The 57,671-nt window shown below is 35.6% G+C and carries 53 protein-coding genes, 1 other RNA gene and 1 riboswitch (1 of these 55 cut by a window edge); of the genes, 12 read left to right on the forward strand and 42 right to left on the reverse strand.

The window, feature by feature from the left end; genetic code table 11:
• From B2C77_RS14335 to B2C77_RS14365, 7 genes are all read right to left on the reverse strand, one after another.
• Positions 1-662, reverse strand: the 5' portion of a protein-coding gene (locus tag B2C77_RS14335; protein ID WP_077705126.1) for a sensor histidine kinase. Its footprint begins 376 nt before the window's first position; 662 of the gene's 1,038 nt are visible here — the first part of the coding sequence; its start codon is at positions 660-662; its stop codon lies beyond the left edge, outside the window.
• Complete coding sequence (liaF, locus tag B2C77_RS14340; RefSeq protein ID WP_077705129.1) at positions 659-1,393, reverse strand: cell wall-active antibiotics response protein LiaF; 735 nt, start codon at positions 1,391-1,393, stop codon at positions 659-661. Before liaF ends, B2C77_RS14335 begins: the two co-directional genes overlap by 4 nt.
• 312 nt (positions 1,394-1,705) lie before the next feature.
• Positions 1,706-2,338, reverse strand: coding sequence for a PspA/IM30 family protein (locus tag B2C77_RS14345; protein ID WP_077705132.1), 633 nt, complete (start codon positions 2,336-2,338; stop codon positions 1,706-1,708).
• Positions 2,339-2,358: 20 nt separating this feature from the next.
• Positions 2,359-2,712 (reverse strand): lmo0954 family membrane protein, encoded by a 354-nt coding sequence (locus B2C77_RS14350; RefSeq protein ID WP_077705134.1) that lies wholly within the window; start codon positions 2,710-2,712, stop codon positions 2,359-2,361.
• A 194-nt stretch (positions 2,713-2,906) separates the two neighbouring features.
• Positions 2,907-3,515: a DedA family protein gene (locus B2C77_RS14355; RefSeq protein ID WP_077705137.1), complete on the reverse strand. Its 609-nt coding sequence runs from the start codon at positions 3,513-3,515 to the stop codon at positions 2,907-2,909.
• Positions 3,516-3,526: 11 nt separating this feature from the next.
• Positions 3,527-3,877 (reverse strand): LLM class flavin-dependent oxidoreductase, encoded by a 351-nt coding sequence (locus B2C77_RS14360; RefSeq protein WP_077705139.1) that lies wholly within the window; start codon positions 3,875-3,877, stop codon positions 3,527-3,529.
• Between the two features lie 52 nt (positions 3,878-3,929).
• Positions 3,930-4,508, reverse strand: coding sequence for a DUF1836 domain-containing protein (locus B2C77_RS14365; RefSeq protein ID WP_077705142.1), 579 nt, complete (start codon positions 4,506-4,508; stop codon positions 3,930-3,932).
• 158 nt (positions 4,509-4,666) lie between these two features.
• On the opposite strand from B2C77_RS14365, the gene trhA reads away from it, so the two are divergent.
• Positions 4,667-5,314: a PAQR family membrane homeostasis protein TrhA gene (gene trhA / locus B2C77_RS14370; protein WP_077705145.1), complete on the forward strand. Its 648-nt coding sequence runs from the start codon at positions 4,667-4,669 to the stop codon at positions 5,312-5,314.
• A 175-nt stretch (positions 5,315-5,489) separates the two neighbouring features.
• On the opposite strand, the gene B2C77_RS14375 is transcribed toward trhA, so the two are convergent.
• From B2C77_RS14375 to B2C77_RS14385, 3 genes are all read right to left on the reverse strand, one after another.
• A complete protein-coding gene (locus tag B2C77_RS14375) occupies positions 5,490-5,927 on the reverse strand; it encodes a CBS domain-containing protein (RefSeq protein WP_077705148.1) in 438 nt (145 codons plus the stop codon).
• 268 nt (positions 5,928-6,195) lie between these two features.
• A complete protein-coding gene (locus B2C77_RS14380) occupies positions 6,196-6,510 on the reverse strand; it encodes a YppG family protein (RefSeq protein WP_077705151.1) in 315 nt (104 codons plus the stop codon).
• 177 nt (positions 6,511-6,687) lie between these two features.
• Positions 6,688-7,857, reverse strand: a complete 1,170-nt coding sequence (locus B2C77_RS14385; RefSeq protein ID WP_254844044.1) for a Ger(x)C family spore germination protein — start codon at positions 7,855-7,857, stop codon at positions 6,688-6,690.
• 398 nt (positions 7,858-8,255) lie between these two features.
• On the opposite strand from B2C77_RS14385, the gene B2C77_RS14390 reads away from it, so the two are divergent.
• Positions 8,256-8,930 carry a response regulator transcription factor gene (locus tag B2C77_RS14390; RefSeq protein WP_073007430.1) on the forward strand — a complete coding sequence of 225 codons (675 nt, stop codon included), beginning with the start codon at positions 8,256-8,258 and terminating at the stop codon, positions 8,928-8,930.
• Positions 8,931-9,251: 321 nt separating this feature from the next.
• Here B2C77_RS14390 and B2C77_RS22125 read toward each other — a convergent pair whose 3' ends face one another.
• Both B2C77_RS22125 and B2C77_RS22130 read right to left on the reverse strand, forming a co-directional pair.
• Entirely contained in the window at positions 9,252-9,713 is a 462-nt protein-coding gene (locus tag B2C77_RS22125) for a transposase (RefSeq protein ID WP_077705160.1), read from the reverse strand.
• Complete coding sequence (locus tag B2C77_RS22130) at positions 9,694-10,479, reverse strand: IS4 family transposase (protein WP_077705162.1); 786 nt, start codon at positions 10,477-10,479, stop codon at positions 9,694-9,696. Before B2C77_RS22130 ends, B2C77_RS22125 begins: the two co-directional genes overlap by 20 nt.
• Before the next feature lie 200 nt (positions 10,480-10,679).
• Here B2C77_RS22130 and B2C77_RS14410 point away from each other — a divergent pair, with 200 nt between their 5' ends.
• The 5 genes from B2C77_RS14410 (at position 10,680) to B2C77_RS14430 (ending at position 15,776) form a co-directional block, all read left to right on the forward strand.
• The gene (locus tag B2C77_RS14410; protein WP_141130734.1) at positions 10,680-11,492 is read left to right on the forward strand and encodes a sensor histidine kinase; all 813 of its coding nucleotides are present in this window, start codon (positions 10,680-10,682) and stop codon (positions 11,490-11,492) included.
• Positions 11,493-11,620: 128 nt separating this feature from the next.
• A complete protein-coding gene (locus tag B2C77_RS14415; RefSeq protein WP_077705168.1) occupies positions 11,621-12,391 on the forward strand; it encodes an ABC transporter ATP-binding protein in 771 nt (256 codons plus the stop codon).
• Positions 12,378-13,712, forward strand: coding sequence for an FtsX-like permease family protein (locus B2C77_RS14420; RefSeq protein ID WP_141130735.1), 1,335 nt, complete (start codon positions 12,378-12,380; stop codon positions 13,710-13,712). The genes B2C77_RS14415 and B2C77_RS14420 overlap by 14 nt, the downstream gene beginning before the upstream one ends.
• Before the next feature lie 132 nt (positions 13,713-13,844).
• Positions 13,845-14,960 carry an IS4 family transposase gene (locus B2C77_RS14425; protein ID WP_077702340.1) on the forward strand — a complete coding sequence of 372 codons (1,116 nt, stop codon included), beginning with the start codon at positions 13,845-13,847 and terminating at the stop codon, positions 14,958-14,960.
• Between the two features lie 84 nt (positions 14,961-15,044).
• Entirely contained in the window at positions 15,045-15,776 is a 732-nt protein-coding gene (locus tag B2C77_RS14430; protein WP_077705173.1) for an ABC transporter permease, read from the forward strand.
• Positions 15,777-16,284: 508 nt separating this feature from the next.
• Here the strand turns inward: B2C77_RS14430 and ssrA are convergent.
• The 5 genes from ssrA to secG form a co-directional block, all read right to left on the reverse strand.
• Positions 16,285-16,648: a transfer-messenger RNA gene (ssrA, locus tag B2C77_RS14435) on the reverse strand.
• Positions 16,649-16,755: 107 nt separating this feature from the next.
• Positions 16,756-17,220 (reverse strand): SsrA-binding protein SmpB, encoded by a 465-nt coding sequence (gene smpB / locus B2C77_RS14440; protein WP_077705176.1) that lies wholly within the window; start codon positions 17,218-17,220, stop codon positions 16,756-16,758.
• A 277-nt stretch (positions 17,221-17,497) separates the two neighbouring features.
• Complete coding sequence (gene rnr, locus B2C77_RS14445) at positions 17,498-19,666, reverse strand: ribonuclease R (RefSeq protein ID WP_077705179.1); 2,169 nt, start codon at positions 19,664-19,666, stop codon at positions 17,498-17,500.
• 51 nt (positions 19,667-19,717) lie between these two features.
• The gene (locus tag B2C77_RS14450) at positions 19,718-20,464 is read right to left on the reverse strand and encodes an alpha/beta hydrolase (RefSeq protein WP_077705182.1); all 747 of its coding nucleotides are present in this window, start codon (positions 20,462-20,464) and stop codon (positions 19,718-19,720) included.
• Between the two features lie 688 nt (positions 20,465-21,152).
• Complete coding sequence (gene secG / locus B2C77_RS14455) at positions 21,153-21,386, reverse strand: preprotein translocase subunit SecG (protein ID WP_050352382.1); 234 nt, start codon at positions 21,384-21,386, stop codon at positions 21,153-21,155.
• 196 nt (positions 21,387-21,582) lie between these two features.
• Here secG and B2C77_RS14460 point away from each other — a divergent pair, with 196 nt between their 5' ends.
• Positions 21,583-22,497, forward strand: a complete 915-nt coding sequence (locus B2C77_RS14460; protein ID WP_077705185.1) for an alpha/beta fold hydrolase — start codon at positions 21,583-21,585, stop codon at positions 22,495-22,497.
• Positions 22,498-22,739: 242 nt separating this feature from the next.
• Entirely contained in the window at positions 22,740-24,452 is a 1,713-nt protein-coding gene (gene ptsP / locus B2C77_RS14465) for a phosphoenolpyruvate--protein phosphotransferase (RefSeq protein ID WP_077706924.1), read from the forward strand.
• Between the two features lie 431 nt (positions 24,453-24,883).
• Here ptsP and B2C77_RS14470 read toward each other — a convergent pair whose 3' ends face one another.
• The 24 genes from B2C77_RS14470 to rpoN all read right to left on the reverse strand — a co-directional run bounded on the left by B2C77_RS14470 (position 24,884) and on the right by rpoN (position 52,974).
• Positions 24,884-25,663, reverse strand: coding sequence for a TatD family hydrolase (locus tag B2C77_RS14470; RefSeq protein WP_077705188.1), 780 nt, complete (start codon positions 25,661-25,663; stop codon positions 24,884-24,886).
• Between the two features lie 2 nt (positions 25,664-25,665).
• Entirely contained in the window at positions 25,666-26,400 is a 735-nt protein-coding gene (locus tag B2C77_RS14475; RefSeq protein WP_077705190.1) for an ABC transporter ATP-binding protein, read from the reverse strand.
• Positions 26,401-26,444: 44 nt separating this feature from the next.
• Positions 26,445-27,209, reverse strand: coding sequence for an ABC transporter permease (locus tag B2C77_RS14480; protein ID WP_073007473.1), 765 nt, complete (start codon positions 27,207-27,209; stop codon positions 26,445-26,447).
• Positions 27,209-27,499 carry a thiamine-binding protein gene (locus B2C77_RS14485; protein WP_073007476.1) on the reverse strand — a complete coding sequence of 97 codons (291 nt, stop codon included), beginning with the start codon at positions 27,497-27,499 and terminating at the stop codon, positions 27,209-27,211. The genes B2C77_RS14480 and B2C77_RS14485 overlap by 1 nt, the downstream gene beginning before the upstream one ends.
• A 96-nt stretch (positions 27,500-27,595) precedes the next feature.
• On the reverse strand, positions 27,596-28,597 hold the full coding sequence (locus B2C77_RS14490; protein WP_077705193.1) for an ABC transporter substrate-binding protein: 1,002 nt from the start codon (positions 28,595-28,597) through the stop codon (positions 27,596-27,598).
• A 250-nt stretch (positions 28,598-28,847) separates the two neighbouring features.
• Positions 28,848-28,957: riboswitch (TPP riboswitch) on the reverse strand.
• Between the two features lie 608 nt (positions 28,958-29,565).
• A complete protein-coding gene (locus tag B2C77_RS21440; protein ID WP_141130736.1) occupies positions 29,566-29,715 on the reverse strand; it encodes a DEAD/DEAH box helicase in 150 nt (49 codons plus the stop codon).
• Positions 29,716-29,897: 182 nt separating this feature from the next.
• Positions 29,898-30,269, reverse strand: coding sequence for a hypothetical protein (locus B2C77_RS14495; RefSeq protein ID WP_077705196.1), 372 nt, complete (start codon positions 30,267-30,269; stop codon positions 29,898-29,900).
• Between the two features lie 158 nt (positions 30,270-30,427).
• Positions 30,428-31,144, reverse strand: a complete 717-nt coding sequence (locus B2C77_RS14500; RefSeq protein WP_077705198.1) for a hypothetical protein — start codon at positions 31,142-31,144, stop codon at positions 30,428-30,430.
• Entirely contained in the window at positions 31,137-33,101 is a 1,965-nt protein-coding gene (gene pglZ, locus B2C77_RS14505; protein ID WP_254843976.1) for a BREX-3 system phosphatase PglZ, read from the reverse strand. Before pglZ ends, B2C77_RS14500 begins: the two co-directional genes overlap by 8 nt.
• Positions 33,102-35,861, reverse strand: coding sequence for a DNA methyltransferase (locus B2C77_RS14510; protein ID WP_254843977.1), 2,760 nt, complete (start codon positions 35,859-35,861; stop codon positions 33,102-33,104).
• Between the two features lie 12 nt (positions 35,862-35,873).
• Positions 35,874-39,590 carry a DUF6079 family protein gene (locus B2C77_RS14515; RefSeq protein ID WP_254843978.1) on the reverse strand — a complete coding sequence of 1,239 codons (3,717 nt, stop codon included), beginning with the start codon at positions 39,588-39,590 and terminating at the stop codon, positions 35,874-35,876.
• Between the two features lie 9 nt (positions 39,591-39,599).
• A complete protein-coding gene (gene brxF, locus B2C77_RS14520) occupies positions 39,600-40,034 on the reverse strand; it encodes a BREX-3 system P-loop-containing protein BrxF (RefSeq protein WP_077705204.1) in 435 nt (144 codons plus the stop codon).
• A gap of 528 nt (positions 40,035-40,562) precedes the next feature.
• A complete protein-coding gene (locus B2C77_RS14530) occupies positions 40,563-40,928 on the reverse strand; it encodes a hypothetical protein (protein ID WP_077705209.1) in 366 nt (121 codons plus the stop codon).
• Between the two features lie 710 nt (positions 40,929-41,638).
• Positions 41,639-42,088 carry an MFS transporter gene (locus B2C77_RS14535; protein ID WP_077705212.1) on the reverse strand — a complete coding sequence of 150 codons (450 nt, stop codon included), beginning with the start codon at positions 42,086-42,088 and terminating at the stop codon, positions 41,639-41,641.
• A 264-nt stretch (positions 42,089-42,352) separates the two neighbouring features.
• Positions 42,353-42,439 carry a hypothetical protein gene (locus tag B2C77_RS22135; protein WP_254844045.1) on the reverse strand — a complete coding sequence of 29 codons (87 nt, stop codon included), beginning with the start codon at positions 42,437-42,439 and terminating at the stop codon, positions 42,353-42,355.
• A gap of 639 nt (positions 42,440-43,078) precedes the next feature.
• Positions 43,079-44,365 carry a phosphopyruvate hydratase gene (eno, locus tag B2C77_RS14545; RefSeq protein WP_077705215.1) on the reverse strand — a complete coding sequence of 429 codons (1,287 nt, stop codon included), beginning with the start codon at positions 44,363-44,365 and terminating at the stop codon, positions 43,079-43,081.
• Positions 44,366-44,405: 40 nt separating this feature from the next.
• The gene (gene gpmI / locus B2C77_RS14550; RefSeq protein ID WP_077705218.1) at positions 44,406-45,941 is read right to left on the reverse strand and encodes a 2,3-bisphosphoglycerate-independent phosphoglycerate mutase; all 1,536 of its coding nucleotides are present in this window, start codon (positions 45,939-45,941) and stop codon (positions 44,406-44,408) included.
• The gene (gene tpiA, locus B2C77_RS14555; protein WP_077705221.1) at positions 45,938-46,696 is read right to left on the reverse strand and encodes a triose-phosphate isomerase; all 759 of its coding nucleotides are present in this window, start codon (positions 46,694-46,696) and stop codon (positions 45,938-45,940) included. Before tpiA ends, gpmI begins: the two co-directional genes overlap by 4 nt.
• A gap of 19 nt (positions 46,697-46,715) precedes the next feature.
• Entirely contained in the window at positions 46,716-47,897 is a 1,182-nt protein-coding gene (locus B2C77_RS14560; RefSeq protein WP_073007493.1) for a phosphoglycerate kinase, read from the reverse strand.
• A gap of 300 nt (positions 47,898-48,197) precedes the next feature.
• Complete coding sequence (gene gap, locus B2C77_RS14565; protein ID WP_077705224.1) at positions 48,198-49,205, reverse strand: type I glyceraldehyde-3-phosphate dehydrogenase; 1,008 nt, start codon at positions 49,203-49,205, stop codon at positions 48,198-48,200.
• 36 nt (positions 49,206-49,241) lie between these two features.
• Positions 49,242-50,273, reverse strand: a complete 1,032-nt coding sequence (locus tag B2C77_RS14570) for a sugar-binding transcriptional regulator (RefSeq protein ID WP_077705227.1) — start codon at positions 50,271-50,273, stop codon at positions 49,242-49,244.
• A 484-nt stretch (positions 50,274-50,757) separates the two neighbouring features.
• The gene (locus B2C77_RS14575) at positions 50,758-51,273 is read right to left on the reverse strand and encodes an alpha/beta fold hydrolase (protein WP_217697389.1); all 516 of its coding nucleotides are present in this window, start codon (positions 51,271-51,273) and stop codon (positions 50,758-50,760) included.
• 157 nt (positions 51,274-51,430) lie between these two features.
• Positions 51,431-51,694 (reverse strand): glutaredoxin family protein, encoded by a 264-nt coding sequence (locus B2C77_RS14580; RefSeq protein ID WP_077705229.1) that lies wholly within the window; start codon positions 51,692-51,694, stop codon positions 51,431-51,433.
• On the reverse strand, positions 51,688-52,974 hold the full coding sequence (gene rpoN / locus B2C77_RS14585; protein WP_077705232.1) for an RNA polymerase factor sigma-54: 1,287 nt from the start codon (positions 52,972-52,974) through the stop codon (positions 51,688-51,690). Before rpoN ends, B2C77_RS14580 begins: the two co-directional genes overlap by 7 nt.
• Positions 52,975-53,233: 259 nt before the next feature.
• Here rpoN and B2C77_RS14590 point away from each other — a divergent pair, with 259 nt between their 5' ends.
• Complete coding sequence (locus B2C77_RS14590; protein WP_077705235.1) at positions 53,234-53,641, forward strand: RNase H family protein; 408 nt, start codon at positions 53,234-53,236, stop codon at positions 53,639-53,641.
• A gap of 613 nt (positions 53,642-54,254) precedes the next feature.
• Here the strand turns inward: B2C77_RS14590 and aroD are convergent.
• Entirely contained in the window at positions 54,255-55,019 is a 765-nt protein-coding gene (aroD, locus tag B2C77_RS14595) for a type I 3-dehydroquinate dehydratase (RefSeq protein ID WP_077705238.1), read from the reverse strand.
• A gap of 384 nt (positions 55,020-55,403) precedes the next feature.
• On the opposite strand from aroD, the gene B2C77_RS14600 reads away from it, so the two are divergent.
• Positions 55,404-56,519, forward strand: a complete 1,116-nt coding sequence (locus B2C77_RS14600; RefSeq protein WP_077702072.1) for an IS4 family transposase — start codon at positions 55,404-55,406, stop codon at positions 56,517-56,519.
• A gap of 530 nt (positions 56,520-57,049) precedes the next feature.
• Positions 57,050-57,607 carry a shikimate kinase gene (locus B2C77_RS14605; protein ID WP_077705241.1) on the forward strand — a complete coding sequence of 186 codons (558 nt, stop codon included), beginning with the start codon at positions 57,050-57,052 and terminating at the stop codon, positions 57,605-57,607.
• Positions 57,608-57,671: the final 64 nt, after the last annotated feature.

Consider the following 57,671-nt stretch of genomic DNA (forward strand, 5'->3'; position numbering starts at 1 on the left):
TCCTTCGTCCCTTCTTGTAAAGATTTCCCTTTCAAAGCTACAGGACGTAAATGTAAAAGAAGTGCTCGCATTTCTAACTGCGATTGTTGAATCATATTCTCTACCATCCGAAGTTGTTTTTTCATTGTTTCATCCTGAGGCGGATTTGTTTCTGTAATTGTCGACATCATCATTGAAGCCGCAAATAATTGCTGACTGACAGAGTCATGCAATTCGCGAGCTAATCTATTTCTCTCTTGAACAACAATTTCCTGTAAGCTTTGTTCTCGTTCTACAGCTCGTTCCGTTGCTAATCGTTGAGCATGCTCTGTTTGCATCCTAAATTTATGTTGAATTTGCTCAAGATGATGCTGCATTTGTTCCAAGCCTTTTGGTATTTCCAAATCAAAACTTAGTTTTTGTCCTTTAATAATTTCTTCCATTCTCTTTTCCACAAAGTGAACACGTTGTCTCCAATAGATACCTGCAACTATCCCAGTTATAATACCAACAGTGACAGGAATAACAAATAAAATAAATAAGAAGGAGATGTCTTCTATTTTTTTATTAACAATCGTACTCCAATCATCTACGAACGCAAAAAGTGTTACTCCTGTTACTAATATTGTTAAAATAATACTATATAAAACTGCAGTAGAGATATGCCGTAATAACAGGTTCATATTCGTTTCACCTCGACATCTCCAGAGAATATAGCTATAATTATTTTTACACGAGGGAACGACGTATCATAATTTTTCGTTTGATATAATAACGTTTGGTTCATCATACGGTCATGGTAATTTCCAAAAATGTGCGCACGTCCAATAACAGAGCTATGATGAATACTAACTTCTACGTCATACGGCACATGAATCTCGATATTCCCTACAAGATGGCGAATAGAGATGACTGCCGTATCATTTGGTAACACAGTATTGCTTAAATCTATAACTCGATCACCGAATGCTCCATGAATGTTAACATCTCTCCATTGATAAGCAACATCATCTGTTCTTTGGTCATCAAAAAAGCGGTGATCAAAAAAAGGGTGTTTACGAACAAGGTCTTCTTGTTCCACCTGCGCCGTTTCCGTATTTAAATAAGGTTTTACCCATTTCGCTACCTTTTTTGATTTCGAATATTGAATAACAAATATTGCTATTGTAGAAATAACAAAAAATCGAATCGCAAGCATATTTAAAATGGAAAAAATAATCCCTATTAAACCTGCCCAAAAAAATAATTTCCCCCAAAAACGTTTAAGATTTTTTCTTCCCACATAAATAAGCAAGGCAAAAAAAAGCGCAGGAATAATCATGCCGCCTTCAAAAAAAGTCATCTCTAATACAAAGAGAATGACACCAACAATCAGTATCCAATTCAATGTATCGGTTGATAGTCGATGAAACATGCTGCACCCCTCCTACAATTGCCAAGCTTTCCAAAAATTTGTTTTCAAGCAATAAAAAAGAAGTAAGGTTGGCCAACTTCTTCCATGCGTCTCCAAAAAACAAACCTCTTTCTCTATGCCTTGCCTGGTAACCAAAAGTGTAATCAGAAAAATCTGCATTTAGTGTACTTTTTTAAACAAGCTATTCCAGATGAAAAACAGGCGCTTTATCTTACGCCTGTATAGTATACCATGTTTTTCTATTACAAAGAAGAAATGTCAGGACGCTAGGCAATACTTAAAACACTGTGAAAAATTCTGCTAAACGTCCAATTATACTTCTTCTTTATCATTCATTTCTTTTTCTAGGTTAGCAATTTTTTGATCAAATGTGCTACGGTAATAAGCACTATTTACTTTATATTCTAACCCTTCAATATAACGTTCCATTTCAGCAAATTTTGAAAATGGTTTGTCCGCAGTTTCACCAATGACCCGATTCATTTGAGAATTTGCGCGTGCTATATTTTCCCGTCCCATTAATTCCATGCGCCGTAAATGCATATCCTTTAACTTATGCTTCATATTTTCGTACTTTTGTTCTAATGTATCAAGTTCAGCAACTGCCTCATCGCGCGAAGCTTTCATGCGCTCAGCTCTTGCTTGATATTCTTGATGTTCGCGAATCGCAAATTCGTACATTTCTGTTTCTCCGGCTCTTTCAGCAATATTAGCTTGCTTTAACCGTTTATCTGCTAAATCTTGCGCTAATTGATATTCCTTTAAAAACTCATCTTTTAGCTTGTACTGGCGTTCCAAAAGCTTCCGTACTTTTTCCTTTTCTTGCTCACTTTGCCTTAAATAATGATTTAAAGCTGCAATGGGGTTTTTTTGCTCCTTTTGATCCATCATATGGTGTAAATCGCTAACGACAGACTCCTTCATTCTTGTGAAAATGTTAGTCATTCATTATCTCTCCTTTTTGTTTACTTATTTAATTCTGCCCATTCACGTTCAAAATTTGTAAATGGATCGTCTTCTTTTATATGATGTACAACTGGATCATCGTCGTCTTTCTTCCAACTTTTATAAATCATGTAGAGTGCCACTATCGCAACAACGCCTATTAACGCAAACATATTTGAAATGGTAATACTCAAAACAATGAGCCCTACAATAACCCAGCCTACTTTTCCTGCAACAGAATCAGTTTTCATAAACTGCTTAAAAATAACATACAGTAACCAAATACCTAGCGCGAAGAATACCATTGGTCCTATGTTAGCAAGTAGGACCATGAAGGCTACTAACCCTGCTAGAAATAAAAGAAATTTTTTCACTGCAGCTCCTCCTTCCTTTAACTTACTTCTATCATACAAGCTAATGCTTTGTTTCGTAATGAACTATAGCCATATTTTCTTCTAGTACTTAAGGCGTACTAGGAGTCAATGAAATGAAGTAAGTTGTTAATAGATAATGTTCTGTTTTGTTCACTGCCTCAAATTGCGGTCACAACACAAACAAGACAGCAAGATTATTGCTGCCTTCTCCGTTTGATATATAAGTAAACGATAATACCGATCCCTACACCGATACAAATATAAATAACTGTAGAATACAATTCCATAAATGATAGTATGTCGGTCCATGATTCGCCGAGCTGAACACCGATCAAAATCAATAAAGTATTCCAAAACAATGTACCGGCAACTGTCAGGAATAAAAACATAACAAAATTCATGTTTGACATCCCTGCTGGAATAGATATTAAACTTCTAACCAAAGGGACCATTCGGCAAATAAATACTGTCCAATAGCCGTACTTATCAAACCAAGCATCTGCTCTTTGAATATCTTGTTTTTTTAATCTTAGCATAGGACCATATCTGTGAATGATTTTTTCTAATTGTTTAACATCAAGCAAAAGACCAATTCCAAATAAAATAACTGCCCCAAGAACTGATCCAACTGTTGCTGCAACGATAACACCTACGACAGATAAATTAGTCGTTGTTGTTAGAAATCCTCCAAATGGTAAAACAATTTCTGAAGGTATAGGAGGAAATATGTTTTCTAAAGCCATCATGAAAAACACACCAATATAACCTAACTCTTCCATTACTGAAGTGACCCAATGTTGCATCTAAATCTCTCCTAGTTTGCTTCCGCTGAACCACCAGGGGCTGTACCAATATCTACGTCTATTCTTTTCGGATATAATGTTGCTAATATATTATATCTTTCACTAATATTAAACGGCTGATAGTGCGGTAATAAAACGGCTCCAGCTCCAATCTTAATATGTTCTGTCCTACTCCCAATTAAACCGAGAAGGATGTCTGGAGCTGGGCAAGCGAATCTTTTCATGTCGTGATGTTCAGCCAACCAATAACGTGAGAAACCAAGCTTGTCCGCTAATTCTGATAATTCAAGCGTAGCTGTTATAGCCTCTTTTGGTGTAGCCCCATTTAATACAGGCACTTGATCTAAAATACTAAGTTTCAATCATCTCCCCCTCCTTATTTTCATTTTTCTTATGGCGAACGAAACTGAAACATTATGTATCCATTTTATTAGCAATGCGATCAACCATCTTTTCTGCTGCTCGTCGATAATAATTACTCATATTAGCAAGAGAAGTAACTAATAGAAGCTCCTGTAAATAATCAGCATTCTGACTAGGTAAAGACTTACTATGCTCTTCCACATCATGAATTAATTGTTCGGTTTCTGATTTCATTTGTTGCATACTATCTTCAGCAAGCTGTACATAACTTTCATATAAATTTGCTAAGATAAAATTTTCTTCTGTAATCATTTTGTTCAGTTGATGCAATGTTGTTTTGACGTCACTAATAGATAGAGCACCTTTTAGCTGGTAAATCATTGCAATTAGCATTAAATGATCCTTAGAGTACTTCTTATTTTCAATCGGATAAAACAGTTTCCCTTTGGCATAGTTATTAATCATCGTTTTCGTTAAAACTTTTTCTTGTTCATCTCGCTTTAACACGTCAAACTTATTTTCAAATAATTGAATAACTTGATCCATATATAAATCTAAATTTGGAATATCATCCAATGATAATTGGCTATTTAATTGAATTTGTTTAAAAAAATCATGCAAATTTTCCATTCAATACCCTCTTTTGTACGTTCAATGTAAATTGATTTATTTCCAACCTATTATACGAAATTAAAAATAAGAAGTAAACCTTGACTACATCTTAAAATGCATATATCATTGTTATATAGTTTTTGAAACTACATATTAAACTAAAGGTGTTGATTAAAATGGGTGTATATATTCGAGAACCGATTAATGGACTAACACATTTATTCGGTGCAATATTGTCGTTTATCGGTCTTTGGGCATTAATTTTTAAAGCAAATGAAACAATTGGTTCCCCACTTGCTATTACAGCAGTTGTAATTTTCGGCTTAAGTATGACATTATTGTATTCCGCATCAGCAACATACCATATGGTTATTGCAAAAAAACAGGTCATTGCTTTTCTCCGACGTATAGACCATTCCATGATTTATATATTAATAGCTGGAACGTATACACCATTGTGTCTCATCAGTTTAAAAGGCACGTTAGGGTGGACGCTTTTTATTATTATTACAACTTTAGCAGTTTTAGGTGTAGTATTTAAATTAGTATGGTTCCATTGCCCAAGGTGGCTATCTACTTTACTCTATATAGGAATGGGCTGGATTGTAGTATTTTTCAGTTCAAATTTAGCACCTATCATAAATAAAGGTGGAATGGTATTTCTAGTCTTGGGAGGAGTCATCTATACCGTTGGTGGTATCATTTACGCATTAAAGCCAAAAGCACTAAATTTTAAGCATATGGGCTTTCATGAAATTTTCCACCTGTTTATTCTAGCAGGTAGTTTATTCCATTTCATTACTGTATATGTTTATGTCTTATAAAACGTAGCTTCAACCAATTTGGAGTGTTGATATCCCCAATTATACTATTAGAAAAACTGGACTTATCACCAAGTATTATGATAAAAGCCTTCGTTTTCTTTATAAACCAAAAAACCTTATACTTTCCTATAGTGCGAAAAAGTACGCCGCTGACCAGGATCAGCAGCGTACTTTTTTATTGCTGTGGACTCGAAGGATTCGAAATACTGGACAAAGCTTCTCCTGCCTCATTCTGTAGCTGATGATCTACAGCTAAATCCCCTAAAGCAACCATGCCAATAATTTTGCCCTTTTCCACAACGGGTAAACGTCTAATTTGTTGTTGCGCCATTAGCTCCGCTGCTTCATGAATATCCATTTCAGGAGTGCCATGAACGATTTTTTGTGCTGTCATCACTTGAGAAACTGGGGTTTGTGCTGCTTCCCCTTGCGCTGTAGACCGTAATGTAATATCGCGATCTGTCAACATACCTGCCAAATTTCCTTGTGTATCTACAACAGGTATGGCGCCAATATTATGTTCACTCATTAATGCTGCAGCTTCTTGAATAGTTTGCGAATCGTTTACTGTGTACACATTTTGTGTCATATAGCTACGAATTTGATGATTCATAAAATAACCTCCCTTTATGCTTAGGATGGCTAAAATGTTTTTGCTTATTCGGCTTATTTTTTTAGAAAAACTTGGCTTGTCGCCAAGTCTTATGGAGGAAACTGTAGTTTTTCTTATACTATAAGCCTTAAAACTTTATACTTGTATAAAAGACTCCACTTATCTCCACGTTTTTTTCTAAGCTGATAAACTTTCATGTTTTTACTTTCCTTTAGCAGAAAAAACCTCTCCCGTCTATTTTTAAAGAGGGAGAGATTATTTATAAGAACTACTTTTTAAAAAAAGAAGATAGAAGTGGGCTTACTTGGCCATATAATTTGTTTACCTGTGACGCTACTTCTGTCACTTTGTTAAAATCAACTTGCCCTTCCTGATCACGAAAGTTAGTTAATAGTTGCATCACACCAGAAGATGTTTGGTCCTGTTTGCGTGGCTGAGTAGGCTTTCCAATCCAATTAGGTGCATGTCTAGGTCGATCTTGTCGTAGCTGTTTTCTTCGCCTTTCAGGAAACAATGTCATCACCTCTTTCAAGGATGTTTCTATATAGTCTATGTGTGGCTTAATATGAATGAGAATGGACATTTGTATTATTTTTACACTATAGGTAAGTATAAGATTTTTTGGTTTATAAAGAAAACGAAGACTTTCGCCATAAGACTTAGCAACAAACTAAGTTTTTCTAAGGAAAAAGTCAAGCTAAAAACTTCGAAGTATGAAAGAAACTTTTTTTATTTGTGCATTGCTGTTGTATGGATACATTTATTTAAAGTTATCCGAAGCTCCTGTTTTACTAAAATTTACATCTACCGTTACATGAATATCTGCTTTGGAGAAATAGTTTTCTCCTTGATCCCAATTGTCTTTTACTTTTTGCCATAGGTCATAGTGACGTTGAAAAAGTGTATCACCTATTTGGATAACATCTACTTGTAAATCATCCTGTACTACTTTTATCGTTTTTTCTGTAATTTCTTTCACCTTTTTTTCAGTTTCTTTTTCCAATTTTTTAAAAAATGAAGCTTTAAGCACTTTAGATTCTCCAAGCATTTCTGTTATACTCCCCTCTATATTCAAGGAAATCTCAAAAGCTAGATTATCTTTATCATCACTTAAAACATCGTATGTGTGATTTATATCTACTAATTCAATCACAACGTCTTCGTCATCGACATTAACCATAACCGGACTTGTTTGATCATGCTCTGTTAAAAATGCTAATCCCCTCGTCTCTTCTCCTGATAAAGAAGCAACCATTCTATTTTCAGGAGCTTGAAAAACAGCGGCGTTTTTATATTTTAACGTTTGGTTATCTCCCACTTGAATTTCAGGAATGGTGTAACTCCGCTTCGTTAACATCCGTCCCTGCAATTGGCCAACTTGAAGAGGCTCTAAGGAACTTGCTGTTTTATAGCTATTCTCCAATAATGAATCAATATAAAGTGCAGGAACTTTTTCTCCAGGTGGGAGTACATCTAGAATTTCTTTTGCTTCCGTTCCTTCTTTGGCAATTAATACGGTCATTCCTCTTCGCATTTCATGGTCACGTATATACACATCCATGACCTTGGAAAATAATTGGGGTTTTTTCGCAACTTGATCCGATACAACAACAACTTTCATATGTTGAAAAAAAAGCCGCTCATTCGCAGAAGTAGCCATTTCTCTAATAATTTCAAAAATACTACTTCCTGTTATTGTTATATTATGATAAGCCTCTTGTTGCCTACCTCCACCTTGCAATGGTGTTCCCAAGCCACCGGGAAGTACAATTTGATTTGTAAGCTTTATCTTAAAAGAATTATCGTTACCATTTTCTTCCTCAAGATCAATCGCTGAACCCACAACGAACCCCTGATCTTCAATCTCCGTTCGGTCCCAACACCCCGTTAAAAGCAGGAATACAATCATACAAAGGACAAAAATGGGCATTTTTTTCACATTGCATCCATCCTTTAGTTTCTCTTTCCATTCTTTTTCCCTACTTTTTACGTTTTATACGGAAGCAAAAATGCGAATGCATTGGATAATAGCTATAATTAAAAAAGGAAAGCTTGCATAAATATAAAATGACATTTTTAAAATGTTAAATATCGTTAATCCATCTGTAATCCATTTTAATTTTAACTAAAAATCCATCTAACAAAGAATACAGTCTAAAACTGCAGTAGGCTGACTAATGAATAAGATACAAAATTTAAGATATGGAATTCAAGGTAAAACATATATAAAACATCATGCATTATTGGAGTTACTTTTAAAATTTTTTCATACATGCTATATTTTTATATAGTTTACTTATACAAAACAAAGATGAGCGTGATGAGAAAATGAATCGTTTCAAAATTTTAATCATAGAAGACGAACCGATAATTCGAGACGAGTTAAGAGATCATTTACAGAATGCAGGATATAAGACGGATGTAGTAACTGAGTTTCAAGATATTTTGTCTTATGTTCGAAAATCAAGCCCTGATCTTATTCTTCTAGACATTAATTTACCTTATATTGATGGTTACACACTTAGTCGTGAGATTCGCAAAGAATCAAATGTCCCGATTATCATCGTGACAAGTAGGGATAATGAAATGGATGAGTTATTGAGCATAAACCTTGGAGCTGATGATTTTATAACGAAACCTTATAACTTACAAATATTAACTGCAAGAATAGAAGCTTTATTCAAAAGGACATACGTTAATCAATCTAATAATGTACTTTCTTGTGGAGAGTTAATATTAGATATAGCAAAAGGTGCTGTTTATTACCATGATAAGCAACAAATACTTACTAAAAATGAGTTGAAAATTCTTCACTATTTAATGCAGCATAGAGGAACAATCATTTCAAGAGAAACAATGATGGAATATCTCTGGTCTTCCGATCTATTCGTTGATGATAACACGCTTTCTGTTAACATGACACGTTTGCGCAGAAAACTAGAGAAATTGGGTATAACTAATCCTATTGAAACTCGTAGAGGACTAGGGTACGTGATGTCATGAATATCTTAAGTTTTTCCCATGAAAAATTACCATTTTTATTGATAAATGTTGTATTGTTTGGTTTGTTTAGTATCATTCTTTGGAAGATCCATATATCTTTTGAAATGATTTTAATAGTTGGATTAGCTTGGTTCGCCCCTTTAATTATTGCCTATCTTTTCACTAGCGTTGCATAAAAAGTAATGCTTCAAGTCAAGCGTTAATTTTCCATTTGAGACATATGTAACAGAGTTTTCTGATATATGTTATTTGTACACAATGAAAAAAAGACAACAGGCATGAGAGGTAGCCCTTCATCCATTTTTTGAATAGTATATACTTTTAAACGAATGGATCGTATGTTAAATCATCTAAGTGTAACACGTCTCCTGTCTCATATTGTGCTAGGGTCTCTGCAAAAATTCGCTCATTGTCCCACCTTCGTCGTCCACTGGACTCTCGCTCTGGTTCTTTACGCACTTTCAAAATAAAGGTTGCCATGGATTGATCGTAACCATCCTTTATCCAACGCAACATTTCCAGCAAGGTTCCTTTGAAACCTATTTTATTTTTCATTAGGATGATCAGGCAAAAGGTAATCATTGCAAGATAGACTTGATTATAAACGGCATTTTCACTCTTACCATATAATGTTGTAATGACCAAGTGTTGCTTGATCCATTTGAAAAACAACTCTATTTTCCAGCGGTTTCGGTAGATATCGCTGATTTCTTGCGCACTGCGCTTGGCGTCGTTACACACAATCCGAATAGGCTTGCCATTACTATCTGTTGTCTCTATCAATTGTAATGGATGTTTTGTTTCCGATTGTCACCATGGCATGGCGTGTGATGGGAGAAGATGGATCCACGAGTAACTCTTCCACGACGTGTACCACTGTATTGGCTTTGATACGCGTTGCAAATTTTATTCCTTTTTCTGAATAGGCATCGAACTTCGCAAAGTTGAAGTACCCGCGATCGAATACATGAAGCACATCTAACTGATAAACAATTAATTCATCCAGCTGTGTCTCATCCGCTGGTCGGGCTGGCGTTAGAATCATCTTATCTAGCGAGAGCGTATCATTGCACAACCTAATTGAAGTGTGCATTTTAATCCCGGCTTTTGTTTCTCGAAAATCAGCCCATTCATAGCCACTAAGACACATGGAAATAGTCGATGAATCAATCAAATGCAGCTGAAGCAATGCCTTTCCTGCTTTCACAGGTCCTAGTGTATACTGTACCTTTTGAATGAGATGACGAAGAATAGCTTCTGGTATTTCATGTGGGATTTGTCTATTCTTACGCGAGAGTTGTGACTTACTGATACTGTCTATACCTACTAATCGCTGCACCGTTTTTTTGCGTGAAACAGACTGACTGATTACTGCAAGATTTTCTGATTTTTTAAGTTGTGCGTAAATAAATAAGCGAATATAGGCAATGGTATCTAGCTTTTTCACATACTTGTCTACCCCTTCCATATCAATCATTTTTTGAATAACTTTTGTATCTAATGGATGAATGTATTCCTTGAATACCATTTTTATGGTATGATTGTCCATGAGAGACTCCTTATAATTTGGGATTTGGACAGGACTACCATACCCTAATTATAAGGTTTTTTTATGCGTTTTTGTATTGATAATTCCTATTATTCTTAGTATTGACACAAGTTGTTTTTTCTTGACTACTTTATAAAAAGTTTATGCAACGCTAGTGCTATCTTTTAGAGTATGGAAAAAAGCGAAGATATTATCAACATTTGATTGATTATCAGGAGTCGCTTGATAAAAAATATTTACTTCCAGAAATATTGGAACGACCCACTTTTTTAGAAGGAGCAATTGTACAGGATGCTATAGAAATCGCCTATAAGCAGATGCATGAACATATCAATATATACAAACGGGAGCAAAAAGATTATCAAGAATATATTGAAACATGGGTTCATGAAATTAAAACGCCTCTCTCCTCAGCAAAATTAATTTTGAACAACCGTGATATAGATTATGGAGTATTACAAGAATTAGACAGGACAGAACAATTCATAGAGCAAGTACTTTATTTCGCAAGAAGTAACAATGTCTCAGAGGATTATCTTATTAGCAAATTCTCACTTAGAGAAGTTGTTACTAGAGTAGCAAAAAAAAATGCCAAAGATTTCATTTACAAAAAGATCAAATTAGATCTTGGGGAACTCAATGAAATGGTCTATAGTGATAAGAAGTGGGTGGAATTTATTTTAAATCAGATTGTAGTCAATGCTATCCAATACAGTAAAAAGGCTAGTAGCGAAATACAAATAACTTCAACTCCTTATGATAACAAGGTCGTGTTACAAATTAAAGATAATGGAATTGGAATTAAAAAGAAAGATCTACCAAGAGTTTTTGACAAAGGTTTTACAGGAGAAACTGGTAGGACATATAGTAAGTCAACTGGAATAGGGTTATATTTATGCAAACGGTTGGCTGATAAGCTAAATCTAGGAATAAGTATAGAATCAAAACAAAATATTCATACAACTGTTTTTCTTGTTTTCCCAAAGAATAAATCACTTTTAATGGAACCGTAATAGTACGGTTCCATTTTTAAATGGTTAAACTTACAAAAACGTAACTTTCATAACACTTAATGCAATATGAAATAATAACATCAAGGGTTATACTGAAACTAATTCATTAAACATGGAGGAGAAAATATATGCAAAAAAATATACTACAGGTCGACCATATAGAAAAATATTTTGGAAATAAGGGAAATATAACAAAGGCCCTTAATGACATTTCCTTTAAGGTAGATAAGGGAGAATTCGTGGGAATAATGGGACCATCCGGAAGTGGTAAAACAACGTTACTTAACTGCATCTCAACTATTGATACAGTTACAACTGGTCATATTACCATCAACGGAAAAGATATTACTACCTTAAAGAGGAAGAACCTGGAAAAATTCCGTCGTGATGAACTAGGATTTATTTTTCAAGATTTTAATCTATTGGATACACTTACTGCTTACGAAAACATTGCCCTAGCATTATCTATACAAGGAGAAAAGCCATCTAAAATTCAATCTAATTTACAAGAGATTGCAGAAAAATTGGAAATAAGTTCTGTCTTAGATAAATTTCCTTATGAAATGTCAGGTGGGCAAGAACAACGTGTTGCCTCTGCTCGTGCTATTGTTGCCAATCCTTCCCTAGTATTAGCAGATGAGCCCACAGGGGCACTTGACTCCAAGTCTTCTAGATTATTATTAGAATCATTTGAAAAACTGAACCAAGAACTTTCAACTACAATTTTAATGGTTACGCATGATGCTTTTACTGCTAGTTACTCTAATCGAATTCTGTTTATCAAAGACGGAAAAATTTTCAATGAACTTATAAAGGGAAATGATTCAAGAAAAGCATTCTTTAATCGTATCATGGAAGTCATAACCCTTCTAGGAGGCGATGCAGATGATGTATTCTAAATTATCCTTACGAAACGTTAAACGGAGCTTTAAAGACTATGCTATTTACTTTTTAACCATTACATTCGCTGTTAGCCTTTTTTATAGTTTTAATTCTTTGACCGCACAACAGGCAATGCTAAAACTGTCCAATAGTCAAGAAGACATGGTACAAGATTTAATATATACCATTGGAATTATTTCTATTTTCATTTCCACCGTACTAGCGTTTCTAATTATTTTTGCGAACAGTTTTTTAGTCAAACGTCGTAAAAAAGAATTAGGAATGTATATGACGCTTGGGATGAGTAAGTTCAACATTTCCAAAATCCTTGTAATGGAAACCTTCTTTATTGGGCTTGTTTCTTTACTAGTTGGTCTAGGCTTAGGAACCATTTTATCACAAGGTTTGTCCTTATTAACCGCTGCACTTTTTCAAGTAGACATACAAGAGTATACTTTTGTATTTTCTACAACGGCAATGTTAAAAACTATTCTGTATTTTGGGATTATCTTCCTAATAGTTATGCTTTTCAATGTAATCATGATAAATCGTTACAAGCTGATCGATCTTTTTATAGCAAATAAAAAAAATCAGCAAGTAAAACTGAAGCGAACATCCACTGCTATAGGTGTTTTTGTATTATCTTTACTTTTGATTGGAAGTGCATACTTCCTTATGTTGAAATATGGTTTATTTAAGAGCATGAATTTACTCTGGACCAGTGTTGGTCTAGGATCAATCGGTACATTTCTTTTCTTCTTTTCATTATCAGGATTCTTGCTGAATATAGCGAAAAAAAACGAGAAATTATATTACAAGAACATCAATATATTTCTATTAAGACAAATAAATAGTAAAGTGAACTCTACGTTCATTTCAATGACCATTATTTGTTTAATGTTATTCTTTACAATAGGAGTACTCTCGACAGGATTTAGTTTGAAAAATAGTTTGGAAAAAGATCTAACAGTAACTACTCCTTACGATTCCACGCTCTCTTTCTTTAAATATGAAGAAAGTGATGAAAATCTTGAAAAGAAACTTGAGGAATTAAATGTTAAACAATATGGGGACAACATTACATTTAAAGAATACTATTCAGATGAATCAATTTCCTCGTATTTAAAAGGCTATACAGACAAACAAGCAGAGTCTGTTTTAGAAGGCAATGCATCTACTCCGTTAACATTAATAAAACGCTCTTCTTATGAAGGCTTAGCCCGATTACAAGGGAAAGACCCTGTAAATTTGCAACAAAACGAAGTACTCATTCTAACCAACCAAAAAGATATGAAAAAAACGATGAAGCGATTTGTAGATAACAATAAAAGTCACTAGCGTTGCATTAATTAAATCTGATGATTAAAAATACTAAAAATGTTCAAAAATTAGTGTTCATACAACAAAAAAATCCTTTACAATGGAAGTACAGGTGGTTCCTGTCCAAATCCAAAAGTAAAGGATAACTGCATGGACAAGAATACACTAAAATCATCATTTGGTAAATGGGTTTCACCTATAAATACGAAAAAACTATATGAACAAGTAGAAGAAAATAAACAAGATTACTACACAAAAAAACTGACAACGGAAGCGTATATAAAGTTGCTGTTGCTTGCTCAATTACAAGGATTTGAGAGCTTGGAAGAGATGAGCGATGCACTAATAGATGGTGAACTTCAGAAAGTATTGGGGTTTGAATCGATTAGCCCATCGCAACTTTCAAGGAAGAACAATGAAATGAATCCAGCCATCCTTTCCCATTTATTCTTTGATCTTGCATACAAAATCAAAGGTCTCCAATTTAAAAATGGGAAATACATGCCATTAAAAATCATTGATTCTAGCACGCTTCCATTAAACTTAACGAATCATAAGTGGGCGAAATTCCGTAAAACAAAAGCAGGAGTTAAGCTACATTTACGACTTGTATTTATGGATAAGGGCACCGTCTATCCTGAAAAAACTGTGATTACAACAGCCAAAGAACATGACAGAAATCAACTGGAAGTTCTCGTAGATGACAAAGAAGCCATGTATGTGTTTGACCGTGGATATGTTGACTATGAACGATTTGACCGAATGACGGATGAAGGCTACTTTTTCGTGTCCAGACTAAAGAAAAACGCCGTCATTCGTGAAGTAGAATCATTTTCTGTACCTAAAGATGCTACAGCTTTATCCGACAAGATGGTTTACATCGGTTCGACGCAAAATCGCACAGAGAATGTATTCCGTCTACTTGAAGTAGTGGATACAAAGGGGAACATTTTGCGATTAATTACTAACCGTTTCGATCTAAATTCCGAAGAGATTAGTGAAATTTACCGTCAACGGTGGGCCATAGAGCTATTTTTCAAATGGCTCAAACAGCATGTAGAGATCAAACACTTTTATGGTATGAGCGAAACTGCCATTCAAAATCAAATCTTCCTTGCGCTCATTGCTTACTGTTTACATGTACTTATCCAGTTAGAGATGAGGAGTAAGAAGTCCTTACTCCGAATTAGCCGCTGGTTAAATAAAGTGCTGTGGAAACCTGCGTACATCTGGATCCGCAGATTTGACGATAGATCTATTCCGTAAATACATACACTGTCGTTGTTGCTAATAGTTTAATTGTATAATTTTTCCAAATGGACAGCCCACCTTTGCTTAGGTAATGTCTTATTGGCAAAAAATCTTGTGCAAATGATTACTGAATTTTCAAACCAATTTTATGCAACGCTAGTGAATAAAAGTATTAAAATAAATCATAAAGAATATCCACTATCAGGATTTCAATTCATGTCTGTTAGAACAGATACGTCAGCTAGAGACACTATGATTGTAGTATTACCAGATCAAGCAGTATCAGAAATGGAACCATCTAGAATTTCGCTAAATATACAGTATGAGGGAGAAGCAAACAAAGCAGACCAAGAACTGTATAACTTAATCGAAACGTATAACAAAAACGCTGATAAAAACACGTATTTATTGGGAATGACTAAAACTTTAGCATATGAAGATGCTACAGGTACCTCTACGATGATAGTGTATATAGGAATATACTTAGGAATTATATTTCTAATTTCTAGTGCTGCAATCTTAGCATTACAACAGCTTTCCGAGGCTAGCGATAATAAGGCACGATATGACCTGCTAAAAAAGATAGGCGTAACACAAAAGGAAGTAAATCAATCCATTTTCAAACAAATATTCATTTATTTCATGATGCCACTTTCTCTAGCTATCATTCACTCAATTTTTGGTATAAAGGTAGTGAATAGAGCCATTGTGTCTGCTGGAGAATCAAATGTATTCTTCCCTTCCCTTCTTACTGCTGGAGTTATTATAGTAGTGTATGGAGGATACTTTTTAGCAACATATTCTGGGTATAAATCAATTCTAAAGAAATAAATTTGTACTTTTTAAGCTGAAATTTATATGCTGTTGTGCTTTAAATGGGATTAGGGTTATTAGTTTAAATTTCCGAGAACTCATCAATGATTAAACCAATCACATACCAGCTAAATTCAGTTTTAATTGTTGTAGATAATTAGCGGAGTCTTCTTTTATATCCCATACTTCTACTTGGTTAGCTTTTATCCCCAATAAATTCTATGATAAGATAATATTGCACTCTTTCCCTCTCCTTTACCTTTTTTTGTCAGCAACTCAAGGTTATCAAAAGAGAGAGGAATGAGTGTATTTTTTGCTTCTTTCTGCGCAATTGGCACAATAAGGAGTGCCACCACATTCCTAGAGCCCTATATATAGCCTTTTGTACCCAAGTACAGAAAAAGAAGCCGTACTCCAAATGGAAGACGGCTTCGAACCAGCTAAAATATTTAAATTTAAATAAAAGTGTTACCACGAGTCTTACCACGCTGTTTTTAACACTATCACACCAATACTTGTATGTATTTGGTGGAGACGGTGGGAATCGAACCCACGTCCAGAGATATCGCCACTCAGGTTTCTACACGCTTAGTCGATATATTATCATTCGCTTACTCTACAGCCTACCGACAGGCTTTCGAGCAGCTAGTCTGGTTCATTTCAACGATCATCCTCAGACGGTGAATGATAGTATAGCCCGCTTCATTTGAGACCCTTCAAATCTGCCACACGGGCGATAGCAGGAAGGATCGCTTAGCAGTGCTTAGGCAGCTGCTAAAGCAGTGTTATTGTTTGTTTTGCCAGTTATTATTAGGCATAACGTTTTACGAGTCGTAACCTCGACGTGCAACCTGAGCTCAATCTATCCCTGTCGAATCCGTAACGTCCCCATAAAAAGGATACGCTATGGAAGATTGGGCAACTATTCTTTTTTTGTCCACTAGTTATTATAACATTTGTAGAAAAAAAGTCAACTACCACGAGTCTTATCTATTTATTAGCGCATATGGTCTTTGATAGCTCGATCAACGTCTCGTTTCATTTGCTTTCTTTTCAAATCTTCACGCTTGTCGTATTTCTTTTTACCTTTTCCTAGCCCTAACAGTACCTTTGCATAACCATTTTTAATGTAAATTTTCAATGGCACAAGTGCATACCCTTGCTGTTGGGTTAAGCCAATTAATTTATCAATTTCTTTACGGTGTAAAAGCAGTTTTCTTGTACGAGTTGGATCGTGATTAAATCGATTTCCCTGTGCATATTCTGCAATATGCAAATTAATTAATTTTACTTCACCACGATCAATCCGCGCATGCGCATCCTTAATATTTACCCTTCCGGCACGAATCGACTTAATCTCTGTGCCTTGCAGAACAATCCCTGCTTCATACGTATCTTCTATAAAATAGTCATGAGATGCTCTTTTATTTGTTGCAATTACTTTTCCTTGTCCTTTTGGCATCGGTACTTCCTCCTACTTCTTACATGCACCTTATTCTACCAAATTACGAGCCATATTCCAATAAATACATGTATATTATTCTGATGAATTATATATTTATATCAACCATACAAACAAAATCTAAAAGCTAAACGATGTAAAATGCTTAGAAAGACTTGGCTTATCTTCAAGTCTTTCTGACGTAAGCTGTAGTTTTTCTTAGACTATAAGCCTTAAAACTCTATACTATCCCCTCGTAACACAAAACCGCCATCCATAATAGGAAAGCGGCTGTAGATTATTTCTTTATTCGTTTCGCTTTGATTTTTTTCTTTGGTTTCGTTTCTTCATCGTATACAATGGAAAAATCAACCGTGCGTTCATCAATGTTAACACTTGCTACTTTTACTTGTACTTCTTCGCCAATGCGGTACACTTTAGCTGTTCTTTCTCCGATCATTGCTTGACTCCGCTGATCATAGTGATAATAATCATCCGTTAAATAGCTAACATGTACCAAGCCTTCTACTGTATTCTCTAATTCCACAAATAAGCCAAAATTCGTAATAGAACTAATTACCCCAGTATATTCTTCACCAATTTTATCCTGCATAAATTCTGCCTTTTTCAAGTCATCTGTTTCTCGTTCAGCGTCGACCGCTCGGCGTTCAGCAGCAGAAGTTTGTCTGGCTATTTCTGGAAGTTGGCCTTTCCACTTCTGCAATGTTCGCTGATCCATCTTTTTATCAATTAAATAGGTACGAATCAAGCGGTGTACAATTAAATCTGGATAACGACGAATTGGAGAAGTAAAATGTGTATAAAAAGATGTCGCTAAACCGAAATGTCCAATACTTTGGGGGTCATATTTTGCTTGTTGCATCGACCGAAGCATTAATTTTGAAACGATCATTTCTTCAGGCTTTCCTTTTACCTCTTCCAACACCTTTTGAAGTGCTTGTGGATGAATTTCATTATTCGTACCTTTGACCACGTAACCCAGACCCGCTAAAAATTCAAAAAACGTTTGTAATTTATCAGGATCTGGATCTTGGTGAATACGATGAATAAACGGCACGTCCATCCAATGGAAATGCTCTGCTACCGTTTCATTTGCCGCTAACATAAATTCTTCTATCAGTCGCTCTGCAACGGAACGCTCTCGTAACACAACATCCTGTGGCTTTCCATTTTCATCTACTACTACTTTCGCTTCTTTGAAGTCAAAATCAATCGCACCTCGATTCATTCGCTTCCTTCGTAAAATAGCAGCTAATGCTTCCATATTTTCAAACATAGGAACAAGCTCTTGATAGCGTTCTTGTAAAGAACTATCTTTTTCTACCAAAATTTGATTCACATCATGATAGGTCATCCGCTCATTTGTTCGAATAACGCTTGGGAAAATTTCATGTTTTACAACGTTGCCAGAAGTATCTATTTCCATTTCGCAACCCAATGTCAATCTATCCACTTTAGGATTCAATGAGCAAATTCCGTTAGACAAACGATGTGGAATCATCGGAATGACGCGATCAACTAAGTAAACACTAGTACCTCTTTCAAAGGCTTCTTCATCCATAGGACTCCCTTGATCAATATAATGGCTCACATCAGCAATATATACTCCGAGAAGGTAGTTACCATTGTCTAATTGCTTTACAGAGACAGCATCATCTAAATCTTTTGCATCTGCACCGTCAATGGTTACAATTGTTTCCTCCCGAAGATCCCTGCGCCCTTCCATTTCTTCTTCAGTAATGGCTTCAGGTGTATTCGCTGCTTGCTCTAACACTTTTTCAGGAAAATCTACTTTAATGCCATGCTTATGAATAATGGACATAATATCAATGCCAGGGTCATTTTTATGTCCTAAAATATGAATAATTTCCCCTTCCGCACTTTTCCTTCCTTCTGGATATTTCGTAATATGCGCAATTACCTTATGTCCGCTAACAGCGCCATTCGTACTATCCTTAGGGATAAAAATATCATTAGGAATACGCTTATCATCTGCAATAACAAAACCAAACGAACGATTATTTTCAAATGTACCGACAACTTGTAATGTCGCTCTTTCTAAGATCCGAATGACAGTTCCTTCCGAGCGATTTCCAGAATCACTTCTTTTCTCAATGCGGACAAGCACTTTATCTCCGTTCATAGCCGAGCCAAGATCAGAATAATGAATATAAACATCATCGCGTGATTCGTCATCTGGGATTAAAAAAGCAAACCCTTTGGCATGCATTTGAATTCTACCACGGACAAGGTTCATCTTTTCTGGTAATCCAAATCTGTTTTTTCTTGTTCGTACGAGCTCCCCAGATTCCTCTAAAGCATTTAATGATTTGATGAGCTCTTTAAATTCTGTTGCATCTTCAATCTCTAGCGCTTCTTCTATTTCATGGACTGTTAAAGGCTTTGTACCATTTTCTTTAAAATATTGTTGAATTTTTTCTTTCATTGTTTCTTCACCCTCTTTCTATTTATTATTCTCATTTGACTGTTATTATAATCATTGTTCCCATTTTAATGTTTCGAGAAACTGATAAATATCCTCAAAAACTTGCTCTTTTTCTTTTCCCATTGTAATAACGTGTCCTGACTCTTCATACCATTTGATCGTTTTATGCTCTGCTTCTACATTTTCATAAATATAGTTTGCACTGTCCGTATTTATCATTTGATCCTTTCTAGCTTGAACGACCATTGTTGGCGTATAAATCGTATCTACTTCATTTTTCACTTCAGTAATGAATGCACCTAATTGTTTAAATAGCGGTTTAGAATTTGTTAATAACGTATCTAATTCTTGTTCTATCACATGATCATCTTTACGTTCCAGCTGTTTATATTCTTTGGCAAATAGTCGAAATCCTTTTGTTAATTGCGTTTCATTATCAAAAAACATAGGTGAACACATTGGAATAACAGCCTTTGTTTGTTCTGTGTATGCTAATTTCAAGCCTAGTACCCCACCTAATGATAAGCCAGAAACAGCAATTTCTCTATACCCCAAATCTTTTAAATGCTGGTATGCTTCTAACACATCCTCCCACCACTCGCCTGGTGTCGATTGAATTAAGTCTTCAGGCGGTAACCCATGCCCTCTGTAGATGGGTGCATGACTAGTATACCCGCGTTTTTCTAAATATCGCCCTAACATACGGACGTCTGCAGAATGTCCAGTAAATCCATGTAATAATAATACGGCACGTGGTCCTGCTTCAAAAGTAAAGGGTTGAGGTTGTTTTATTTTCATGATTGATAACTCCTTTTCCTGCTTTAATACAATTACCTATTTTCGTTTATTGTAAACTCCTTATTGAAACAAGTTACTCCTTTTTAGTAACCTTGCAGTTTTAATATACTATTTCATCAACGAATACGGCATAATTTATTTTAATCGAATTAGAACCCTTTTAACAAAACTTCTGTTTTTTATTAAAAAGCTTGACTATCTTTAAAGTCCTTATGGCGATAGGATATCGTCGTTTTTCTTAAGATAAGAAACAACCATGGCTTGCCAAGACCGCGAGCCGCCATCTTTCATGAAAAAACTTTTGCTTTATAATGTTTAGATGCTTAAAATACTGTCAAATAAATGAGTTAGATAAGTGTAAATAGAGTTGTTTTTTCATACAAACGTATTAAATGAGGTGCTTTGGATAACGAAATATCCAGATAGCCAAGTCTGGCTCCATCTCCCAGCAACGAGGCGACTTTACTCCATTGCACTAAGCTAAGTCATCATCGGTTCGACGTTAAGAGGAAAGCCGACTAAAAACAGGTGTCCCTCGCCTTTGTTCTACTATAGATCCTAAAACGTTTAATACTTTCCTGTAGTGCAATGAAAAGAACGAACTTCTCAACATGAGCCATAGACTTTCTAATAATAGAATAAAACCCTTACCTGCCAATTTAGAAGCGGTAAGGGTCTAAAATATCATTTATTGTAATACATAGGCACTTAAAAATGCTAATACAAAGAAAATGACCGCTGTGACAATTGTTCCTCGATGTAATACAAGATCAATTCCCCTTGCTTTCTGCTTACCAAACAACTGCTCAGCACCTCCAGAAATAGCACCTGATAAACCTTCACTTTTTCCAGATTGTAGTAGAACTAATATAATCATTATAATTCCATCAATAACTAACAATACATTAACTATTCCAAGCATAACCTCAATATACCTCCTGTAACAGATAAGCAACCACATCGTACACTTTTCCCGAATTTACAAGTATGCTTTGGGAGCATACTTAGACTTACGTATAACTTTAGCATAGTTATAGGAAATATAGCAAGCCTTTTTAAGTAGACGAAGAAGAAATTTACAATTATGATAGAAAATAAGAAATGGAGGCTGATGTCATATGAAACAGCAAACTTTTTGGTACCAAACCGATGATCATACAGACGTATTTATTAAAAAATGGGAACCCGCTTTTCCTGCAAAAGGGGTTATTCAAATTGCTCATGGCATGATGGAGCATATAGAAAGGTATCATGATTTTGCTACTTATTTAACGTCTCAAGGGTTTATCGTTTATGGAAATGATCATAGAGGGCACGGAAAAACTGGTGAAAAACAAGGTATGCTTGGTTATTTCGCTGAAACAGATGGCTTTTACAAAGCGGTTCATGATCTGCGCCAAGTATCGGAACTTATTCAGACTTCTCACCCATCTTTACCTGTATTCTTATTCGGACATAGCATGGGGTCTTTTTTTGTCCGCTCTTATATCCAATCTTACAGTAATTCCATTTCTGGAGTTATTCTTTCTGGAACTGGATATTATCCTACAACTCAATTAATAGCAGGGCAACGTTTAGCATCTCTCCTTCCGCCGAAAGAAAAAGCGGTTTGGATGAATAAGCTTGTTTTTGGTTCATTTAATAAAAAAGTAGATTACGCTCCTACTGGATTTGAATGGTTAACGCGATCAACAGAAGCAATTGATAAGTATATGAAAGATCCGTACACTGGATTTATTCCAACCGGACAATTTTTTTACGATTTATTTACCGGTTTGCGAAGTATTCATAACTCGAACAATTATCTACAAATACGGTGCGATCTTCCAGTACTATTGATTAGCGGGGATCATGATCCAGTTGGAAATTACGCAAAAGGCGTTTGGAAGACAGCTGAATTTTATACCAATTGCGGTTTAACTCAGATTGTGACAATGCTATTTGCTAACGGTAGACACGAGCTGATTCATGAATGGAACAAACAGGAAGTATATGAAGTGATTATGCAGTGGACGAAGAAAGCGATTGCTTAAAACGCTATTTATAAAAGTTTTGCTCATAAACACTTTTATAGCTCTATTTACACGCCTGTACATTGTCATGAACCTTAAATATACTGGATAAAAATACATGGAGTGGAAATAATACACATAATTCACTGCTTTTTGCGCTTGTTTTCGACAAAGTTTTTAAAATCTCTTTTAATTGCTTGTACGTTCCTACACAAGCAGTTAAAATAGATATGATTGATACAAAGAAAGGTTGGAAAATGATTATGGCTAACATTCAAGGAATTGCTGCATCTTCAGGTATCGCTATTGCCAAAGCATACCTATTAGAAACTCCAGACTTATCATTTGAAAAAATCACGACAGCTACCCCTCAAGTGGAAATAGAACGACTTGATAAAGCACTTGAAATTTCCAAGCAAGAATTAGAGCAAATTAAAGCTCATACGAAAGAAAATATTGGTGATGAGCATGCGGAAATTTTTTCTGCTCATTTGTTAGTACTTAGTGACCCTGAATTGATTAATCCTATGAAGAATAAAATGAATGAAGAAAATGTAAACGCAGAAGCTGCGCTAGATGAAGTTGCTACCATGTTTATCGACATGTTCAAAAATATGGACAATGATTATATGCGAGAAAGAGCAGCAGATATATACGATGTAACAAAGCGTGTTAAAGCCCATCTATTAGGGGTTACTTTCCCAGACCCTGCATTGATTGATGAAGAAGTAATTGTAATTGCAAAAGACTTAACACCATCCGATACTGCGCAATTAAACAGAGATTTCGTTAAAGGCTTTGCGACAGATATTGGTGGCCGTACATCCCACTCAGCTATTATGGCAAGATCGCTTGAGATCCCAGCAGTTGTTGGTACAAAAGAAGTGACGAGCACCATCCAAAAAGATGATTTAATCATCGTTGATGGTAATGAAGGGGTTGTAATTGTTAACCCAACGGAAGAAATAGTCGCAACTTATGAGAAAAAACAAGAAGAATTTGCCAAGCAAAAACAAGAGTGGGCAAAACTAAAAAACGAACCTACATTAGCTGCAGATGGCGAACAAGTAGAACTAGCAGCAAATATTGGTACACCAGATGACGTACTAGGCGTTTTAGACAATGGTGGGGAAGGTGTCGGCTTATACCGTACAGAGTTTTTATATATGGGGAAGAGTCAGCTCCCAACAGAAGAAGAACAGTTCACGGCATATAAATCCGTGCTTGAGCAAATGGATGGAAAACCTGTTGTTGTTCGTACTTTAGATATTGGTGGGGACAAAGAGTTAAACTACTTAGATCTCCCTAAAGAATTAAATCCATTTCTAGGTTTCCGTGCCATTCGTTTTTGCCTAGATAATGAGCATGTATTCCGTCCACAATTACGTGCATTACTACGGGCTAGCGTTTATGGAAATCTAAAAATTATGTTCCCAATGATCGCTACGTTGGAAGAGTTTCGCCAAGCAAAAGCCATTCTAATGGATGAAAAAGAGGCTCTTTTAAAAGAAGGAAAAGAAGTATCCGATCATATTGAAATAGGGATCATGGTAGAAATCCCTTCAACTGCCGTTATTGCAAAACAATTTGCAAAAGAGGTAGACTTCTTCAGTATCGGTACAAACGACCTTATCCAATATACGATGGCCGCAGACCGAATGAACGAACAAGTTTCCTACTTGTACCAACCATACCACCCAGCCATTTTAAATTTGGTAAACAATGTTATTGAAGCTGCTCACAGTGAAGATAAATGGGTAGGCATGTGTGGGGAAATGGCAGGAGATGCTATTGCGATTCCTATTTTACTCGGTCTTGGTTTAGATGAATTCAGTATGAGCGCTACATCTATTTTACCTGCACGTACACAAATACGTGACCTAGATAAAGGAAAGTTAGCATCCTATAAGGACGAACTTCTTTCTATGAGCACCGCTGAAGAAGTGGTCCAATTTATTAAAGAAAAAACAGAATAAGTTAGATAAAACCGCAGAACGCTTTCGTTTTGCGGTTTTATACTACTATTTTAATATGTCTTTTGTTGTCATCGTACAATTGCAAATGCGTTTTCGTTTTTCTTCATTCCCTCCCCCTGCAGGTCTACGGTATACAGGGCTAACTAAGAAACACTATTCGCATCTTTTATTATTCATGCTAATAGCCTACGTAGTACTTTTCATCCTCCCTTCTCCCCTAAGTGAAGAAAAATTTTTTAGTAGGACTGTTGTTATTACATTTTCCCTGTCATGGTACTATTTCCCCGTCTCATTATAACCGCTTATAACTAACGACTATTCCTTTTTTAGTACGCTGGGTATTGGAAAGATATTTTCTGTTATTTAAGATAAAAGCATTTTATTTGCCCACTTATTAGTCTGTTTTTCTCATTCAAGAAAAATTGTTTTGTTTAAAACAGCGAGAAAAAATAACTTGCATTCGCGTATAATTGCTTATATACAACTTCTAATGGTGCTGCTTTCAGTTGTGACATTTTATGTACTGCTCGATGAATCATACTGGGTTCTGTCATTTCGCCTGCGAACGGCCCTTCAAAAGGCCACGGTCCATCTGTTTCCACCATCATATGCGTTAAGGGGTACCTTCGTACAAGCTGTTGGATCTCTTTTTCATAGCAAACATCTGGCGTAATCGATATTAAATATTCATTTTCTATCATCCGTTCTACGGTTCGTTTACTGCCTTTGAACCAATGAAAATGTGCTTTTTGAATAGAATGCTTTTCTAATAGATCACATACGACATCTGCATCTTCATAAACGGCATGCAAACTAATTGGTAGGTCAAGCCGCTTGGCTAGCTTTATAAATGCCTCTAGGACTTTGATATAAGCTTCTAATTTTAATTTTGGATCTGCTTGCCGTTTATAATATGGTAAACCAACCTCACCAATAGCGACCACTTCATAATGGTGCTTTTCGATATACAGCAACAAATCTGCCAGATCTTCCTCTGTTGGAAGGGTTTGCTCAGGATGAAAACCAAACGCAGGCTTCACCCTTTCAAATTGTTTGTGTAAATCAAGATTTACTTTGCAAGATGGTAAGTCATAGGACACGCTAACCATTGCTTCTAGTTTCGTTCGCTCTGTTTGCTGGAGGATTTGTTGTCGTTCCTTTTGTTTATACATGTCTAGATGGATATGTGCATCGATAATAGCTACATTCATGCTTACTCCCTCAATTCATAATAAAGCTGTTTTTTATAATCTAAAAAAGATTTGCTTAACACAAGTTCCTCTTCACGTGGTCTCTCAAAGGGGATAACAAGCTCCCTTTGAATCCTTGCTGGTTTATTTGACAATACAAGAATTCGATCGGATAAAAATAATGCTTCTTCAATATTATGGGTAACAAACAAAATGGATCTTCGATGTTTTTCCCATATAGATAGTAACCACTTTTGCATTTCCGCTCTCGTAAATTCATCCAAAGCAGAAAAAGGTTCATCTAAACAAATCATCGATTGTGGACTCTTCATACTACGAAGAAAAGAAACACGCTGTTTCATGCCTCCTGACAATTCATGCGGGTATGCTTGCTCGTAACCTTGTAACCCAGCTTTGGCAATCATTTCCCGTGCTTCTTCTTCATCTGTCTTGCCAAGAACAATTTCTTCCCCAAGCAAAACATTTTGTAAAACCGTTCGCCATGGAAAAAGCGAAGCGTTCTGTGGCATATAGCTAATATTTCCACGTAATCCCGAAATATCCTGTCCATTTAAATAAATAGCACCTGTATCTGGAGCGGTAATGCCACCAATTATATTAAATAATGTACTCTTCCCGCTCCCTGATGGACCTAATATAGACACAAACTCACCATCTTGAACCGAAAAAGAAAGTTGCTGTAACACTTGCTGATTACCAAACGATTTACTTACATTTTGTACGTCTAATTTCCCCATTTCATTCTCCTTCTTCCATATCGCAATGAAAAACTATAGCGTTATTATTCATCTTCTTGAGCAGGCGCTTTTACCACTTTTCGTTCTACAAAAGAAAGCAGTCCAAAAAACAGTAAACTTAACGTGACAATAAACAAAATCGCAACAAATACGCGATCCGTTCGAAACGATGAGGAAGCAAGTGTCATATAATAACCAATTCCCTCACTCGCACCAAGCCATTCGGAAATAACTGCCCCCATTACACTATAAGTAGCTGCGATTTTCAAGCCACTGAATAGGGATGGTAAGGCATGTGGCCATTCTAATTTGAAGAAGATTTGCCGTTTATTGGCACCAGCCATTAGCATATAATGATGTAATTCACGACTTGTTTGTCGAAACCCACCCAAAGTAGCTATCGTGATTGGAAAAAAACAGACGAGTGTAATCACAATTAATTTAGGTAATATGCCAAAGCCGAACCAAACAACGAGTAATGGAGCTAAAATAATGATTGGAATATTTTGTGAAATTATTAATAATGGATAGATCGCCTCTCGTAAAACTGGCACTAAATGTAAACAAATAGCAACTAGGATTCCAACACTACTGCCAATAACAAATCCTATCACAGATAGTTGAATGGTTGCCCAGAGATGATGATTGTAATCGCTCCAGCCAATGATGGTTTCTTGCCCAATAGATGTAGGGGGAGGCAAGATCCATTCCGGAACCTCAAATAGCTTACTTGCTGTCTCCCAAATGATAATCAAAAGGATGAGGACCAAAGCTGGCCGCCATCCTCTTCTCAATACATTCCTATCCATTACCGATATTTCTCCGTTAACGTATCCATCGAAGCCCCTGATGGCTGGAAAAATATCTTCACTTGCGAAATAACGCTTGGACAACCTAATTCTTCCATCCGCTGGTTCATTTTCTCCACAATCTCAAGCAAGTTGGATAATTCCCCTTCCATCGTCGTTTCCAAAGGGCTTACATGATAAGGAACCCCAGAAGCATCAATAATCGCAATCGCTTCATCTACATAAGGAATTACATCTTCCCCGTTTTTCGTTTTTGGTATAATTTGTACACTTACAAGTGCATTAGCCATGACGTCTCCTCCGTTACTTCTGTTTTGAATCTAAGTGTTCGCCACAAAATAATGTGACGTTTGCTCATTTATTGTTTAACGAATCCTTGCTCTTGCTTAGTTGTTTGGTAAAAATTCATTCGTAAACGCTTTTTCACTGTCAAGAGGCTTATCAAGTAAATCATTGTCATACATCCAGGTCGAATAATTTTCCCATACTTCTAGTTTTTGTTCGCCCCATCTAGCTGCATCATCTTGATACTTATCCGCTAACCATTTTTGACTTGCCTTTACTAAGTCTGCGTCCAAATCAGGCTCGGCTTGAATTAAAATCTCGGCCGCTTCATCAGGGTTTTCAATTGCTAGTTCATACCCTTTTGTTACAGCAGCTAAAAATTGCTTAATCGTATCTGGGTCTTCTTCTATCATCGTTTCATTGGTTGCCAATACTGGCGTATAGTAATCTAATTTTTCCGTATAATCAGTAAGATAAACCATATTGATCTCTTCATTTCGAAGTTCCGCTTCAATGCCTGTCCAACCATAAAATATCCAAGCAAAATCAATATCACGTTCTACCGCAGTAAAGAAATCGGTATCGCCCATATTAACAATGTCCACTTTCTCAACGTCAGCATCATCTTGCTTCATCAACGAGCTAATTACTGCTTTTTCAAGGGGGGCACCCCAGCCGCCATACGTTTTTCCTTCGAAGTCTTTAGGCTCGGTAATATCTTTTTCCTTTGGCGAGGCAAATCCAGACGTATTATGCTGAATAACTGCTGCAATTGATACAATAGGGATATCTTGTACTCTTGCTTCCGTAATCCCTTCTTGGTAACTTACACCAAAATCAGCCTTACCAGAAGCCACTAATTGATCAGCACCTGCTTCTCCTGGCATCTTAATATCAACATCCAATCCTTGCTCTTCAAAGTAACCTTTTTCCTTCGCTACATAGAGTCCTGTATGATTCGTATTTGGCGTCCAATCAAGCACTACAGAAACTTCTTTTCGTGCTTTATCTGCTGATTTTTCTTCTTTACCTTGCTCACTGTCATTTGCATTGCATGCTGTTAGTAAAACAATGAGCAAACTAAGCATAATAAATCTTTTCAATCTGTCTCCTCCTCCAGTATAACTACAGCTATGTAAGGTGCAGAGAATAAGGAAAACTTTATTTCACGATCGACTTAGCTTTCCCTTCATTGATGGATAAATAACCTGATTGGGAAGTCTAGCAACAATCCATTCTCTCTTAGATTTGTTGTTGATATTGGATGTTTATCATTTTGAAAAGCACGCATGAGTTTAAAAAAAGCCTTAGGCGATTACGTACACCTAGGGCTTTTTGCACATGCAAATGATACTTTCTTGTCGACATGTTCCCTACGCTGGTTTTACCCAGATCAGGTTCTAAGAGTCCGTATCTTAAGGATACAATCTCAACCAGCAACACTGGTCCCCCTACAACGCTTGTATGCTATTATATAGTTGTCTTTCCATAAGTAACTATGCCATATTTGAAGGGATTTAGCAAGTTTTACTGCCCCCTAATAACGTGTCTTCAAGCTCTGCGTATATTTAATCCCTGTAAAACAAGAATTTCTCTTTTCAATTCCTTTAAGTCTATATCATCTACCGACTTTTCCAACGGAACATTCCATTTCTCTTATTGTTCAAGACCCTCTTCTAAATAATTTTCTGTATCTAGTTTCTTGATTTTCCTTAAAAATCTTGAACGTTCCTTATCGGTTTGTTTATATAATTTAACCAACCTTTTATATCTTCTTTTTAAGGATAAATAGAGTTGCCTCAATAGATGAGCTTAGTCTTCTTTGCAATAACATCATCGCAAATGCCGTACTTTGACTACCATTATTTATTGCTCGATTGAAATATTGAGTTCCATATTCCGTTACTGCATCATATAACTCTAAAATAAAATGGAATTGTCTTTGACGTACGTTTTGGAAAAATCAGTGTTCCATTCAAAATTGCTGAGATTTTCTTTTAAACGTCTAATGTTTCCTGGATTGGCTCATCCATACTCATACTAGAAAAGACGTCTTCATCATTTAATTCCATTAAATGTCTGAATTTTCCTTATCCTCTTTATGTGGTGTTGCGGTTAACAACAGACAATGTTCCGATTTTCTTAGCAATGCTTCTCCCAACTGATAGAGTTTTGTTCTAAAGGTTTTCTTCTTAGCAGTTCCTTGTGTATAAGCAGCCATTTTATGAGCTTCGTCAATTATTATTAAGTCAAAAAACTAGCTTCTTGCATAAGTACTCTTACATCATCACGTATATCCCAATACACGAAGCTAGACAGCAGGAATTTCCCGCAAAAGGGTTTTTTACTCCATATTCATTTACCACATTCCGATTGATAATGTGAAAATGTAGACCAAATTTCTCACTCAGTTCTGCTTGCCATTGTTTCCAAACAAAAGGTGGAACTAGAATAAGAATACGATTGACGACTACCCGTGCTTTTAACTCCTTCATCAGCATACCTGCCATAATTGATAATTGTTTTACCTGCACCTGGGTCGTCTGCTAGCAAAAAACAGGTCTGTGGTACTTGAAGCATTCTGCCATATACTGCTTCTATTTGATGTGGAAGTGGCAATAATTTTTCATTTCCTAGTGTTCTTGTTCCGGAAAACCTCATTTCATTTTCAAGAAGCAAGTATTGAATATAATTTAGTACATCTGCTGCCTGTATATAGTCATTCTTTTTCGAATTCAGTTGTTGGAAGTCTTTTATCCTTTCTTGTTCCATCATTAATTCATAATATTAATTTGTATCACGTCCAATTGCTTCCAGGATACAAAAACCTTCAACGAACTCACAGTTTTTTATTTCTACACCCTCTGGAAAGTATGTACTTGATACGACATCTCCTCTTTTAAACATACTAAAAAACCTTATTCTGCGGGTTTTTATATTGGATTTCTTTCAATTACTAAATCTTTAACTCCTTGGCGATAAAAAGAAAATGATTTTCTTTCCCGTAACTCTGTGATATTTAGTTCACAGTTAAACGGGAAAAATAATGGATGATTTTCGATTAAATCTACGTGTAGTGCATCACTATCCAATACATTTAATAAAATTTGCACGAAGAATGATTGTATCAGTGAACTAGTAATTATGATCTTTTCACTTATAGTATAAATACTTTTACTTACTGGTTGAATGATATTCCAAGCCTTCATACTTCCTAATACCGCGCTAGTTGCAACCTCAACCCGTCTTCGGTCACCATATGCTTCCTTCATCCGATTGTTAATTGCTTTACTTGAAACTTCGTCTTGTAATTGAAACAGTCGACCAAATTCATTCGAAACATCTTTGAAAAAGGGGTACGCAGCAATCGTTAATCCCCAGTGTACAAGAAGCCTCTCTTCATTTGTTAATTGACTAAATTCCTCCAGAATTTCGTCACGAATTGGTTTCAACTCATCATCAACTCGATACCATATTTTCATTAACATCGTAATGGCATTTTTTCTTGATTTTACACCTGTAATATCATCACGTAAATAGTTGTCTAAAACGGTGTACATCTCTTTACGCGAATGCTTCTTGGTTTGATTAGCTGTATAATCCAGGTGATTTAGCAAAACTTTTTGATCAAAACCGACTGGTTTACTCACCTAATCCACTTCCTTCATTTTTTTGTACCTTTACAAAAGGAACAATTACTTCTTCTATACTAGCTCCACCATGTGTTACAATTGATTGGCTTTTAGGAACAAAAGCTTGGCCATATTCTGCAAGTAAAACATGGTAATTTTCAGGCAAGCCAATACTAGGCCATTTTTGAACAGGTAGTTTTGATGCAGCATCTTCATATAACGTCATATCATTATAAATTCGTACACGCTCTCCTTTTTGCTCGACAAGGACACCTTCGGATATACGCCCAACTCCAGTTGCATCGGTGTTTCCATGATCAGATGTTAGATAAATGGAAAAACCAGCATCCGTCAAATCAGACAGTAAATTCACAAGATAGTTTGTTTGTAGCCATATTGTTATGTTTGAAGTAATGCTTTTTTCTCCAAGTACTGCATGATGTGTAAACCGATCTATCACGTCTATAACAGCACCATATATTTTGGTAGACCGTTGTTTTAAAGCTTTAATATTATTACGTTCATAATTTTCGTTTCCAAGTCCCTTCTGATAGGTGACATATTGTTTTAAGACACCTTGATTCTCCCAGAACGATTTCCAAAGCCTTTCTTCCGCTGTTGTTGTTTGAATCGTTTTGCCGAAGGTTATAGGAATATTTCCAGAGAAGATTGCTTGGCGCGATACGGATGTTAAAGTTGGAACCCAGGCATAGACCTGTTGCTCTTCAAATAAAAAATCTTTCTCTTTCAAAAAGCTTTGAACCATTCGCCATTGAACAAAATTCATCCCATCAAGGACTAATAACGCTATTTTTTCATCACCTTGTCTGTTTTTACTCATCACATGTGGAATGTGATGAACAAGTTTTGGTTTTGGATATGGCGGCAAACTTGTTAATGTATGGTATTGATTAAACATCCAATGAATAAATTTACTATTAACATCTTTTAAGATTTTTTCTACTTTGACAACATGACTGTTATTTTTTATTAAAGCCACCTTAAGTTCTGCAATTAAATCATTTATATGAAACCAATCTTTATATTGAGTAGCACTAGATAAACAATTTACTATTTTATCGCACAAATATTTTAGTTGCGTGTCGACTTTCTCTTTATTAGAGACTTCTTCGATTCCCATACGCATCCATTCAGGAACAGCATCTGGTATTGTTACGCCTTTCACCTTAGATAACTTTCCTTCAAGAAATAAATCATTCATTAACCTTCTTACATCATTATTTGCTAATGGACTGCTTTCATACATAAAAAATGCATCGTTAATCTGCCCTTGTTCCATTTGCAGGCATTGTTTAACAAGATCTTGCCAGCTGCGCTCTATAAAATGATAAAAGAAGGTTTGTGATTTAATTATCTGTTTTAAAGGCAAAGATTTTAAAGCAGGAACTCTCAGCCATTTTTCTATTAGGTAATCCTGGACAATATTGGGTAACTGCTTTGTTTGATAGTGAATAGACAATAAAATCTTATATAAACCTGCTTCACTGTCTATCATTTCATAAGGAATTTTATATACGTGTTTAATAATATATTCTAATGTTTCTCGCTCAGATGAAGTGCCCTGATACTGTTGATGGACAGTATACAAGACATCTAAATCTTCTCTATCCACTTGTCGGATGATATTTGCTGAGAACTTCGGGAATAACGTTTGTAAACTAACCTTTATACTCAATGCTTTTCTTTGAAATTCGTACGGAAATACAACATCTTCATTTACATAAATTAGTAACTGACGTTCAGACATATTTGCACGATACTGTTGTTCATACAGAAATCGAAATGTAATACTATCTTCAAATCTAATTGCATCAAACCCCTGTGATTGCAACTCTTTTAACACAAATTCATCGTTTAATAAATTATCCTTATCAAGCACCAAAATTATAGGTGCTTGTTGAAATTGAATTTTATCGATTATATGTTTACGCCATCCGAGCATTTTTTTCACCATCTATATTCCTAAACGTATACATGCATTATCATAATACATTAGTAATTTATCGTCTTCTTGAATTACTTTTTCAGGAAGACGTTCTCCTACCTTGACAATCTTATTAAAATCCTTTTCACTGTAAGCCTTCTTAAATCCTGCACGAATAGCTTCTGTACGGAACTGACGTAACTTCTTTTTATTTCCTTCCATTTCTTCTACATAACCATTAAACTCGCGTAAAAGAGATTTTTCACGGAGTTTTTCTAAATCGGCTTGCTTTGTTGGATTAGGAACATACCAACGATTTTTGGCTTTCTCTACAACCCTCGAATCACTAGGATCCAAACCACGTAAATCTTTATAAGTTCTGCGTAAATAAGCTACAATTTGATTAGGAACTCCTTCATCCCCATCATATAATAAGAAATTTTGATTTAATAGATCATCTAATTCAGGCAACAATTCATGCTTTGCAATATGCTGAATTTCCTTCATAAAATTAGGATGTATATCCTGACGTGATTGAGGTTTCTTCAACAATTGTTGACGGATCCACTCGATAGCACTAGTCTCATCTGAAACAAATAGACTTAGTTGAGAAAACTCCTTCATCAATGTTCGTTTTTTATCATATTCAGCAACTTGGTCTTCTAGAAAAGCCATTCCATCTCTCATTGGAAATCTTTGAGAAATACCTTCTTGAAACTCTGCTGAAGAAATGGGAACTGGTAAACCATTTTGAACATGAAATGCTACCATCCTATCAAATAAAATACGTGGTGTTCGTTCAGATATTAATTGTGCTTCTCCTTTTTGTCCTATAAATATGGGTAATTGCTCTAAGTGCTGAGTAACGAAAATCCAGACTGATTCTCCATTGCTCTGCTCATGCCTCATTCTTACTAGATTTTCTTGTCTAGGTTTATATGCCGAAATGATTAAATCTTGTTTAACAGCAGTGGTAGTTGTAACAGCTTTAAAACTTCCTTGTTTTTTATCCAGAGCGGATACGTTAGCTATAACAAAACCCGCCCTTTGTATTGCTTCTTGAATTGAATTCCATACTGCCGCCTGGGAGTTGCTAAATTCAACCGTCATCCAACGACCTGGCTTTAGGACTCTATAATAATTTCTAAAACATTTCTCCATTAAGAACTGATATTCAGCAATTCTTTTTCTTTGCGTGTTATTAATAATTGCTTCCTGATTATTATTAGTTAATAATTTTAGCCAGGATTCCCATAAATAATTCAATTCTGAATACATTAAGTTTTTTCCGAAAGGCGGGTCTGTAAAAATATAGTCAACAGAGTCGTTTTGAATATTTGACAAATCCGTCGTCGATTGATTTGTAACTATTGTTTTATACTTAATTTCCTTACTTTCTTCCTCTAAAACTTTTTTGTAATCCCGCAACTTTTTTTCGAGTAAGGCAATCGCATTTCTCTCAAATATCAATGATGGTATGTAGAGTGTACCACTTAAGCCACCCGTTCCGCCAAATCTAAATCGATTTGTTTTTGTTGCTCTTGTAATTGATGCTTGGAAAAAAAACAATAAATGGCCGAAAAATTTAGAGCCCTTTGAATGTTTTACAAAAGAAGACAATGTAAGTAAATTCCGTTTTGTATAAAAGTGATGCACGTGAGTATATCCCATTCTGTCATTTCTCCTAGATTCATCACCCTCAGGCATTCTGTCTTTAGGAAACCAGTTTTCTATAACTTTATTTTCTATTTCCTTTAGAAGATTAAGATCCTCTCGATTAATACTTCTTGCAACTCTTTTTGATCCAACAGAATAGTATACATATACTGGAACTTGTTTTGCAAAGCTTTTGGTTTCATTTAGATATTTGTCAAGTCTAGTTTCCCATGCTCTTTCAAGATTCTTTTTTTCTATATAACCACCACAATAAGTACACTCAATCTTGTTTTTTATCTTTTTATTACTAATATCAACTGCAACATCCCAGTAAATAATTTCTCTTGAGCAATTTGGACAAATGAATACATCACTCCAAACCACATTGTTAATTTCACCAGAAGAAGATCCATTATGGCTTGTAGTAAACATCCATTTACAGTCTTTTTTTACTTTGCTAATTACTAATTCTGCTTCATTAACAAAATCCTGAACTTCGGGAATACTGTTATAATTGTATGAGATAAGTGTTGCCGAAGGTGATAAATCACTAAGTATTGCTTTTCTTTCCCCCAACTTAGCATATTTTTTATTAACCGTTCTTGCATTTTCTGGATTGAGATTATAGCCAAGGCTTTTAACAAGCTCCTCATCTCCACACCTTCTTGCTGCTAGACCAGTCATACCCGTCCCCGCAAAACCATCCAACACTACATCGCCAGGGTCTGTGTAATGAAGTAAATACCTCATAATAGCTTTATAAGGAACCTTTGTATGGTAACTATGTGCATTATATACAGCGTCATTTTTACCTTCACTAATATCAGCTGAAAAAGGTTTCTTTTTATAATCCACATCTATTACATCTATGTTATCCTTAGTAATTATGGAAATCCAAGGATTCGGACATGCAGTATAATACGGAGGATCAGATAAGGCAATAATATCCTCATCTTCTCCAATCGGAAATCCTTCTATCTTCTTCAATTCAGGTAATTTCTTTCTCAATTCATTCCGAAAATATTCCCTACGTTCATCTTCATTTTTAAAAGTCATGCCTAAGCAGACAACTGGACTGTTGTCTGCTTTAGGCTGCTCCTCCGTAAATGAAAGTTGTTCATTTTCTTTAGCCACTCTTTTCTCCTCCTATTTCCCAATCGTTAAACGAACACGGTCTTGATCATTATTACCCACAATCACTCTTAATAGCTTATCTACATTATCCTTTGCCTCTTTGATTGTGATTGGATTACCATTACCAAACACTTCTTTTAATTGTTCCACATCTACTTTCTCCCGATGAATTCCCTTTAGAACTTTGTTAATCGCATGAATTAACTTTATGGAGATTGGCAAAGTGAAAGCTTTTCTTTGAATAAATTCATTCATTAATTCCTTCTCTTCCGCCTCTAAGAGTTCAATACTCTCTTTAACAGATGCATCATTAAAGTTTGTTAATAATGTATCCGTCCACGTTTCTAATAATTCATTTAATTCCTCCTCAAGCTCCGTAAGAGAAGGCCTTTCATTTAGTTGCTCTTCACGTGGATTAAAGTGGCACTTTTGACACTCTGGTGTGTGTTGCAAGTTATCTGCCGTTACATGATAACAAACTTTAAGAGAATTCACTTTTTCTTGCCATTCTTTAAAAACACCACTAGGTAATAATTCGATCTTTGAAGATAATACTTGTAATGCATCACATTGTTTATTCTGTAATAACTCAGATTTTTTCTTGCTTTCTGTAGCATTCAATCGCATTTTTTGATGCAAAGATAAATAGTAATCGATATAAGTTTTTTTCAGATGCTCTAGTTCCTGAATTTCACTTGTACAATCTTCACCATTTTTTAATGCCATGCTTAGATTATCTAATGATACATCGACATCGTCAATCCAATCCTTACTAGGAGAAGTAATAAACTTAGCTTTAACAAGGTAATCAGCTACTTTAGTAAATTCATTTATTTTCTTTTGCAAGTTATCCAATGTATCCAGGAGTTTTAGATTTTCCTTTTCTTTTTTAATTCGTTCCATATTAAATTTTAAGTTCATCATTTTTGCCCTTGTATTATAAACCTGCAACCCTTGTAAGAATTCATTTAACCTTGAAAGCCTGTCCGTCTTTTCTTCTATTTCTTCCTGCGTAAAGAGTGGACCGTCCCAAACTTGAAATTTATTACGGATATTAGCGAGCATTTCAACTGTCCGATTCGTAGCTCTCTTCGCACCAGCAATAATTTGTTTTATAGTAAAATCGACTTTTTCTTGGTTAGAAAAATCAATTTTGATTGACTCAAATAAATCTGATAATGCTTGTACTTCACGAACAGGTAATCCAGTTGGTTTTTTTATATGATCAAAATAAGTAATATCTTGGATAGGAAGTCGGATAAACTCGCTGAAGTTCATGGCCTCATATTGCGTTCCCTTAACTGTAACTACAATTTGTCCATCTTGAATCAAGGAACCAAGTATGACAACGAGTAATTCTGGTTCCATAGTGAATTTTCTTGTTATTCGTTGATCTGGAGTACCTTGTGTTGTATTTATCACTTCAATTAGCTCACTTTGGTTTAATACTTGTCCATTTCCCTTACTATCAAGTAGATCAGTCACCCATTTTGCATACCCTGATTTTTGGGTAGTAGGATTTCCTCGTTGATCAAGTAAGAGCAAACCATCAAGAATTGCTTCGCCTTGATTTGTTTTACGACCATTCAAATAATCTAATGCATCTTTCACATAGGTAGCTATGTTCTTTTTCGTCAAATAAGAATGTTCAAGCTTTCGAAATGAAGGATACTCTTCATATTTCACTTCAAACCATTGGGAAAGCAAGTCTTGTGAAACGGAATCAACAAGTTCAACCAACGTATCAGGATTACTTGGTAAAAACATTCCATGCTCTAGTACACCTGCACTTTTTCCTCGATATACAATTTCATAAGTATCAACGAAATTTTCTTTAATCCATTTTACTAATTTCTTTTTATATTCTTCCATTTTAGGCTTATATAATTTTTTATTTGTTGTCGTATCATTATACATCTCCGTTGCACCACCGTATAAGCGCAACAAATCAACAAATGTATCATTCTTTTTCTTTAAACGAAAAAATACTTCATCCTCTTTTTGTTCATCTTTAAAATTAGGTTCTTCAAATGCCTGAAGCATATATATGTAGAAATCTCTTTCAGGTTGGGCAGTTGATCGCTCATTTGGCGCCCCAAAGAATAAATAACCTTCTCGTTTCACTCTTCGATCTACCCAAGGAATTTCGTGAAGCCAAATTTTATAACCAAAAACATAGGCTGTAGTCTCCGATACTTCAGTAGCCTGTTTTAACACATCAAAATAATAACTATCTAATTGACTATCCTTCAAACCTTCACCACGTTGACGTATTAGCTCATCCACTGGTATAGACTCATCGATGTTAATATAAAACTGGCCATTATCATTATTTAAAGATATATACTGAAAACTAGCTGCAGTCCTTAAATCTTTCATTGCTGCTTCAATAGTTGTTTGTAAAAAACCAGCTGCTTCATCTTCAAAGTCTAGCAAAGAAGGCTGACTCAAGAATAATTTATCTCTAAGTGTGTATGAGCTTAAGCCAATGGGTGTCTTTAGATCCTCTGTAGTTAAACGAAATACAGCTAACGCATTTACCATCTGTGTTGCCATGGCTTTATACTGCCTTTTCACACTGGATTGAATAATACCCTTCAATGTTTCGACCTTATCTGTAATTAACTTCACGCGATCATCCGATCGTAATGAAGAATCTTCTTCTATATACGTCCAATACCTATCAAAAGATATAAGTCCTGTTGCATCTTGAGGGACTTCTTCAGATAGTAATTTTTTAATCTCACCTGTTATTGTTTGCAAGGCAACGCGTTTTTCGCCAATATGTACTCTTTCAAACATTTCAAGATATGCTGGATGAATTGGGAACAAATTAACGTAGGTTTCTAGTTCTTCTGATAGCCCGCTATACAATTTTTTGAACTTACTTAAATGTTCACGAATAAGTGCCTTTTGCTCATCATTTTTCTTTAACAGACGTTCTGATACTACAAATGCAATATCTTCACGGACAATACGTGTTTCTTTAAAGCGTTCCTTTACTCTGCGTAGTGAGTCTGCAACAAAACTGAATTTCGGATTATCAAAAAGCATTTCCTGTACACCAGAAACAAAGCGAAAACGGGTGTTATTACAAACCTCTCCAATTTCCCGTAAAAATCCTAGATCAAGCGTTAGGTCCTGTTCTTTCCTTCCCCTCAAATAGTCAAGAAGCTCATCAATAACAAGTAATAATCCTTTATCAGGATATTCTTCATGGAATAATTCCATCATTTCGTACATCATATCTTTATTATTTGTCACTTGATCAGCAGTAGGAAAAGTATAATCTATTCCCATGTTTGCTAGTCCCTTTTCCAGTTGCCTACAAACAATTTCACGAAGAGGCATTGTCACTGCACCAAACTCAGCACGAATAACTTGAAATTTCCCTTCTATTTCTTTTGCTTTTTCAGCTACTTGTTTATTGCGTAAATGCTTACTGGCACCTGGTAATTCTGCAATCGTGGAAACGACACTCATTAAGTGGGACTTACCAGAGCCGTAGTTACCGACAATAAGCATACCTTTGTTATCTACCATACGTTCAAATTGAATGTTTTCAAATATATCGTTCATTAACTTTTCAGCCATATTATCTGAGATTACATATGTTTTTAATAGTGAAATAGCACGACTTTGATCGTCCGCTTCTCTTAATTGGACAACAGATTCAACTGGATCGAATGCAATTAATTCATCATAACGAAGCATAATACTTTCCTCCATATTTATATTTCAAATAACTTTCCCTTCAAATTCACGGCAAGTAAAATACTCTGGATGACCATATTCAGCATAAGAAAGTTGATCATCCCTATATATTCCTGGCCATTCAACAATTAATTTATAGGTTTTACTGATATTCTCCAATAAACGTATTGGATGAATTTGTAATACTGGATCAAAAAGAATATCAATATGTTGAAGGAGATATACCTTATTTCTATGTGAAATAGTATTCAAAAGTATCTCTTCAACATATAACGGATATTTATTTTCAGCTTTATTTATTAATCCCTGACTTAAGATAAGATTAACGTTTACTTTTTCGAAATGATCTATGATTGGTATTGTTGTATTAAATCGTCCATCCCTATTGCATAGAAATATCAATTTATGCCACACATGCTCCATTTCTTGAATCTCGTTTTTTATACTATTTATATTCACCGGAAACTCCTTTTCTGATACGTTCAGGAATGATAGTTTATCAAATTGATATGATCTTAAATTTATTTAGCCATATAATCATCTACTACAAATAATATTGTAATATATCTATACTTTTATAACAAACTAGGACAAAAATTATTAAAGTTCATCAAAAAAACAGTATTTTCTCCTGGTTTAATATTGAGTAGTAAACGACGATCTAAAAGTTGATTTCCACACTCACAGGATGTTTCTGAAACATAAGAGCAAAAAATTATTTGCAGTTGACTGAAATTTAAATTCGCCTTCTGAACATTTTGGGTCAGAAGAACAATACATCATACGTCCAATCGCTCGTATAAAAATAGGGTATAGTTTTTATTAGGTTTAGTTTGCTCTATTAGCCCACCTAGACTTCCCTCAGAGTCACCAGATGCTGAATAACCAAGTTGATTCCTATTCCTATTATATCTTAATATAATATCAGAGGTTACCTCTGAATGATTTGTATTAAGTTCCCATTCTTTTAATTTATGCTCATCAAATCTAAAAAAAGATAACCTCACCATCATTTCGTATCCCTGGCAGCCGCTTGTTGTTTTTATATTTCATAACTGGAATTAGATCCTTTGTTTTCGCTAACTCAGATCGATCTAAGTTTTCTATTCGTGTAAATTCTTGTAATACTTGAATTTCTGGTAATGACCCTATTTTATGAACAACTGAAAAATAGGGGATCATTTTCTGTTTTCGTATCGACAGGAAACTTATTTCTTCTGCAAATTCACCCGAGAGTGTTTTTTGGATTTTATCTGTTTCTGATTCTTTAAAATCTAATATGTTTAATAATGTTCCGAAAGAATTTGATCCCTTTTCATTTGCCTTTTTAAATTTTATTTTATTCTCAAGCACTTTAGAAACCAGTGGATTATTATTTTGTTACTTAACGAAATCTGCAAAAAACTTGTCACTGCTGGTGAGTAGATGTTAGACGCACCACGTAAATAAGTTTTCATCGATTCTTTGTATGCTTCTGTTTCACCAATCCATGGTCTATTACCTATACAAGATAATAGAATAGATTTCAATGCGCCTTTTTGCATGATTTTACCTAATGATTATTTCTCTCTACACTTGACGCATTGTATGGAAAGATCTGATATTGGTATTCTTAATAATTTCAACTTACCTTTAAGTTTAATGTAGTACTATAGTAACACAAGAGTTGTATTATTTTCCAAAGTTAGTATCAATTATTCATAATACTATAGTCAGTGAATTAATCAAACAAAAACTTTGAATAGATTTGAAAAATCTAAAATTAATATTGATTAAAATCGCTTTATAAAGTGTATCCTCAATCGATATGGGACTTTCATCCCCTATGGATTGCTAGTAGCCCAAGGGCATGAATTAAAAGCTTCTGAACGATTCCGGGGACTTAAATTTGTAGAACTCGTATATTCCAATTTTAAAGCAGGAGTCTTACAACAAGTTCTATCTGGGATAAAATTATGAGCTTCACAAGTTTATCTTTAAAGGATACTTATTAAGTTCTTTATAGTTTTGGTGCTAAGCGTCATCACATACAATTTACTACCTTTTCACACCAACTCATTCATTTACCGAGTTTCTATATTCGCTCCATCATTTACAGCTAAGATCCTAAACAATATGAAATAAATGACTGCACTAATTAAAGCGCAAACCATAATAAAGCCAAAAACAAGTATCGGTGGAAAAGATACTGAAAGAATAACGATAATTGGTGCGAGAAACCTACCCAGCGAATACTGAAGATCAGATGCTCCCATGTATTTTCCTCTGGCAGTTTTAAATGTATAATTACTTACAAACTTATGTACAGATGGGCCATGAATAATTTCACGGATAGTTAAAAATATTGCAATTCCAAATAAGAACCACGCACTTGTTGCAAGTACAACTAGTAACATGTGAAAACCAGATAAACAGGCTGCGAGTATTAGTGCATTTCGATCCCTCCAATTTTCTAATAGTTCAGTCACAGGAATAATTAGAAGTATAAAGAGAAGCCTATTCAATTCTACCATCTACCCAAATACTTCCTCATTATTTAGTGAAACATACCATTAACCCAGTGCTACAAACTAAGATCTTTTCGCAAACCATCTAGCACCTTTTCAATTTCTCTGGCTTTTTTATATCAATTACATAAGTTTTTCCTTTAAATACAATTTTATTGCGCTTTTACCAATAATTATGTAACCCGTTTCTCCTTTCGTATTTACTGAATTCCCCAACCACCAAAACGTTCTAATGGACTATACATAATGAAGTCATAATGCTTTATTTCTTCAAACCCAAAATTTTCTATAGCGAATGTGAAAAGGCATAAATCGAACGTATAGACCATCATCACGAACTTCTAATACTAATTTCAAAAAGCATAGAAAAACAATCGGAAATACAACACCAAAGATAAGCCAGAAAACAATTAACTGACATTTGACATCGGATTATTGCCAACAGGTACTCCAAGGGCAATTTGCAGAATAAAGATGCACCAAAATAAACCAGAAACTATAAAAATGAATATCGAAAGTGGAATTGACCATAGTTTTTGAACTTCTCTATACAGAACGCTATTTTGCTTCTTTATTTTCTACACCTCCCTTAAAGCTATCAAATAGCCTTATATCATGTTACCGATACTTTTTCTTTTATATATGAATTTTCAATATATTATACTGCTATTCTAACAGATCATGAATGACATTCTCTTTATAGATGTTTGGCTGGTTCAGCCATACCTGACCTTCATGTAGTAACACAGCGGAAAGAAGGAAAAACTTGACTTACCAACAAGTCTATATAACGAAAATCATTGTATCTTTTTATACTATAGCCATAGAATCTTAAGCATTTTCTGAAAGCTAATTTGGGATAGCATGAAAAGCTTCCCAATCCTTCACTACACAGTAATACATAACCTCATCGTTTATCTTAAAGTTGCGGGTGAAAAGCCAATTAAAAACCTCCCTATTCGCTATTACACGAACAGGGAGGTCGTTAACTATTTGTTATTTATTCAAGTTGTAAAATGCTGTTTTTCCAGCATATTCGCCCATGCCAGCTAATTCATCTTCAATACGTAGTAATTGATTGTATTTAGCTACACGATCGGTACGTGATGGAGCACCTGTTTTAATTTGGCCAGCGTTTGTTGCTACAGCAATGTCTGCAATGGTAGCATCTTCTGTTTCACCAGAACGGTGAGAGATAACAGCTGTGTAACCAGCGCGTTTTGCCATTTCGATAGCTTCAAATGTTTCCGTTAAAGTACCGATTTGGTTCACTTTAATAAGGATGGAGTTACCAATTCCTTGTTCAATACCTCTAGCTAATTTTTCTGTATTGGTTACGAACAAGTCATCCCCAACTAGTTGTACTTTTTTGCCTAGACGATCTGTTAGAAGTTTGAAACCATCCCAGTCGTTTTCATCTAAACCATCTTCAATAGAAACGATTGGATACTTACTAATCATATCTTCATACCAGTCAACCATTTCTGCAGAAGTACGTACAACACCTTCTCCTTTTAAGTTGTACTTGCCATCTTCGTAAATTTCAGAAGCGGCTACGTCCATTGCTAATTTCACTTCTTCACCAGGCTTATAGCCAGCTGCTTCAATAGCTTCTACAATCGTTTGTAATGCTTCTTCATTAGAGCCAAGGTTTGGTGCAAAACCACCTTCATCCCCTACAGCTGTGTTATAACCTTTCGATTTCAATACATTTTTCAAGGAATGGAAGATCTCTGCACCTGTACGAAGTGCTTCTTTAAATGATTCTGCCCCCACTGGCATAATCATAAATTCTTGAATATCAACGTTGTTGTCTGCATGCTCCCCACCATTTAAAATGTTCATCATTGGGGTTGGTAATGTTTTGGCATTGAATCCGCCAAGATAGTTGTAAAGTGGTACTTCTAAATAGCTTGCTGCAGCGTGTGCAACAGCCATGGAAACACCTAGAATAGCATTTGCACCTAATTTTCCTTTATTATCAGTGCCATCTAAGTCAATCATTAGTGCATCGATAATATTCTGACGTGTTACATCAATTCCTAATAGTTCAGGTGCAATTACTTCATTCACATTTTGCACTGCTTTTAAGACACCTTTACCTAGGTAGCGGCTTTTATCGCCATCGCGTAATTCTACTGCTTCATATTCTCCTGTAGAAGCTCCGCTAGGAACTAATGCAGAACCAAAAGCACCTGATTCTGTAAATACTTCTACTTCAACGGTTGGATTACCGCGAGAATCTAATACTTCACGTGCGTAAACATCTGTAATATATGGCATTCAAATCGTCTCCTTTTTTTCAAAACGTTTGTTAGTTTTATTATTTTATTAATGATTCGCCAGTCATTTCTTTTGGCTTTTCAATATTTAATAAATCAAGTAAGGTTGGTGCTAAGTCTGCTAAAATTCCGCCTTCACGTAAGCTGATACCCTCTTTTGTAACGATAACAGGAACCGGATTCGTTGTATGAGCTGTCATTGGCTTTCCTTCTGGCGTAATGACTTCATCCGAATTACCGTGGTCGGCTGTAATAATAGCGTGTCCGCCAAGTTCAATAATTTTATCAACAATTTTTCCGAGGCATTCGTCAACAGTTTCGATAGCTTTAACAGTTGGCTCTAATTTGCCAGAGTGTCCAACCATATCTGGATTGGCGAAATTTAAAATAATCGCATTACGATCACCCGTTTCGAGTTCTTCTAATAACGCGTCCGTTACTTCATAAGCACTCATTTCTGGTTTTAAATCGTATGTCGCTACTTTTGGTGAATCAATTAAGATTCTTTTTTCACCTGGAAATTCCGCTTCACGTCCCCCACTCATGAAATACGTAACATGTGGGTATTTCTCCGTTTCAGCGATTCGCAATTGCTTCATATCATGCTGTGCTAAAACTTCACCAACTGTATTATCTAAATTAACCGGCTCATAGGCAACATAGCCGTTTACTGTTTCGCTAAAGTTCGTTAACATAACAAAGTCTAAGTTTTTCGGCACTTTGTCTCCACGGTCAAAGTCATGAAAATCTTCATTGGCAAATGTACGTGAGATTTGAATAGCTCGATCTGGACGGAAGTTATAAAAAATAATGGAGTCCCCATCTTCCACAGTTCCAACTGGGTCACCAGCTTCATTCGTAATAACGGATGGAATGACGAACTCATCATAAATTTCACTAGCATAAGACTCTTCCACAACAGCGAGTGGATCCGTATATTTCGGACCTTCTCCGTACACCATGGCGTCATATGCTTTTTTCACACGATCCCAACGCTTGTCCCGATCCATGGAATAATAACGTCCAGAAATCGTCGCAATTTGCCCGACTCCGTATTCTGCTATCTTATCTTGTGTTTGCTTAATATATGTTTTAGCAGTCTGTGGACCAACATCTCGTCCGTCTAAAAATGCATGGATATAAACTTTCTCTAGTTCTTGTTCTTTTGCAAGCTTCAAAAGCGCAAACAGGTGATTAATATGGCTGTGTACACCACCATCAGAAAGCAAACCAAAAATGTGTAGCGCCTTCCCATTTTTTTTCGCATGTTGCATCGATTTTATGAACGCTTCTTTTTCAAAGAATTCGCCTTCTTTAATCGATAGATTAACACGGGTTAAACTTTGATACACAATTCTCCCTGCACCAATATTCAAGTGACCGACTTCAGAGTTACCCATTTGCCCTTCTGGTAAACCGACAGCCTCACCACTAGCTGTTAGCTGATTATGGGCGTATTGATTCCAATAGCGGTCAAAATTAGGCTTGTTCGCATGTTTGACAGCATTCCCTTTTTCTTCGTCACGAATAGCGAAACCATCTAAGATGATTAATGCCGCTAGTTTGTTTTGTTTCATTTGGCACCTGCCTCCACTAATTGCAAGAATGATGCTGGTTCAAGGCTTGCTCCGCCAACTAATGCGCCATCAATATCAGATTGAGCCAGTAATTCATCAACATTTGCAGGTTTTACACTGCCACCATATTGAATAATGACTTTGCTTGCCGTTTCTTTAGAAGTAAGTTTTGCAACCACTTCACGAATATGCGTACAAACTTCATTTGCTTGTTCACTCGTTGCTGTTTTTCCTGTACCAATTGCCCAAATCGGCTCATAGGCAATAATTGTGTTAGCAACTTGTTCTTCGCTAAGTGCTTCTAGAGCTTTTGTAACTTGCATTTCGACATGATCCATTGTTTCGTTAGCTTCACGCTGTTCTAGCGTTTCACCAACACAAACAATTGGTGTTAGTCCGTGTTTAAATGCAGCATGCACTTTCTTATTCACTGTTTCATCTGTCTCGTTATAATATTCTCTACGCTCTGAATGCCCTAAAACAACATAAGTTACACCTAAGTCCGCAAGCATTTCAGGACTTACTTCGCCTGTAAATGCACCACTTTCTTCATAATGCATCGTTTGAGCAGCAACTGCTAACGTTGTACCTTTTGCTTTTTCCACAAGCTGAGCTAAGTAAGGAAATGGGGAACAAACGATAGCCTCCACCTTGTCTGATTGAGGTAGTTTTACTTTCACCTCATCGACAAACTGATTCGCTTCACTTGCTAGCTTGTTCATTTTCCAGTTTCCAGCAATTACTTTTTTGCGCATCGTCTCACCTCATACCAATTTATTTGTCAGTTAAAGCAGCTACACCTGGAAGAACTTTACCTTCCATAAATTCCAAAGAAGCTCCTCCACCAGTAGATACATGATCCATTTTATCACTTAGACCAAATTTTTCTACTGCAGCAGCAGAATCGCCACCACCGATTACTGTATAGCCTTCTGTTTTTGCTAATGCATTAGCAACTGCCTTTGTACCATCCGCGAAAGCTTCCATTTCGAAAACTCCCATTGGACCATTCCAAATAATTAATTTAGATTTAGCAACAATTTCAGCATACTTTTCTGATGTTTTAGGACCAATATCCAATGCTTCCCAGTCCGCTGGAATTTGATCAATGTCCACTTCTTTTTTATTTGCATCTTCAGCAAATTTGTCAGCTACAACAGCGTCAACTGGAAGAACAAAATCTACGCCTTTGTCTTTAGCTTTTTGCATAAATTGCTTGGCTAGATCAATTTTGTCTTCTTCCAATAGGGAATTACCAATTTCATAACCTTGCGCTTTAATAAACGTATAAGCTAAGCCACCACCAATAATTAAATGGTCAACTTTTTCAAGTAAATGATCGATAACATCGATTTTATCTTTTACTTTCGCACCACCAATGATAGCTGTGAAAGGACGTTCTGGATTTTCTAATGCTTTACCTAAAACGGATAATTCTTTTTCCATTAAAAATCCTGCAGCAGCTGGAAGCTTTTCAGCTACTCCAGTTGTGGAAGCGTGGGCACGATGAGCTGCGCCAAATGCGTCATTGACATACACATCAGCTAGATCAGCAAAGGCCTGAGACAATGCTTCGTCATTCTTTTCTTCGCCCGCTTCGAAACGAACGTTTTCAACTAAAATAATGTCGCCTTCGCTTACCTTAGAAATAGCCTCTTGCACTTCTTCACCATATACGGCATCTGTTTTAACTACTTCTTTCCCAATTAAATCACTTAGTCGTTTTGCTACAGGGTCGAGACGTAGTTCTTCTACGACCTTCCCTTTAGGACGACCAAGATGGCTTGCTAAAATGATAATCGCACCTTGATTGGATAAATATTCTATGGTAGGGAGAGCTGCTTTAATTCTTGTATCATCTGTTACCTCTCCATCCTTCATCGGTACATTAAAATCCACACGGCAAAAAACTTTTTTCCCTTTAACATCAAGGTCTTTTACTGACATTTTATTCATGTTCTTCTGCCTCCTAAATGTAGGATATGTAATTATCCCTCTATCGAATTGTTAGGTACAAGAAATAGAACTATCCAAAAAATTAATTTCTACTTCATTCATTCTTCGTCTTAGCAGCAACCAATCGCATTGTTTTCATTTAAGCTATCGCTAAAATGTCAAGCGTAGTTCTAACTTTTTCAGTTTCTTCATAAACTATACAAAGATCCCTTTCTCCGAAGACTACTTAAACATATTATATCTTTTCTTACAAGGAAAAACGGAGGAGGAATAACCATGCTCCTCCCCCGCTATTTTTTCTTATAGTCCTTTGTTTTTCATTAATACTGCTAAATCAACACAGCGAGCAGAGTAGCCCATTTCGTTATCGTACCAAGAAACAACTTTCACTAAGTTATCTTCTAGAACAATAGTAGACAAACCATCTACAATGGAAGAATGCTGGTTACCTAAAATATCTGTAGATACAAGTGGTGCTTCACTGTATTCAAGAACACCTTTTAGTTCACCTTCTGCAGCTTCTTTTAGTGCTGCATTGATTTCTTCTGCTGTTACATTCTTATCTAATTCAGCTACAAGGTCAACTAGAGAACCGTCTGGTGTAGGTACACGTACAGCTCCACCATTTAGTTTACCATTTAATTCTGGAAGAACTTTCCCTACTGCTTTAGCAGCACCTGTTGTTGTTGGAATAATATTTTGTGCTGCTGCACGAGCACGACGATAATCTTTATGTGGCAAATCAAGGATTTGCTGATCATTTGTATAAGAGTGGATTGTAGTCATTAGTCCACGTTTAATACCAAAGTTGTCATGTAATACTTTAGCATACGGTGCTAAGCAGTTTGTCGTACAAGATGCATTAGATACAACATGATGGTTAGCTGGGTCATATTCTTTATCGTTAACACCCATTACTACTGTTAAATCTTCGTTTTTACCAGGTGCAGAAATAATAACTTTTTTTGCACCTGCATCAAGATGCTTTTGTGCATCTTCTCTATTTGTAAAACGTCCTGTAGATTCCATAACAATTTCCACACCAAGTTTATCCCAGCCTAATTGAGCAGGATCTCTTTCAGACATTACTTTAATTTCTTTTCCACCAACAACAATATTTGAACCATTGACAGAAACTTCTTCTTTCAACATGCCATGGACAGAGTCATACTTTAATAGATGAGCTAGCATTTCAGCGTCAGTTAAGTCGTTGATTGCCACTACTTCTACATCTTCATTTTGTAGAGCTAGACGAAATACAAGACGTCCTATTCTACCAAAACCGTTAATTCCTACTTTTACTGCCATGATAATTCCTCCTAAAAATGAATTAAATTATATATATTAAAGGGTGGATATTCCCTTTAAAATCTCTTCTGCTGCTGCTTCATCGGTGATGAGCAGGTTTGTTGTTGCTCGTTTGAAATAGGAAGCAATTGCTTGCGCCTTAGAGCGACCGCCAGCAACCGTAACAACAAAAGGAACTTGTCCTAAATCTTCTAGTTGTATTCCGACTGTACGCACCTTATGTACAACATTTCCCTTTTTGTCGAAATAATAACCAAATGCTTCACTAACTGCTTGATGTTTGCGTAGTTTCTCCACAATATCTGCAGTTGTTTTCCTTCTGTATGCCATCGTTAACGCATCACCAATACCATGCATTACAACAGTTGCAGTTTTTATTTGCTGCAATGTTTCTTTTACACTTGGCTCTTGGATAATCATTTGATAAGCTGATTCGCTTAACGGATCAGGGACATAAAGTAGTCGATAGTCACCATGAGCTTTACGAGCCATTTCAGCTGCGATCGTATTCGCTTGGTTTTCTACCTTTTCGCCAATCCCCCCTCGAGCTGGAAGAAAAAGAGCTTCATTGCTTTGTTCAAAAGGTGTCATTGCCGCTGCAATTGCAGCCATTGTCGTTCCACCAGTTACAGCAATGGTCGGATGTTCACCAATCATATTTTTCAAACTGGTTACACAAGCCTTTCCCATTTCTTGCTTGACCCACTCATGATCATCACTATTTCCAGGAACAACGATAACGTCAGTAATGGACAGTGCATCTTTTAGTTTGTTTTCTAGTGCGCGCAAGTCCATGATTTCATTCATAAATGCACCTAACTGTTCCAAGATTAATTTACCCGCTTTTGTGATAAACATACCTTTAGCAGTAATTTGAATTAAATCTTGTTCCTGTAAAAGTTCTATTTCTCCTCGTACAGTTCTTTCGGTAACATTTGTGTTATCAGCTAGTCCCCTGCGACCTATTGGCTCCAACAAATCTATGGTGCGTAACATTGCATAACGTCGTTGCATCACATCCAACAGATCAGGTAGCAGCCTTTTTTGTAGTTGAATCAAGTTTCTCATTACTAAGGACTCCTTCGCCTGGTCTTTTGGAGTCCCGGGCGGAATTATTACGTCCCGGAAGCTGCAAAAAAAATTTTCCCTTGCTTTATGTTTTCTTGCTTACATGTATATTATACCAAATTTATTTAATTACACAACCGATTTAATGTTAAAATTATGTGAAGCAAATTTCAATAGACAAAATATGAAGTATAACTTGACTTATCGCCAAGTCTTTATATCGATACTACAGTTTCTTAATTCAATAAACCTTAAAATTTTATACCGCCTATAGTACAACCAAAACAAGTGATTTGGTGAAATTTATTTAGAATCTTTCATTAGTAATGGTTCACAAAATGAATATGAAGTCAGTCAGTTATTTACAAACAAATGATTTCTCTCATAAAAAGATTTTAGAATTTTCGCTAATTCTTTTGAAGCTTGTTCATTTACTTCATGTCCAGCATTTGTTACCATTTGAAGTTCTGATTTTGGAATATGTTCAGCTAAACTTTTTTGATGCTTTTTTATTTATATGATCTTTCTCACCACAAACAACCATGGTATAGCACATAATATCACTTAATTTTTTACTGAAATTTAGCGTAGTCATTGTATTTGTTAATTGAATAAAGTCCTTCTTTTCAAACCCTATATTCTCAAAAGAAGATTTCGGAACAAATTTAAATACCATATTTTGCAATTTAAACAACATTTTAGGAATATTATATTGCTCACCTATTAATACTAATGAGGCTACCTTTTTGGGATAATCGATTGCATAATTTAAAGCTAATACTCCGCCTAATGAAAGCCCACAAAGGTTTAACGGTTCGTCCAAATCTTTACAGTACGTGGTGAAACTAGCATACAAATTTTGATACGTAACCTCTTTATGCTGAAGCATCGCAGAAAGGTTTGGACTATATATATTACGATATTCGCATAAATAAGCAATCGTTTCCTGCCAACTGGATGCACTTTGCCCAAGCCCATGAATAAAAACAACATGCCCCATATTCAATAACCTCTCCCTATTATTTAAAAAAACTGCAGGATAATAACTGATAAGCTCTTCGTATAGTATGTTTAAGTATTTTATGTTTATATCAAATACTTGGATGAATTATTGAAAAAAGCACATAAAGCACTAACAAAAAAATAATGCGCTTATCTCATCTTTTATTACCTACATATTGATCTAAAAAATTTCTTAGCGTCTCCCAATTTAGTTGGGATGCGTCCAATATTGCATTATTTACTTTTACACAAGGAATTAATAACTGATATTTCTCTAACCAAAGATCATTCGTATAAATATCACATTCTCGAACGTTAAAATCGTATTCATCTTGAAAAAATTCCAACATAAGTTTTGCTTCATCACATAAAAGACAAGCCTTTTTTGTATAAAAATGGATCATTACCAAAATTAACATTCCTTTCTTTTCGTCGATGATGGTATTTGTAGTTGCTCTCTATACTTCGTGACTGTACGTCTCGCAATTTGAATCGTATATTTTTCAGCTATCAATTTTCGTAACTTCTCATCAGACAGTGGCTTACACTTATCTTCCTGCGCTATAAGGTCAGCGATCATATTCTTAATTGCAAGTGCAGCAGCTTTGGTGCCGTTGCTTTGCTTTACACCAGATTGCAAAAAGAAATTCAATGGTAAAATGCCATTTGGTGTTTGCACATATTTATGAGCAATAGCCCTACTTATAGTGGAAACGTGTAATGCCAATTCGTCTGCAATATCTTTTAATGTTAGTGGTTGCATCATATGTGTGCCATGTTCAAAATACAGAGATTGCTTTTCAAGCATACATTGAATAACACGTTCTAATGTATCACCTCGATAAGTAATAGCTTTTTTCACCATTTCTATTTGTGTCTGTTTCTCTTTAATATATTTCTCCGCCTCTTTTCCAATCCCTCTCATATGAAAATACGACTCATTTAAAGTGATTTTTGGCGTGCTCCACGAATAAAAAGATAATTGCCATTTCTCTTTTTCTTTATAAATAGAAGCTTCTGGAATAATGTAATGATCTATTTTCGTATCAAGTAAGTGTCCTGGTTTGGGGTGACATGCTTTAATTTGTGCAAATAAACCCTTTACGTATGTTTCACTTTTACCGTATTCATTGGCTACAGCTTCCACATCTTCTTCCGCTACCCATTGTAAATGGTTTTCTAATAAATCATGTACAAGTGGTTTATCCACAGCAGAAATTTTTAATTGTAATATAATACATTCGCTTAAGGTTCTGGCACCGATTCCAGCTGGCTCTAGTGATTGGATAAGTTTTACTGCTTGCTCTACCTGCTCTAATGTCGAGTGACACTGCTTTGCCCAAAGTTGTAACTCAACATCCAAGTAACCGTTTTCATTTATGGAATCAATACCATATAACACAATAGGTCGCATTTTTTCAGGTATATGTAATGTATATAACTGTTTTTTCAAAAGGTCGTACATACTTAACTTACTTGCATTGATTTCTCCAGGTCCTATAACATCATCCGTAGATGAATGATATGGAAGAGCGGCGTCATCATAGTTTATTTCTTCAATGAGCGGGTTTTCTTTTTCCAATTCTTTTAAATACTCCACCAGTTCTGTATTGGAAAATTGTAATATTTGAATCGATTGCATTAAGGATTGGTTCATCTTCCACTGTAAGACTTGTTCATTAACAAGTTGTAACTTCATGATAATCCCCCTCCTCCTTTATTGTGCCACAAAAACAAAAATCCATCTAGAGAAGACCATATTATTCGGTTCAAGGCTTATAACTTATGTGGTAATTTTTCTTTTACTATCGTGAGTCAACATTTTATACTTTTATATAGTATAACAAAGCATATTTTATAGAGTTGAATACTTCTTTATCTATACATCAAAAGTATTAGCGTGTTATTACACCATCTCATATGCTATAATCAGCTTACACATAAGGAGGGCTATGTACATGATAGAAGTATTTACAGACGGTGCATCCTATGGTAATCCAGGGCCAAGTGGTGCAGGTGTTTATATCAAGCATGAACAGCAACATTATAGATACAGCTTTTTTTTAGGGGATTTTTCCAACCACGAAGCGGAATTTCAGGCAGTTATTAAAGCTTTAATGATTTGCAAAGATAAATTTCCAACTGACATTTTATCTTTTCGCTCTGACTCTAGAATTGTTGTTGATACAATTGAGAAAAATTACTCCAAAAACAAACTGTTCATCCCATTATTACACCAAATAAGTGAGCACGCCTCTGATTTTCCGCACTTTTTTATTAAATGGATTCCTGAAAAACAAAATAGGCAAGCAGACAAATTAGCTAGACAAGCTATTCAGCACCAAACAAATAGGCAGTATAGTTGAGTTTTTTAAAGTTATTCTTGTTTAGACAAGGAGTGTTTACATTGGACCCTGGCGAAAATTTGTTTTAGTTGAAAGTATAAGGATAAGGGAAGAAAAGCATGGATTTACTATTATTAGTATGTCCCCTGCTTTAACGCTTATCGGAAGCGGAAGAAATGCAGTAGTATGTAAAATCCGATCGACAATAAAGTAATTAAAGTATTTCCATAGATTATGAGCATATAGCACACTTGGTAGGCGAAAGCATGTTAGAAAAACTAGACTAATTGCCAATTCTTTGTACAGAAAGCCGTATGCTGCTTATACGATAAACTTTAAATTTCTATACCTTCCCTGTAAAACAGCTCCATTCTGCTAATCAAACCATTGAAAAAACATTAGAAAAACTTGGCATGTCGCCAGGTCTTATGCGAAAGCCTTTGTTTTTCTTATACTATAAACCAAAAAATATGATGCTTTCCTAAGTGCAAGAAATTCAAATCGCTCTATTAGCGGCGAACAACTCCACCACTTCCCACCCTTGTGGGTTGCTTGAAGAAGTTGCGGAAGTACGTTAAAAATAACTTTCAACAGGCACAGCTACATCGTTTTATAGCGGGGTAGCTTTTTATTTTTATTTTGAATAACGATGGATCGTTTGTAGAATATACCTTAATTCAGCAGCTGTTATTTGTCCTGGTGCAGAAGCTTGTATCGCCGAGCCAAAAGAAGCAGCAGAACCTACAACTTCTCCTCCAACCCTACTTAATATACCTAATGGCCCCATAGCTATGGTAATGAACGGCTTTTGGGCATAGGTTGATTTCATTTTTGCCGCAACTTGTAATAGACGCAAAACATCTTCTTCATTTTGCGGCATTACCGCTAACTTTACAATATCTGCTCGGGTCTCTTGCATGGCTATTAGACGTGCTAGCATATCTTTATTAGCCGGAGTGGTTTGAAAATCATGATTAGACATCAGAACAATTACATTATTTTGTCGCGCAATTTGTACCAGTCTTTCTCGAATCGTTTGTTCTATGTATAGTTCAACATCAATGACGTCAATAAATCCTGACTGTATAACTTGACTTAACAATTCTTCATAGTAGTTAAGCGTTACTTCTTTCCTCCCCCCTTCTTTATAAGTACGAAAGGTGTAAAGCAATGGAATATCATCGATCAACTTTCTAATTTCTGCTAGCAAACGGAGAACTTCTTCTATATTAGTGACATGTAAGAAAGCATCCGCACGCCATTCTATCATATCAGGTTTTTCCTGTTTGGCTTCGCTTAATTCATGGTTAATCTCTTGCAATGTCTCTCCCATTATTGGAATGATAATCTTTGGCATTCCTTTTCCTATATGTATATCTTTAATTTTTACCCTCTTCACACCTTATGCCCCCTCGTATAATATATTTAGGCATTACTATTTCAACCAATTATTACTAACTTTATGTTTTTCTGCTTGAAATTTTATACGTACTGAGCCTCCGCACTCGCAAAAGCGCCAAGCTCATGCTTTTTCCGTTGTAGTCACCACCTTTGTTCAAGCGACTAATTACCTGCTCATCATTCATAGACAAATGCAAATCATCTGTTTTTACATGTCGTCGCTTCTATTAAATATTTATTATCACTAGCATTGCATTAATTAAACCTGATGATTCAAAATACTGAAAATGTTTAATAATTACGTGTTCATGATACAAAAAAATCCTTTACAATGGAAGTACAGGTGGTTCCTGTCCAAATCCAAAAGTAAAGGATAATCCGTATGGACAAGAATACACTAAAATCATCATTTGGTAAATGGGTTTCACCTATAAATACGAAAAAACTATTTGAACAAGTAGAAGAAAATAAACAAGATTACTACACAAAAAAGCTAACAACTGCAGGGTATATAAAGCTCATGTTACTTGCCCAACTGCAAGGATTCGAGAGCTTGGAAGAAATGAGCGATGCCCTAATAGATGATGGACTTCAGAAAGCACTGGGGTTTGAATCGATTAGTACATCTCAGCTATCAAGGAAGAATAATGAAATGAATCCAATGATCCTTTCCCATTTATTCTTGGACCTTGTTTACAAAATAAAAGGTATCCAATCTAAAAACGGGAAATACATGCCATTGAAAATCATTGATTCTAGCACGCTTCCATTAAACTTAACGAATCATAAGTGGGCAAAGTTCCGTAAAACAAAAGCAGGAGTTAAGCTACATTTACGACTTATATTTATGAATAAAGATACCGTCTATCCTGAAAAAGCAGTGATTACAACAGCCAAAGAACATGACAGAAATCAACTGGAAGTTCTCGTAGACGACAAAGAAGCCATGTATGTGTTTGACCGTGGATACGTTGATTATGAACGATTTGATCGAATGACAGATGAAGGCTATTTTTTCGTATCAAGACTGAAGAAAAACGCCATCACTCGTGAAGTAGAATCATTTTCTATACCTAAAGATGCTACGGTTTTATCCGACAAGATGGTTTACATCGGTTCGACGCAAAATCGTACAGAGAATGTATTCCGCCTACTTGAAGTAGTGGATACAAAGGGAAACATTCTACGATTAATTACTAACCGTTTCGATCTAAATTCCGAAGAGATTAGTGAAATTTACCGTCAACGGTGGGCCATAGAGCTATTTTTCAAATGGCTCAAACAGCATGTAGAGATCAAACACTTTTATGGCATGAGCGAAACTGCCATTCAAAATCAAATTTTCCTTGCACTTATTGCTTACTGTTTACATGTACTTATCCAGTTAGAGATGAGGAGTAAGAAGTCCTTACTCCGAATTAGCCGCTGGTTAAATAAAGCGCTGTGGAAACCTGCGTACATCTGGATTCGCAGATTTGACGATAGATCTATTCCGTAAATACATACAGTGTCGCTGTTGCTAATAGTTTAATTGTATAATTTTTCCAAATGGACAGACCACCTTTGTTTAGCCTTTGTCTTTTTGGCAAAAAATCCTGCAAAGATGCTTACTGAATTTTCAAACCATATTTATGCAATGCTAGTGATTTATTATAAGTCTATTAGACAGGATTGCCAACAAAAATATGATTTTCCTTGTACAAGTTGCTAGTTTTTCGCTTATAATAAATAAAATGTAACTTCCTGTTTGGATTTTTGTTAAAAGTAATTTGCATGCGCCATTATAAAATAAAGTGATCTTATTACCTGTTATTTTCTAATGAAAGATATCAAAAGTTCCTAGATGTAAGGTACTGTTAGACCCCCTCCAAGAATTAGGAGATGAATACTTGGACAGGATAAAAGCAGGTAAAATGTACCCGCAAAGGACATTTTGATCATATTAATAACCAAATGAGAGAGGAATGAAATCCTCTTTAATTAGAAGATTCGCTTTATTTGTAAGTCAAAACAGAAAGAGGTAACCCAATGTATAATGAAATTCCTATACGTCAAAAAAGCATTGTTTTAATTGGATTTATGGGAGTTGGTAAAACTTCCATCGGTAAATCAGTAGCTGCAAAACTGTACAGAGATTTTATTGATGCTGATCAGGTCATCGAAGACATATTTAAAATGCCAACCACAGATATATTTAAAACATATGGCGAACCGTTTTTCAGAAAAAAAGAAAAAGAGATCATTCATGGTTTATGTGAGCAAAAATTAAAAATTATCTCATTAGGTGGAGGTGCTTTTCTACAAGAGGATATTAGAAGCATTTGCTTAGAAAAGTGTATTGTTTTCTACCTTGATTTGTCTTGGGATTCATGGAAGGATAGAATTAGTTTACTCATTGACAGTAGACCTGTATTACAAGGAAAAAGCTTAGCAGAAATCAAGCAATTATTCCATGAACGTAAAGTCATCTATCAAACGCATCATTCAACGGTGCAGACGGATTTTCTCATGATAGAAGAAGTAGCAGATTATATTGTTAAAGCTTTAAAAACAGCCTGGGATATTTACGAACCGCAAGCGAAATAGGTAGGATGTACACGAGTGATATTTATATTAATATACGACGGATACCTTCAAGAGCTGATAAATG

It is taken from the genome of Virgibacillus dokdonensis (assembly GCF_900166595.1).
In the GTDB taxonomy this organism is placed as follows: domain Bacteria; phylum Bacillota; class Bacilli; order Bacillales; family Amphibacillaceae; genus Virgibacillus; species Virgibacillus dokdonensis.

Coding starts and splice junctions, on each gene's coding strand:
- liaF (WP_077705129.1), bottom strand. CDS start 1,393: ATGTTTCATCGACTATCAACCGATACATTGAATTGGATACTGATTGTT.
- B2C77_RS14345 (WP_077705132.1), bottom strand. CDS start 2,338: ATGACTAACATTTTCACAAGAATGAAGGAGTCTGTCGTTAGCGATTTA.
- B2C77_RS14355 (WP_077705137.1), bottom strand. CDS start 3,515: ATGCAACATTGGGTCACTTCAGTAATGGAAGAGTTAGGTTATATTGGT.
- B2C77_RS14365 (WP_077705142.1), bottom strand. CDS start 4,508: ATGGAAAATTTGCATGATTTTTTTAAACAAATTCAATTAAATAGCCAA.
- trhA (WP_077705145.1), top strand. CDS start 4,667: ATGGGTGTATATATTCGAGAACCGATTAATGGACTAACACATTTATTC.
- B2C77_RS14375 (WP_077705148.1), bottom strand. CDS start 5,927: ATGAATCATCAAATTCGTAGCTATATGACACAAAATGTGTACACAGTA.
- B2C77_RS14380 (WP_077705151.1), bottom strand. CDS start 6,510: ATGTCCATTCTCATTCATATTAAGCCACACATAGACTATATAGAAACA.
- B2C77_RS14385 (WP_254844044.1), bottom strand. CDS start 7,857: ATGCCCATTTTTGTCCTTTGTATGATTGTATTCCTGCTTTTAACGGGG.
- B2C77_RS14390 (WP_073007430.1), top strand. CDS start 8,256: ATGAATCGTTTCAAAATTTTAATCATAGAAGACGAACCGATAATTCGA.
- B2C77_RS22130 (WP_077705162.1), bottom strand. CDS start 10,479: ATGGACAATCATACCATAAAAATGGTATTCAAGGAATACATTCATCCA.
- B2C77_RS14415 (WP_077705168.1), top strand. CDS start 11,621: ATGCAAAAAAATATACTACAGGTCGACCATATAGAAAAATATTTTGGA.
- B2C77_RS14420 (WP_141130735.1), top strand. CDS start 12,378: ATGATGTATTCTAAATTATCCTTACGAAACGTTAAACGGAGCTTTAAA.
- B2C77_RS14425 (WP_077702340.1), top strand. CDS start 13,845: ATGGACAAGAATACACTAAAATCATCATTTGGTAAATGGGTTTCACCT.
- smpB (WP_077705176.1), bottom strand. CDS start 17,220: ATGCCAAAAGGACAAGGAAAAGTAATTGCAACAAATAAAAGAGCATCT.
- rnr (WP_077705179.1), bottom strand. CDS start 19,666: ATGAAAGAAAAAATTCAACAATATTTTAAAGAAAATGGTACAAAGCCT.
- B2C77_RS14450 (WP_077705182.1), bottom strand. CDS start 20,464: ATGAAAATAAAACAACCTCAACCCTTTACTTTTGAAGCAGGACCACGT.
- secG (WP_050352382.1), bottom strand. CDS start 21,386: ATGCTTGGAATAGTTAATGTATTGTTAGTTATTGATGGAATTATAATG.
- B2C77_RS14460 (WP_077705185.1), top strand. CDS start 21,583: ATGAAACAGCAAACTTTTTGGTACCAAACCGATGATCATACAGACGTA.
- ptsP (WP_077706924.1), top strand. CDS start 22,740: ATGGCTAACATTCAAGGAATTGCTGCATCTTCAGGTATCGCTATTGCC.
- B2C77_RS14470 (WP_077705188.1), bottom strand. CDS start 25,663: ATGAATGTAGCTATTATCGATGCACATATCCATCTAGACATGTATAAA.
- B2C77_RS14475 (WP_077705190.1), bottom strand. CDS start 26,400: ATGGGGAAATTAGACGTACAAAATGTAAGTAAATCGTTTGGTAATCAG.
- B2C77_RS14480 (WP_073007473.1), bottom strand. CDS start 27,209: ATGGATAGGAATGTATTGAGAAGAGGATGGCGGCCAGCTTTGGTCCTC.
- B2C77_RS14485 (WP_073007476.1), bottom strand. CDS start 27,499: ATGGCTAATGCACTTGTAAGTGTACAAATTATACCAAAAACGAAAAAC.
- B2C77_RS21440 (WP_141130736.1), bottom strand. CDS start 29,715: ATGGCTGCTTATACACAAGGAACTGCTAAGAAGAAAACCTTTAGAACA.
- B2C77_RS14495 (WP_077705196.1), bottom strand. CDS start 30,269: ATGATGGAACAAGAAAGGATAAAAGACTTCCAACAACTGAATTCGAAA.
- pglZ (WP_254843976.1), bottom strand. CDS start 33,101: ATGGTGAAAAAAATGCTCGGATGGCGTAAACATATAATCGATAAAATT.
- B2C77_RS14515 (WP_254843978.1), bottom strand. CDS start 39,590: ATGGAGGAAAGTATTATGCTTCGTTATGATGAATTAATTGCATTCGAT.
- B2C77_RS14535 (WP_077705212.1), bottom strand. CDS start 42,088: ATGGTAGAATTGAATAGGCTTCTCTTTATACTTCTAATTATTCCTGTG.
- eno (WP_077705215.1), bottom strand. CDS start 44,365: ATGCCATATATTACAGATGTTTACGCACGTGAAGTATTAGATTCTCGC.
- gpmI (WP_077705218.1), bottom strand. CDS start 45,941: ATGAAACAAAACAAACTAGCGGCATTAATCATCTTAGATGGTTTCGCT.
- tpiA (WP_077705221.1), bottom strand. CDS start 46,696: ATGCGCAAAAAAGTAATTGCTGGAAACTGGAAAATGAACAAGCTAGCA.
- B2C77_RS14560 (WP_073007493.1), bottom strand. CDS start 47,897: ATGAATAAAATGTCAGTAAAAGACCTTGATGTTAAAGGGAAAAAAGTT.
- gap (WP_077705224.1), bottom strand. CDS start 49,205: ATGGCAGTAAAAGTAGGAATTAACGGTTTTGGTAGAATAGGACGTCTT.
- B2C77_RS14570 (WP_077705227.1), bottom strand. CDS start 50,273: ATGAGAAACTTGATTCAACTACAAAAAAGGCTGCTACCTGATCTGTTG.
- B2C77_RS14575 (WP_217697389.1), bottom strand. CDS start 51,273: ATGGGGCATGTTGTTTTTATTCATGGGCTTGGGCAAAGTGCATCCAGT.
- B2C77_RS14580 (WP_077705229.1), bottom strand. CDS start 51,694: ATGTTAATTTTGGTAATGATCCATTTTTATACAAAAAAGGCTTGTCTT.
- rpoN (WP_077705232.1), bottom strand. CDS start 52,974: ATGAAGTTACAACTTGTTAATGAACAAGTCTTACAGTGGAAGATGAAC.
- B2C77_RS14590 (WP_077705235.1), top strand. CDS start 53,234: ATGATAGAAGTATTTACAGACGGTGCATCCTATGGTAATCCAGGGCCA.
- B2C77_RS14600 (WP_077702072.1), top strand. CDS start 55,404: ATGGACAAGAATACACTAAAATCATCATTTGGTAAATGGGTTTCACCT.
- B2C77_RS14605 (WP_077705241.1), top strand. CDS start 57,050: ATGTATAATGAAATTCCTATACGTCAAAAAAGCATTGTTTTAATTGGA.